Genomic DNA, 57,671 nt, shown 5'->3' with positions numbered 1-57,671 from the left:
CTTCAATAAACATATCGAACAGATTCAACTGGCTATTACGGACGGCGTGGATGTATTTGGCTTCTGCCCTTGGTCTGCGATCGATTTGGTCAGCACACATCAAGGGTCGAGCAAACGTTATGGATTCATCTATGTGGATCGTGAGGAATTCGATATCAAGGAATTGAGACGTATCCGCAAACAGAGTTTCCACTGGTATCAAAAACTGATTGAAACGAATGGAGAAATTCGTTAATATACGCACTAATAAAAAAAGTCGACTGCACATGAAACATGTGTAGTCGACTTTTTTGGTGTTGATGCATTGAAATGGAAGCTTTATTTTCCAATTATAAAATTACATTTCAGCCTTCGGTTGTTTTACCGCTTTGGCCCCTCTGAGTACTCGTAGGGATAACAGGAAACAGATCGCCAAAACGGCAGCTGCCGAAACATAAGGATAATTAATATTCACATCGAACAGTGCTCCAGCTACGATTGGACCTGCGATATTTCCCAAACTGGTGTAAGCCGAGTTCAGTCCGGCCACAAAGCCCTGTTGTTCTTGTGCCAGTTTGGACATCTGTGTACTGATCGCCGGACGTAAAATATCCATACCCAGAAAGACGATAAACGTTACGACAAGAATCATCCAGTACGTACTTACAAACAAGGTCAACAGTACAAATACGGCTACAAATAACAGACAGACCGATATAACCATCTTTTCACCAAACCGATTGAGCAACCAACCGATCAGAGATACTTGCACAACCGCACCCGCGATGGAGCCAAATGTAATAATAAATGCAATGTCTTTGGTCGTGAAGCCAAACTTGTGATCCACAAATAGTGAAAATACCGTCTCATAGTTCGCCAGACCAAATGCCATAACAAACACAATAATCAAGCTGAAAAAGTACGGTTCACGGTATGAATTCAGCAATTGGGATACCATACCCGGAGCTTTGACCTTCGTTAAACCAGGGATAGGTTTACTTTGTTCTCCTGTGCTTCGCGTGGATTCCGGCAAAATAATCAATGTGATAATTGATGCCAGCAACCCGGCAACCCCTGCGGCGTAGAATGGAATTCGAATGCCAAAGTCCGCAATGTATCCACCAATTCCCGGACCGATGATAAATCCAGTTGTAATGGCTGCATTAATCAAGCCCATACCTTTACCGCGTTCTTCCTCTGTTGTAATATCTGCGGTATAAGCCATAACCGCCGGGAAGATCATCGCCGCACCAATACCACCAAGCATCCGGGCTGCGAAGAGCAAGACTGGTGCATTGACCGCACCAAACATAAACTCGGATACGGCAAAGATCAGCATGCCGCCAACAATAATTTTTTTACGTCCCCATGTATCCGACCAACGACCCGCAAGCGGGGAGAACAGAAACTGGGTGAAGGAAAATGCCGCTACCAGCAATCCAACCGTGAATCCGGTGATATGCAGTAGATCCATATACGCAGGCATGATCGGCACAACAAGACCAATACCTGTAAAAACGAGAAAAATATTAAACATTAACAGCAGCAATGCGCCCCTGTTCCGTGTTAGTAATGCCATGATTCCATCCTCCGTAGTTGTCAAAATGTTGCTTAAGCTTTATCTTTTGCAATCCCGTGCAAGAATACACTAGCGGCCTGACGATATAGAGCGAGAGCCTGATCAGGTTCCATCCCCCGTGACATCTGACTAAGGCCAATAATGGTACTTTCCAATATGAGCGCGAGATTATCTACATTGTCTGCTTTGAACTCACCGCTCTCAATGCCTTGCTCTATCATTTGTTTATTAAATTGAATATGCCGCTCAAACATTAAGGAGATCCGCTCCTCAATATCATTTTCTTTCTTTTCCCCTGTGAAGAACTCATCAGCTGCCTTCGTCAGCGGGTGATTCATATCATCCATGACGAGTTGTTCCGCCAAACCATAAATTTTCTCCGTGGAGGTGCGATAGAGATGTTCTTTGGCCGCCCAGCTCTCTTCCCACTCCCGGTCCCACTCATCGATTAGATAGAGGAACAGACCTTCCTTACTTTTAAAATGGTAATATATATTGCCTTTGCTGCTGCCCGTCGCAGCTACAATATCCTCAATGGACGTTGCTTTATAACCTTTTTGTACAAAAAGGGCTTTGGAAGCATCCGCAAGTTTTTTCTTGGTCTGCTCGGTTTGAAGTTGCTTTTTATTCATATTCATTCCATTTCACTCCGTCCCATCCATACTGAACATTCGTTCTGTATTTTAACAGATGCACCCAATATAAGCAATGAAAAAGGAGAATTGACACGCATGCCCACTCTCCCTCCACAATCATTTCACTTTTTTACCTTTACCATGCAATATTTTCAGTTGACCATTCTCATAACCCAACTGATACTCGACCCGATATTGCGATATTATATATTCCCCATCTTTGCGTTCATTTGCTGTAATCATTGCCTTCACTTCCATCTCGTCATCGCCTTTGTTGACCGAGGATACCTCACTGATGGTCACCTCACTTGTATTCAGATATCCTTCTCTGAACTTGGCATATGTTGTAGCACTCTGCCACTCGCTTCCGAGCAGTGCATAAGCGGTGACATAATCACTCAGATTAAGGCTTGTATAAAAGTCCGTTACAATTCCTTCTGCTTGCAATGTCTTAGTGGCTGAACCCAAGTGAGTATCTCCAGCCGTCCGTACCGACGTTGTGCCAGAAGGATTTTTGGACCACGCCTGCACCTGCTTGAGCACACTAGTCATAGGGATACTGAATCCTATTCCCCCCTCCTGTTCCACGACCGCCGAATTAATGCCGATCACTTCACCAGTCTCCGCACTAATGAGTGGTCCACCACTGTTGCCATGGGTTATTGGTGCAGAAATCTGATAGAGGTTACTATAGATGTAAGGTGCTATTTCAAAGCTACGCCCCAATCCACTGATGATTCCGGTTGTTACGGTGTTCTCTAGCCCAAGTGGACTACCCAATGCCAGAATCTCGTCTCCGGTCTCAGCTTTGGATTTGGCGATGATTAACGGCTTAACTTTTTTCAAATCAGGAACCCTGACTACAGCTACGTCTGTTTCATTCCCAATACCAATAACCGTCCCCTTATATTCCTCATGGTTCAAGGTCCGAATAGTTACTTCATTCGCCCCCTCCACCACATGTGCATTGGTCACGACATCTCCCTGATCATTGTAGAGAAAACCGGAGCCCAATCCGCTGCTACTCTCGATCGTTACAACTTTCTTCTGGCTTTCTTCTATAATCTGTTTGCGTGTCTTCTTCACAGGTTGCTTGGAGGCAGTCGTCGCTGCCGCATTTTCCGTTTCCTTCGCGGCAACAACTGCCAGTCTGGGCCCATCCTGCAACTGATCTGCTGAATGCTGGTGTATCCAGAACACGCCTCCTGCTCCAGCACCAATGATAATAGCACTGGATATGATCGTACTCCATGTTCGTTTGGTCATTCCAACCTGTCCTCCTATTCGAGATACCACGTTGCATTCACAACAGAGATTTCCGCTTCCTCGTACACACCATAATAATAGGTTTCAAAAACACCTTCTTCCCCCACATCCAGCCAGCTTGGATACACATCTGCATAAGTTTGGCCCAGGTATATACCGTCTATATTATAAATATCAATTAAAACTGTAACGGAAGAGATCGGACGAGTTGCATTATTGATCAATGAACCGCTAATATAAAGATCCCCGTACATATCAAGCGTCGCATCAACGTTCACGACACTTACTGCCGCCGTTCGATTCATCAGATCTTCTTCTGCAGCCTGTTGCTCCGCCAGTTGAATCCGATCCGCTTCCGCTTTTTCAAATGCCTTTTTTTCACTGAGCACCCGTTCACGATACGAAGTCAGTTTTTCATTTTCCGGCGCATAGGACAATCCCTGGTCAACCGTTTGTAACGCAATTGTGAAATTCTTTTGCTTTACTTGCTGTTCCGCCTCTTTATAACTTATGCTTGCGAGCTTGTCGACAATTTGCTTCTCTACCGTCTCAGCTTCCTTGCCTTTCAGGTCTGATATAGTGTCCAACTTCTCGGCTAGTGCCTCAATTGTTGTCAAACTGTCGATTTCCTTTTTCACCTTCAATACGGCCAGCGTTACCTTTCTGTTGTTGAATGCGGCACGCACTTTGGCAAAAATAGGTTCTTCCCGCTCCATCAACGCTTTGGCTACAGCCTGAATGGTCTTGTCTCCTGCGGACAGCTTTCCTGTCTTCAAACTTGTGGACGCCTCATCCAACTGATTCATCATGTTGAACGCCTTCGCCGTAATTTGCCGATCCTGTATAAGTGCATCATAGTTCGGTCGTTTCGTTAGAGCGCTGTCCAGCAGTTGGAGAGCCTCTTTATATTTTCCCTCTAGTGCAGCCTGTTCCGCCTGTTGGTGCAGTGATTTAACCTCTGCATTTATACCTGTTTCCTGCTTGTAATAATACGTTAGCAAAGCTCCTACAACTACTGCCAGAAGTATGGGAATAATCCAGCTAAATGCAAGACCTTGTCCCGTATTTCCCTGTTTGGAAGCCGGTTGCTGCTGACGGGACAACGAATCAAGTGCTTTTTGCGTTCCTTTATCCATGTCTATGGCTGTTTCTGCCCAGATCTGCTCCTCTGTAGAGCTTGGTTCTTTCAATTTGGTACTACACTTTCTGCACGTGTTATCCGCCGGACTGTTTTTGGTCCCACATACATGACAATACACCCTGATCCCTCCACTTAAGAACATATGTATACTTTGCTTTCCTGGGGTTCGCCTATCGCATCAATTGCTAAAAAACACCAACATGAATCGATATTTATCATATAGTAAAAAGGAATATTACACCATATATTCTGTAGATCTCATGTTTAAACGAGTCATACTGGATGCAAAAGAACCTTCCTATTAATCTAGGAAGGCTCTAGTTATTTTCAGTTTATTACTCGGAAGGAAAAGCGCTGAGATCCATATAGGAAACTTCCCACAGGTGATCATCCAGATCCTGAAAACTCCATCCGTACATAAATCCGTGATCCTGTGGTTCGTTGGATGGCTTCCCTCCTGCATCGAGGGCAGCTTGTACAATTACATCTACCTGCTCACGGCTATCTACAGACAGGGCAACGATGACTTCGGTTGTATCGGCGGCATTGGAGATTTTTTTCGAAATGAAGGATTGGAAACGTTCCTCCACCAGAAGCATGGCGTAAATATTTTCCCCGATGATCATACAAGTAGCAGACTCGTCCGTAAAATTGGCGTCAAACTCAAATCCCACCTTTGTAAAAAACTCAACGGATTTCTTTAAATCTTGAACAGGTAAATTGACAAAAATCTGCTTAGCACGAATAGCCACCATTGATCACCTCGAACTCATAGAATACATTCCACCTCAAAATAACACCTCGCGAATACGCTGTCAATTGAATATAATGGAGACATTCCAACTTGTGAGGTGACACGGATGTTGCTCCGTATTGTTCGAAGTAATTAGTCGTCGGGCTGGGTCAAAACGCGTACCAGCTATCAAGGGACACGTCTGTCCATTTGATCCTATTCGACCATTTACATTAGAACGATTTGGCACAACTCTCTTGTCCTGTTCAAACAAACTCACATTGGAGGAATATGAAAATGAAAAACAAAATAGATTACGCTGACTTTTATGAACGCGTAGGCCGGACGAATGGCTGGAACTTCAGCTCCATGAACGTTGTCTCGGAGAACATCGGATGGAACTTCTATGAGGAAGTTGTTCGCCATACGCGATCGTCCGATCTGTTGCTGGATATTGGAACAGGTGGTGGAGAAGCCATTCTGTCCATTGCGGAAGAAACTTTATTGCTGGTGGGAATTGATCTCGCTCAAGGAATGATTGAGACCGCACAGCATAATCTTCAGGCTACGGGCGGTCATTCCAATGTACGCTTTCTTCATATGGACGCAGAAAAACTGGATTTTCCAGATTGCTTCTTTAATGTGGTATCTTCCAGACACTCAAGATTCTCTGCTTCAGAAGTATTTAGGGTTCTTGCTCAGGGTGGAGTATTTCTAACCCAGCAGGTCAGCGAACATGATAAATCCAACCTTTCAGAAGCTTTTGGCCGTGGACAGAGTCTTGGCATTCAACCTGGCACATTGATGGAACGATACAAGCATGAACTTCAAAGAGCAGGTTTCCATGACATTCAGGCCCGTGAATATAATGTGGTGGAGCATTACGCTACACCTGAAGATTTGATGTTTCTCCTAACCCATGCACCCATCATTCCTGATTTCGGAAAGGTAGACACTGACTTCGAGCGATTCCAGCAGTTTGTGAATGAACATCACGACGAGAAGGGCATTCGTACCAACTCGGCACGCTTCATGATCACTGCAAGGAAATAAATGATCCCATATTGAATAAAATGAAACTAAAAAAGACCCAGTCTCATGTTCGAACTATAACATGGTGACCGGGTCTTTTTATGATGTTTGCGAGGCTATATATTAAATCGGATTTACTGCGTAATCTCCAACTTTTCCAAAAAAGGCTTTAATTTATCCACGACATAGTGGCTTCCACCTCGGCCGTTCACCTCTTCAATTACAGCGGATAACAGGAAGGTCAGAGAGTCGGTATCAAACACTACGAAAAATCCGTTTTCCTGCCCCTTCTCTCCCTTCTTCGCTTTCAGTTCCGCTGTTCCCGTCTTGCCCGCGAGTCCTCCAGGAATTGAATTCAAGGTATGGGCGGTGCCTCCCTGCCGGGAAACAACTTCTCCCAAAGCATCCTTAACCGTATTTGCGGCTTCCGGAGTAATGATTACCTCAGGGTCAGTGCTTTCTTTTCCCTCGATCAGAACAGGTTTCACCAGTTTCCCTTCATTAATAAAAGGTGTAAATGACGACGCCAGATGTATCGGGGACATTAACATCTCCCCTTGCCCGTAGGACGTATCAGCGAGTAATACCTCGGAAGACAGATCCAGATGTGCTTCGTTGGCATATTGGCTTGGCTTCAGATACAGTTCATCCAGTCCAAAGTTATCGCCAAAACCAAACTTCTTGATCCCATCAATAAACTTGGCGCTACCCATCTCGATCGCTTCCATCGCAAAGTAAATATTGTCCGAATACACCAGAGCATCGACCATGTTAACCGGGGATAAACTCTTCACACGCTTAACATAATAACCGCCCCAGCTATCGTCTTTACGCCATTGCAAGCCAGAGATATCATGGGTTTTGTCCGCTGTAGTCACCTTCTCCAGCAGTCCCGCTGCGGCTGTAATCGCTTTGAAGGTTGATCCTGGTGCATACCGGGTAGTGACTCTGTTGATAAAAGGAAGCTTCTCATTCGCCGAATAAGCATCCCATTCTGCCTGAGTAAGTCCTGTGACCATTTTGTTCGGGTTATAGGAAGGCGCACTGACCAACGCCAGCAGGTTGCCGTCCGTCGGATTCATTAGAACCATTGCACCGGCATCTCCACCACTGGATAATGTCTGATACAATTTCTTTTGTTGTTTGGAGCTAATCGTCAGTTGTACATTCTGTCCATCTACAGCATCCTTGCGAATAAGCTCAGAACGAGAGTTACCGGATTCATCGGTGATTTCGATCAGACCACCACGTTCACCACGCAGCTGTTTCTCCATGGACTGCTCCAAACCCGCTTTGCCGATCCAATCTTCTGCGCGATAATACCCTTCCGTATCCTTATCCAGATCTTCCTTGGTGGCTTTGCGCACGTAACCAATCAGGTGCGCAGCCGCCTCGCCGAGTGGATAATAGCGGATTTCCTTGCTTTGCATCGTAACCCCGCTTAAAGATTCTGGCACGTCAAACTCCTCCGTTGAACCAATCGGGACAAAATACTCCGGCTTCACCCATGTCTGCGCAAGCGCCTTGTGAATGGCATCTTCCGAAACCTGATAATGGCTCGCGATTCGGGTAATCATCTGGTCCGGGTTATCACCAAGTTTCTCAGGTACAATGCCCCATTCATTCATCGTCCCCGTGGTAGCGAGCGGCAAACCATCACGATCCACAATGTCTCCACGATCGGGGAACAGTGTCCTCACTCGTACCTTACTGCCCTTAGCCATGTCATTCAGGATCAGCGAAGGCTGCCAGTTAATTTGCCAGTTTTTGCCCCCGTCCTCAAGCTCGTGCCGGACCAGTTTTAATGTATGCGTCTCACTGACTTCACCCAAAAAAGTTGTCAGTTGCAGGTTGTAATCCACCTCATACGTATCCGGGTTTTGTTTCTCTGCATCGGTCTTACTGCCATCGGAAGTCGTTTCGGCAACCTCCACAGGTTTAACCTCCGCCTTGACGGTGGATACTTCCATACCCGAATAGATCGCATTGTATTTCTCAACAAATTGTTCTTTGTTCATGCCCGACTCTTGCAGCGAAGCAGGTGTCATCAAGGTGTACAACTGGTCAAATTCTTTTTTTTGCAGATGCTCTATGTACTGATTCACGGTAGTCTGGGGTTTGGCCTCTGCTTCTTTGTTATTCTGCATGTATAGATACATTCCGATTCCACCTGCAAACAAGATGGGCAGCAGTCCGTACATTAATTTACGTTTGGATTTCATGGTTACATCACCTCTAATATACACTATAGATTTCCAGAGCCATTTAAACAATGAAACAAATCTGACGAATTTATCATTAAAAATAGCCGAAAGCTCACATAATATGTTTAAATAAGGAGAGTGAGATTACATACTAAAGCTTTTTTGCTATGCAAAAGGCTGAAAAGGAGCCCGATGATGGAAATCAGCTATTTTTTACTCCCCAAAGCCGAAGTGGCCTATATCAAGTCTACCGCTTCCATGAAAGATGCTATTGAGCAATTGGAATCGCAACACTACACCGCCATTCCCGTGATTGACCAGGATGGAAAATATGTTGCGACCCTGTCCGAAGGCGATTTGTTATGGAAAATGCGAAATACACCCGGATTGACTTTTGATACGATGGATCAGGTTCAGGTCCATGAGATTAACAATCGGGTATATAATGAATGTGTATTCATTGAGGCTGAAATGGAGGATATGCTGACACTTGCAGCAGACCAAAATTTTGTGCCCGTGGTGGATGTCGATCGTGTCTTCCTCGGTATTATCCGTCGTAAGGATATTATTGAATACTATACGCGTAACATTTCGGATTAGATGAAGCCAAACATCCCGTAATAATCGAAGGGTACTCCTGTGGTCATATTTTGGCCAAACCGGGGTACCCTTTTTGTTTCATGGTCTGGTCGGAATCACTCTACTTGCGCTTAGCCCGCTCTTCAATGTAATAACTCAACACGTCCCTCGGGCTTCCCTGAAATGCACGCTCTCTGCCGAACTCATACGCCTGATGCAGATACGAATACGCCTCGTCATGCTGTTCAAGTCTTATGCAGATCATACCGAGATCGATCAACGGACTTGTACTTCTATCCGAACTCCGCGTACTTAACGATATCTCAGCCCACGGCTTCGCCAGTCCATACTGCTTCAGATCGATATGTGCATTCGCATGACAGGATGCAATCCAGCTTGCAATCTCCCATTCCATCTTCGGCTCGGGCAACATGCCCCATGCCTGATCATAATAGATAAGTGCTTGTTCATGCTGCTGCGTCTCATCCAGCATATTACCGGCTTCTACCGTTTCTACAATTTGTCGCTCCAGTTCGACATGTTCCGGTGTTAGATCTTTCATTGCACCGTATCCTCCTCTAGAACGAAATACCACTCCAGAAAAGCATTGAAATCAGCCCACTGCGGCTCACTCTCACCATTAAGAAACCGTTCAATCGATTCGCCCAGTTCCACCAGCACCACTTCTCCCGTCTGACGGTTGTAGAAAAATCCACCTTCACCTTCAAAACTGTCCAGTGGAATATACGCCTCGGGAAGTCCCAGTGTAAGCTGTGCTACATTCATGTCTTCCATATACACGGTGTTCTCCATAAACCAGCAGATCTGATACAACTCCTGATGCCTGCTGTAGAAAGTTGGTCCATCCTCTGCATGTAAATAAAATTGTGCAAAATCCGATTGAAGATCAATTCCAAGCTTCCGCAATGCTTCTTCGTAGGCTGCTGGAACATCTTCATGCCACCAGCCTTGCTCCTGGCAATGATCAATCACTTTATTGGATAACATCGCAGACCTCCTAATTCAATTTTGCTCACAATACCTGTTCAAAAAGATTGGTTTTCAGTACCGAGAAGATGGGATGAAGCTAGAAATGGAGTAGCGGAGCGTAGGGAAACTACGTGAGCAACGGACATTTCGGCTGAATTCCATATTCAATGCTGATGATGCCTCTAGGCATCCTTCGTAATCAAAAGCGGACTTTTTGAACAACCTCTTATAGTGATTTTACAGGTATCCAGACTTGGGGAGGTATGCCATCACCTCTGTACACTTCAAGTTCTGGAATCCCTGCATGCTGATATGAAGTGGAAAGAAACCACTCTGTCATAATATAGTGCCACAACCGTTGTATCGCTTCCGGCTCTAGTTCATCAGCTTCAAATACGACCCAATGGGACGCAGGAAGTTCGATGGACACCAAACCTTCAGGCACTTCACCTGAGTAAGAGGTAGCAATCCAATACTCCATTTGATTATCCTTCAGCTCTCTCTGATCTACACAGATGCCCACCAGACCGGGAATAGCTCCGTTATTGAACCCGTTTAAAAGTTCCTCAATGCCGTCTGCCAAAGCATCCTGCCACATCTTAGGAATTTCTCTTAAATTCTCTCCACCCACACAAGAGAACGTTCGTTTGATGCCCACAAAGGTAAGGGACTGTTGTTCGATCACATTATCATTCACATTCATTAGATGGACTCCTCTCCGAGAGCGATACGGGGCACGGTTCTCCATGACCCATTCATGTTGTCTCATACTTGAGATGTATCTCCGTTATGTCCTACAGATACTTTATCAAAAGAGCAGAACGATTGGAAATAGCGCCGGTGCTACTGGTCATATGAAAGTAGCAGGAACAGAAGTAGACGTGCGATTCATGACTTAAAAGAATATTTACCTACCATTCGTTCCTGCTCGATGTTGGGAGATAGACATACTGGGTTCTTCCCGTCCTTCATTTCCTTATTCTGGTGCAACTTTCTCCCTAGTCGTTCGTCTAACTACTGACCAACAACTAAGGAGATGAATATGCGAATAACTTGCAGCCCCGGTTTTCCTGGAAGCATGATTGGATCGATTGATCTTCAGCCATCGAAGTATTACACCCCACCTTCCAGTAACAGCAAGATCACAGATTATGTTGACCCCGAACTCATTACCATTCCCTATGTGGATGATCCGGAATTCGGATTACACTTTGACAACATGAAGGTTATGAACGGAACTTATAAAGATGAAATGCATGTGAGCTATGATGTCGAATTTACGATTGATGTAGATAAAAAAGGTTATATTACGCAATTTGAGCATACGTTCCAGCTGGAACGTTATCTGGATCTGGTTCGCACACAGTCCTATAAAGTGATCAAGACAAACTGGCGTGGACAAACATTTCACGTGATGACGTACAGTTACCTGGAGGAAGTCATTCATCCGAAAAATGTTCTTTTTAAATGTAACCTCGCAGAAGACGTATTTGTGGTAGCTGAACTTGTCTCCAATCGCTCAGATGAAAGCGTAACTGAGCACGGTATCAGGGATCTTCATTTCCGTGCATTAATCTCGGCACGAGATGATCTGTACCCATTAGATTATATGTGTGAGCCTGATTTCGACCTGAGTCTCGACTAAAAAGTAGATACATATGTAAAAAGAGCATAAGCTGTCCCGAATCAGCGGGGTGGCCTGTGCTCTTTTTTTAACAAATGAACCACCAACTCCCTAATTTAAACATCCTCCTTCACATGCTCGGCCTTATGCTCTCATGCCTGGCTCTAAGCAAAACCAGCTGTAATGTCGATGAATATACCATAATGCTGAACATGCATATGTTCTTCGTACGTTCAGATATGAGAGGGGTTGGAAACATGGTTTACCGGAAAAATAAAATACATTCATTGTTCACTCTGCCCTTGGCAGGTTTGCTGTTTCTGTTATGGGGTGCTCAAGCGGCACATGCGGAACAGGTCGACAGTTTGTTACCTGAGCGAAGTCAGCAGGAGATTGTCCAAAAGTGGAATCAGTGGATGAATGGCAATGATACATCTCCCCTGTATACAAAGACACCTTCGACAAGTGCTCCCTACTCTGCTGGTGTGGTAAGTGACGCCTATCTGGAACAAGGGCTGAATGCAGCCAACTTTTATCGTTTTATCACGGGGCTACAGGGCGATCTTGTCCTTGATCCGGCATTGAATCGTCAAGCCCAGCATGGGGCTGTTGTGGTCTCCACGGGTGGATACCTGTCCCATTCTCCAAAACAACCAGGAGATATGCCAAAGGATTTCTTTGACACCGGTTCAAAGTCTGCCAGCAGCTCCAATCTGTACGTTACCAGCAGTGCAAAGAATAACGTCCTGACAAACAGCATTCAGGCCTATATGAATGATTCGGATGCCTCCAATATTGATCGATTGGGTCACAGGCGCTGGATTTTGAGTCCACAACTGCAACGAATCGGATTTGGACTCGCCACTCGTAGTGAAGCAGGCAAGACATATGATCAGTACTATAGTGCCATGCAGGTATTTGATAAAAGCAGAACGGGGGGAACTTCGTTCAACTACAGCCTGTTCCCGAATCAGGGCGCATTTCCAATCGAAGCTTTTGGCAGCACACAGGCCTGGTCTGTTCAACTGAATACAGATGTATTTGCGAAACCATCACTATCTGAGGTACAGGTCGAGATGACTCGGACTTCCGATCAACGTACATGGACCTTTAATGCAAAGAATCAGAACAGTGGCTTTCCAACCGGTTATTACAACGTGGACCCTGCGGATAAACAATGGTTTAATCAAGCCTATTTCAATGTAGAGACAGGTGGATATGGATACGGCTACGCCATCATATTCCGTCCCGACGATGTGCAATTGTTAAAAAACGGCGATACGTTCAACATTCGAATTACAGGTCTGCAAAAGAAAAACGGTACTGCAGCGGAAATCTCATACTCCACACGTTTCTTCCATGTGGACGGTGTTCAAGATACAACACTTACCCGTATAACGCCAGGACAACCAAACCTGAAAGTCCGAGCAGGAGAACAGATTGATCTGCCTTCAATCACTGCCGTGAATGATAACGGAACATCCTATGTTCCACAGTCTAACGTTTCCTTCACCACGACGTCAGATCGCATCGCCATCAAGGATGGAAAAATCATTGGAATTCAGGCTGGTAAAGCCGAAATTCGGATTCGTTTTGAAGGGAAAGAAGCGGTTGTCTCTGTTACGGTCACGGGAATCCCCCAATTAACTGATATTCGCACACATTGGGCGAAAGATGCCATTCAATGGGCCGTCCAACAGGAGATGGTCAGTGGATACGAGGATGGAACGTTCAAACCCAACAATCAGGTGAGTGAAGCCGAATTCCTCTCCATGTTGTTTAAGCTGTATGCGAATTCCCATGTCATTCAGAGCATAGATGCTGTAGAGGGACAAGCTATCAAAGGAAACATCTGGAGTGACCGTTACTACACCTATGCTTCCGCGTTGAATCTGAAACTGGATGCCAGCAAACAGAATCCGAAGCTTCGCAATCATGCCTTGAACCGAACAGAAGTAGCCGTAATCGTGGCGGGGCTTGGCGGTAAAAATTATACCCAGGATGAAGATGCCATCCGGTATCTACTGAACATGGGATACTCTTCCGGCAAAACTGCAGCTACGGTGCAAGGTTATGCGGGACAAGAATCCTTGACCCGGGCTGAGGCTGTTGTTTTTCTCCAGAACCTGAAGGAAAAAGGCTTCGAACTATGGAGCAGGCCGAAGAATGCCACTGAAGCTACCGAGAATGAAAAGAACGGCGGACTACCGGATCAGACCATGAAAGCAGTATATTCTTCCGATCACACACTGGTCCTTCAAGGTACGTTCCCGGCGTATGCCAACCAGACGATGCCGATCAAAATCCATGGTCCTTCGCCTGCTGTAGAGCACATCCAGACGCAGCAGGTTACAACAGATGCCTATGGCAATTTCAAATTAACGGTAAGTAACCTTGATGCGAAGGAACTTAACCTCTATGTGGACGTGCGCGAAGATTATTCCTATTGGATCAGTGTAGAAGCGGGGCGTACTGCGATAAGTGATTATACGGAGTAACATATAAAAACCAGCTTAGGAATTCTACATTGAATTCCCAGCTGGTTTGTTTTTTCTCGAAATATATTATTTCTGGTGTGAACATCACATGTTTTTATTGAATTGGAGAAGCGTCGGTCTGCACTAGAAATTAAATCGGATGATCGAATTGCTCTGCCTTTTCTGTCATTATCCTCGTTAACCTCACTCTTAGTCCGCCAATCCACTCCGGCTCATGTGACCACTGCTCTGCAACAGATCGAAGCATACGCACATAACCGTACAAGTTGGCAAAACGGCGACAAGCGGGGAACATACTCTCCAGATCATAACGTTCTCCTGCCTTGGACCAGTAACCGTTCAGGAACAATTGTTTCTTCTGCTCCCATTGTTCAGGCTCGATCTCCTCACTTAAACTATCCAGACTCTGTTCCACGTCCATTGCATACCAGTGATACATCGCGTCATCAAAATCAATGGCATAACAAGACTGGCTACCTTCATCATAGAAGACATTGTCCAGTTCAAAATCGTAGTGGATGAGACCGAAATTTTGCTGGGTCATCGGTAAAGTCGCAAAATACGTTCGAAGAAACTCCACCTCATTCAAAGCAGCCGTTTCACCAGGAAAACCCTTCAGGATCTCCTGCATCCAATCCAAAACATCCGTATAGGTCCAGCGTTTCTCCTTTTGCTCAGGCATGAATATACGTGATAAATGATGCAGCTCACCCAACGCCTGACCATAGCTGTACAGGATGGAGTCATTCAAATCAATACTTCCTAACTGCGATCCGGGTACTCGCTTGAATACGGAAGCATAGTACGTTCCCCATGGGGTGTGAGCCTCTACAAGTTCTGTCCCTGAATGAGAAGGTACAGCCTCCATGGCTCCATACTGATTCGTTCGAAGATAACGGAGGAACTCCAATTCCGCGCTAAGGTTGACTTGATTTTTTTCCTCTACCGGAGCAAATCGAAGTAATCTCACTTCCCCCTGATCTCTGAACGGATACACGGCATTGGAGGATATGCGATAATACTGAAACATATTCAGCGACTCAGGATCATAGTTCCAATTCTTTAGGATCATCTCGGCAAGATCATTATTTTGAAATAAATATTTTAATTTTAACATGGGCATTTCTCCTTTTTGGTCATTTTATGTGTATTGCTTGTAGGCAACGAATGCTTATTTTTGCGCGCAAAAAGCCGCAGGCTATGCCTGCGGCTTCAAAAAAATTCTGAGTGTATGAGAAATTTGCACAAGCAAATAAAACTCGCATACGCCAGAAAAAATGAGCAGTTATATCCCTATATATCGGCAGATCTCAGACCGGACTGGGAAACTGGATGTTTTCACCCTGCATTTGATGGTCTGCCGGAATTATTCAGTTCATGCTTACCTTCATTGTAGTAATGGAACATACCATCTTAGACCGTCGTTTCATGACGCTCACTCCCTTCAAAAAACCAGTTGTTACCATAATAGCCGATAAGCCAAATGTAAGCAATTACAAAATGATGATAATCCCATCATTTTTTACTGGACAACCCTCACCCGTTCCACCGTCTCGGTGTTGTCCTTATACCACACCATCACGATGTTTTCTTTTTGAAGATCAGACACTTGAATGGACGAATTCGCACGTGAGCTGGAATTGCCCGAGCCCGGCGTCCCCATACCTTCAGTGATAACAACATCATCACCTATATTCAATCTCATCTCCACTCCGGTATCCTTCCACTCCATGCTTGGAGATGAGGTATCCTGCACCTCAAGTAACGCCAGCGTAACTGTGTTTCCATTCACGGAGATGACTCTACCAGTAATGTCGGCATTCATCATCCCCTGCGTCATGCCAGGACTGCCTGTTCGATCATTCATGCCCGCGGTGCCTCTTCCACCTCTCGGTGTTCCTCCATTCATGCCCAGGCCACCACCATTCGGCATACCGCCACCGTTCATGCCTTGCACAGAACTGGTCTTGGTAATATTCTGAGCGGTTATAACATCACAGGCCGTAAGCATAACCGAGTACACTAGCCAAAGGAGTATTGTAACCGATGTGAAATATTTATTTTTTCGCATATGATCACCTTTTTCTCAGGGAATATCTCTCCAAGGTACCTTCACGATGGAATATGAAATCATACGTATCTTTGAAACCCATATAGGACAGCACAACCAACAACGGATATACAGGGTAGATGTATCTGGACTTAATCTCCCACAGAATATAAAATCCGATGAATCCGAGAATGACCAGGATTAAGGAGACTTCATCATACCGTTTAAGACAAATTCCACCAATCAACCGGATGGAATTAAAACAGTACATCAAGAAATTCATCACATATACGATCCAGAGCAAACCTGTCCGATAAGCCGAATCCCCTTGTAACAGTTCTGTTATCGCATTGGTGTAACTGTAGGAGCCTGCGATTCCGCCTCCCCCTCCTCTTCCGGCACCCATGGAACTTTCATTGCCGATTCCGTAGCGGTCCATCTGGTACGTTCCTTCGGTCCAGGTCCATACGATCTTTTTGTAATACATCTGCACCAAGTCACTCGCACTTGCTTCAGACAGTTTGTTTCCAATCTCTTGTTTAAATAATGCTGTGCTCTCTGCCTTACTGTAGTTGGCCTGCCTCTGGTAGATCTGATAACTCTCCGTATTGTCCCAGAAGCCAAAACGCTCCAGATTAATCCCCATATTCAGCCACATATAGACCGGTGCAGCATTTTCTCCGACGAGTTCGCTCACAGCAGCGGAGGATTGAAGAACCGCATTCTGAGTCCAGGTTGGTACATTAAACAACATAGCCAGCACACCAATGGAAATGATGACTTTCTTCATTCCGATGCTCCGCAAATTCAGCAGGATATATATGATAGCAGCAATTAGGACGATCACGCCGATGCTTCGGAAGTAATTGCCCATCGCGAGAAAAACGGCGGCAATGACAATTGTTTTCCAAGACTTTTAACGCACAAATCGAATAACAAAGTATAAACAAGATGTCAGAAAAGCTGTGGCAATCACATCGTTATAGATCAGGTTGTTCAGGAATAAGGAAGGCAGGTACGTGGCTGCAAAGATCAACACACCGTAATCACGTTCCGTGGATCTGTCATTCACTTGTTTATAAATAAGATAAATCATGAACGTTGTTAACGTTGAAAACAAAATATTAAATAGTTTGATGACCAGATAGTTATCCGGGAACAGGTACAGCAGCGTTTTCAGGTACAATACGATCGAATAGTTAAACGGGAACATGTGCAGATAACCACCCTTTTCAAACGAAGAGTAGTCTTGGTCATACAGCATGTTCATGGCAAGTGAAAGAACGGTCTGCGAATCATCGGTGGGTACTCTCGGAAATACAAAAATGATGATGATCTGAAAGGCCAAAGAACTTAGCAGCACAATCGGAATGACAACTTTCGGACTGTATTTGTTCAGCTTCAGACATAGAGCGTATAACCCGACACCTGAACCAAGAAGCAAAAGAATGACCGGGAGAAAAATACTCCACTGCTGCATGCCCAAAATGGGATTGTCCCCATACAAGGCGTAGTTGTACTGTGCCCGAACCAACAAGGACGAAGCAATAAACACCGCAACAAACACGAGCAAAATGAGATAAAACGACTTATGCAGCACCTTAGACATGCAAAAACTCCTTTTCGATTACAGGATTCCGTGAGTATTATAATGGCTCTGGCTGAAAAATCGCTGAAAAGGAGTAACGCTTGCGATCGGTGCAGCTCAGTATGTGTATACAAACAGAAAAAGACCGTCCCTTCGATAAGGTAACGGTCTATATGTCCAATTTTTTAAAAGTATAGGGCCTTAGCTAAATGTTGAAGATCACTTCTCGTCCTTGATAAACTCAATGATATCCTGGATTTCACAATCCAAAGCCTCACATATTCGATTCAGCGTATCGAACTTCACACCATCGGTTTCTTCATTATATAATTTGGCAATCCCATTTCTATGTAATCCGGTTAGTCGGGATAAATCAGCAATATTAATTCTTTTCTCACCCATAATACGAGATAAATGAACCTTGATCATACGAATTCTCCTCCAAACTAAAATGCACACTGTGATGTTGACAAAGGGTGCCTTATTCTGTCCAATACACACAGATAGACCGCCCCCCCTCGCAAAAGGATGCGGTCTATTGTTGGATCATCTTTCTAAGCGGAGCCCACCGCTTTTAAAAGCGGCTATTGCTCGGAGGAGTCGTGTTACCAGCACGGCTCTCTTTGCATTTTACGTCTAATCTGCTCTTATTATACCATACTCAAATCTCCGGCGTCACATGTAAACCACGCTAGATACGATACATTTCTTTATACTCATCCACATATAAAACTTCAATACAATTCGACCAATTCAAAATCGAACCGACAAAATCCTGAATATCCAGACCCGGCATCTCATACGTCTCCGCTGTGTTCACCGAACCTGTTGCGTCCTCAATCAAGGTTACCTTAAACCCTTCGTGTTCCGCTGTAATTGCCGTAAACAGACAACAATATTCCATGTTGAATCCAACAATAAATACATGTTCTACTTGATGCTCTTGTAGCCAAGTTTTTAGCTCCGGATTGCTGAAGGCACTTGGTTTGCTTTTCTCCATAACGGGATACTGACCCGTACCCATTATAATTTCCAGGTTCGCAGCATTTTTATAGAACAGTGAAGAAGCCTCCTGATCGTAATCTACATGTTTCATGTATATGATTGGCTCATGTTGCTGTTCAAAATCAGCGATAACCGCTTCAATCTTGCCCAACTGAACTGTGAAATCCTTTAATGATGTAATACCATACTGCACATCCAACACGATTAGTGCTTTGTTCATCTGTACTTCCCCTTCAGTAGACTAACAGGTTTTTACCATTTATCACTTCTTCTGCTTCTTCTCCCGAGCTTTTTCCACATTTTCTTTCACGCGATACTCCACAATCCGGCGAATGAGATCCTCGGGCAATGGCTGATCCAGCGGAAACTGGACAGACCCCTTTCCCCCTTTATACTTGGAGAGTTCCTCCTGGAAAGCTTGAATTCCCCTGGGAGCAGGGTAAAACCCAATATGATGCTGGTAAGCGGCAAAATGAACCAAATTCCCATGCTGTGCATACGTAGGCATCTGGTAACTGATCTTCTCTTCGGCGTTCGGAGCCGCTTCACGAATAATCTGTCTTAACGCCTGTAATCTCACCTGTACATCGGGTGCAAACTCTGAGATATATTCATCTACCAGCACCGAATAATGGTTACTCTCAGCCATCTTGGACTCCTTCCACCACGGATACATCAATGGATTCGTGGTACGGGCATATTTGCTTATATTGTACTTCAAATGGACAAACGGAACAGCTATTTTCCTGCAACTTGGAATGTTAAATTTGATTTTTAAGTGAACTAAGCCTTATAATACGTTTAAACAATTAAACATTATAACGGAGTGAGCCATGAACGAATCGATGGGTAACCAAAAAGTTATTGATATTTTCGAGAATCTAAGTCCTTATCTTCAAGGTTTGGGAGATCCCGTTCGCCAGCGAATCATATCGCTGCTCATTGATCAAGAGAGCATGAACGTATCCCAGATTGCAGAGCATGTCCCCATGTCACGCCCTACGGTCTCTCATCACTTGAAAATATTGCGTCAATCCGGGCTGTTATCGGTTCAGAAAAAAGGTACGGAGATGTATTACAAGCTGGAGTTCAACGATGCGATCGAATTAATCAAACAGCTCGTTCATCTCGTGGAAGTGGAATGTCAGAGCTAGCGCATACCGCGCTGGTGTACTGCATTCCTTTTCTTCACCTCTATATGTTCAATAGTTTAAACATATAAGTACATAAACATATCAACGGAGGTATATAGAATGAATAGAAAAAGAGTTCTCATCGCTGGAGGCTATGGTGCTGTAGGTGCACAGCTTGCCCGCATTTTGCATGACAGGCATCCTGATCTGGAATTGGTACTGGGAGGCCGTTCTGCAGGTAAAGCAACACCTTTTCCATCCAATCGTGTCCAAACGGTTGTTGTTGATACCAATGCAGACGATCCACTGATTCACGCAGGAGAGAATATATCGTTAATCATTAATGCAGTGAACGATCTGGATGATCGGCTACTGGTATCGGCAGTGCGGAGAAAAATTCCACTTATCGATGTAACACGCTGGACTGAGGTGTTCAATCAAGCGATCCGTACAGTAGAGCAGGAAGAGCTTCATGCTCCGGTAGTGCTGTCCTCTGGATGGATGGCAGGAACGGCGTCACTCTTTGCCATGATACTTTCTAACTCTCTGCAACATGTCGAAGTAAACATTCATGCCCTATGGTCGCTGCGGGATAAGGCCGGCCCTGATTCGGCAGCCTTCATGGACAGGATGAGTATTCCTTTTCAGGTCACCGAATCCAACACGAACCGACTCGTCTACCCCATGACAGATCCGATTAAGGTTCATTTCCCGAACGGGTATACGACCCCATGTTACAGACTGGACACACCCGATCACGTCACTTTGCCTCATACCAGCCATATCGATTCCGCCAGTTTCCGCATTTCATTCGATAGTAAGGTATCTACATATGCTCTCGCCGGATTGGTCAAAACCGGAGTATGGAAGATGATCAGTGGTGAACGTTTCCAGCCATTCCGGCGGAAATTGCTCTATAATCCGGGAACCGGGAGTGCACATCATCTGGTCATTCAATTGAAAGGGCTGGATGCGAAAGGTAATCAGGTTGAACGAACGATGACGGTCTCTGACCCACTCGGTCAGACCCACATGACTGCACTCGGCGCTGCGGTGCAAGCCGAGAAGATACTGATGATGCCAATGGACAAACCTATGGCTCCAGGCATCTATTATCCTGAGCATCTGTTTGATGATCGAATGGACATGGGTGTGGTTACTCATTTTTTCAAACAATACGGCGTTCAAGTAACCCACTCCTGATCCAGACACAACAAAAAATCCGCGAAGCCGCTCACTGCAAACAGTGGGAACATCGCGGATTTTACGAATTATAATGGAGGGATCTATCGTATCAAGTACAAACTTGGGTCTGGAATTATAGTGTCATAGCCCGACCATTTCGCATCAGGTAATCTTCTTTTGTTTTGTAATCCGGCATGATGCTGCCGATCCGCCGCCAGAAGGAGCGATCATGATTCATGTGGTGAATATGGCACAGTTCATGAATGATGACATAATCCATCACTTCCAGTGGCGCCATCGCCAGACGATAATTGAACGTAAGTTTTTTGTCCCAGCTGCAACTGCCCCACTTGGTGGGAGAATCTACGATCTCTACTGACTTCGGCTTCACCTTCAACTCCTGCTGATAGCGACCGATGCGCTCCCCAATCATACGTTTACACTCGGCAAAATAAAACTTCTTCAGATTCGCTCGCAGCTCTTCTTCTGTCAGACCCTCTACAGGGATTAAGTCATGCAGTACATGCTCCTTGCCAAAAAGCAGAAACTTCCCCTTGCCCTCATCTTCGTATTCCTTGGCTTGAGGACCTTCGAGCGCCCGCTGCATCAGTGCGGATTTCTTCAAAATTACATCCCCGTGTTGCTCTACAAGTTGCCGGATCATGTCTTCACTGGTACCATTGGGTGCTTTGATTGTTACCATATAAGGTAAGTCCATGGTGATGGACACTTTCTTGCGTTTACCGTATTGGATATGACAGTTAATGCTGTGATTATTTAATTCTATAGTTAACATAACGCGCTCCGCTTCTGAAGTTATTCTTTCAACCAAATTAAATTGTATACCATCTCCGGCTATAATGCATACTGTTCGGCGATATATATGTTTGCATTGTATTTTTATACATAATTATGTATTATTATTTAATCATAAAATTGGAGGTTGGATATGACGCATACCATAGATTCAGAACATAAAACCATTGAAGAACTATCGCTTAACCACTGGCAACCCTTGTCCACCTTATTATATGACGGCTGGGTACTGCGTTTTGCCAAAGGATATACCAAACGTGCCAACTCCGTTCAACCTATCTACGACTCCACTCTGGATGTGCATAAAAAGATTGAGGAATGTGAGCGCATCTATGCCTCCAATCAGTTAAGTACCATATTCAAAATCACGCCGTTTATTCAGCCGGATCATCTCGACCAGCTTTTGCAAGAAAAAGGGTATGGCGTTGTCGATCTGACCCGTATCCAGACTCGGAGTCTGGAAGAGATCAAAGAGCCTGTGCACCAAACTGTACAGATCGACGAACAGTCGACCACAGCGTGGCTGGATCATTTTTGCCGATTGAATCAGGTGAATGATCTGCAAAGGGAAACGACGGAATTAATGTTGGACAATATCCGGACAAAGGTAGGTTTCATCTCGCTGTTGATCGATGGGCAAGTCGTCGCTTGTGGGTTTGGTGTCATCGAACGTGGCTACATTGGATTATATGACATCATAACAGACGCTAACTTCCGGAATCAGGGTCTTGCTGAACAGATGATCTTGCATCTATTGCATTGGGCAAAAAAACAAGGTGCTACCTCCAGTTACCTGCAAGTCGTTGCGAATAATGTACCTGCGTTAAAGCTCTACGCGAAGCTGGGTTATTCAGAGATTTATAGCTATTGGTACAGAGTCAAAGAATAGAGTGTTTGCTAATCAAGCTTAGCTTGTGGATTCTTTTATCATATTCAGTCTGACAAACAGATTAATTCAAAACAACATCTTGAAAGCAAAACTGCCCTCCTCCTATGAAGGAAAGGCAGTTTTTAATTTTTCTTAGTGATTGTCCAAAACTCTTCACACCGTTTATCAGCTACTCCGTACTCTTTCTACAAAGGCAGCCTCACTAGCACCTCATATTTCACGCCGGCCTGTATATTCTTGATGATGTCGCCTGCAATCCGTTGACCGTCAACATGCACCTCAATTTGCTGGACAGTTGCATCCTTCTTCATATTTACATGCAGCTCAGCCCCGCGGAACAACCGCGTAACTGATGCCTTGTTCCAATCTTCTGGTAACTGCGGCCGCACTTGAAGTCCTTGTGCATGACCTTGCAGTCCAAACAATCCGTCGATCAGACAACGATACACCCAAGGCACCGTGCCCGTGTTGAACAGATGACTGGAGCGCCCAGCTGTACGTGGGAATTGCCGATAAGCTCCGCGATAATAATTCGGGATAAATACGGGTAGCTGACCTCGCTGGAGAATATCCTCGCCATCGGGGCCCGGAATCATTTTACGCAACAGACGATACGCCTTCTCCTTCTCGCCCACCAGGTACAACGCGTAAATATAGAACGCCGCCGCGTGATTGTACACTGCACCATTCTCCGCACTTCCCGGATGTTTCTGCGTAACTCGACCTACATCTTCCCGCATCGCTGTGAAAGACGGCGCGAGTTTCTCGACACCATATGGCGTCTCCAATTGCTCCTCTACAGCACGGATTAACTTCTCCTGTTTCTCCTGATCCGCAGCACCGCTCATAAGTGCCCAGCTCTGAGGATTGATATAGATGCGTCCTTCCACGTCTTTGCTTACACCAAACACTACGTTATCATCCGTAATTCCGCGGGCATACCAGTCCCCATCCCACAGATACTCATTGGCTACCGCATTGGTCTGAGTGGCTTCCTGACGGAATTCCGCTGCAACCTCGCCATGCCCTGCCTGTTCACCAATATCTGCCCACACATTGAACGCATAGGCCGACGCAATGGTTAACCAGCCGGATACGCCTTTGCCTTTGTACCCCACCATGTTCATCGGATCACACCAGTCACCCTGATTGATATAGTTCAACCCACGCGCATCACGCTCATGGATCAACCAGCGCATCGCAAGATTCATATGTTCCAGTACGGAAACCTTTTGTTCACTGTCTGTAAAAGCAACCTGTTCCTCCAAAATGCTATAGTCATTCGTTTCATCTAGATAGGTCTTCATACAGACCGGAAGCCAGATACAGTGATCGGTATGAGGAACCTGGTTAATATATTTCAATTCTGCATCCGGGTGCAAAATAATACCGTCTGGCATCGCACCGCTTATATGCTGTTGAGACAAAGCGGTCAAGAACGCAGCCCGCGCAATCTGCGGCTGAATATAACTCATACCCATGTTGTCCTGCAAATAATTCCGCGTCTGCGGATCGGTTGTCAGACGATTGGTTTTGCCATGATAGTACATCTGGCGAGGTAGCCAGTGATTCACGACATTATCTAACCAGCTGTCCGGTGTCTTGATCTGGATGTTTCCTTGCCCTTCCGCAATATAACCAGCATACTCCTGCTCGGCTGCGGTGAAACCATCCTGTCCTTCCTCATTCTGCTTCACAAAATAATGCTGACGAATGCCCTCAATCTCTGTCTCATCATGAGCCGGGCCAAAGATAAATCGATACGCCTGATCAGCTCCAGCTTCCAGCTCTACACTATATTGCAATACAGCCACAGGTGTCTCATACCGCGCATCTCCACCTGCGAGTGTCTCTGACTGAAGGGCCGAAGGATTATGTAGTCCACCTTCGCCTTCAAAAGTCTCATGATTCACTTCCCACGCGGTCGGCTGGTGATCTGCTAGCAGATAGGTTTTGTCACTATAGTTTTTGATTTTGCTATAATCCTGATATTTCTGATAAGGCGTGATTGCCGAGCAGACAATGCCCTGCAAATCTTCCACATATGTACCGGACTGGTTCATCCAGGACATATAACCGACCGTATAATACGGGTAGATACTCAGCTTGCGTTTTCTCGAAGACAGATTGGTTACCTTCACACGCCACAGCTCCATGACATCTTCCTTCGGCAAACGCAGGGACATCTCGATGCAAATGTCGTCCTGAACCACCTTCCAATGAATATCGTGTTTACCGACAGCGAACGTATAGCTATCCGCCTGCTTGCGAACCGGTTCATACGGGGCGGAGAAGATTTCGCCACTTACTTCATCTTTAATGTACACAAACCGTCCCGGATGGTGGGCATAGTATGGCTGCTCCGGTTGCATAAACGTCTTGGCTTCCAGGTTGGGCGCATACGAGTATTTGGCAGGTTCGGGCTGCATGAATTGGGCCACCGCGTACCCCCGGCAATTCACATGAATCATCATCTTTTCATTCCAAAGGAATCCGGATGCCTTCGGTAAACTTGTCGGGCTTGTTAGTTCAACATATTGATTATCTTCCGTTGCTTTAATCATCACTGAACCTCACTTTCAGATTATGGAGTTAAAAGACAGAAAACGTTTTAGGTAACTTGTATACAACTTTGTCCATTATAACACGGGAACGCTTACAAAGAACTGAAAACTAAAAAAGAGCTGAGAAACTCAGCTCCGATTACGCTCCAATTGTTTCTCGATGCCCAACCTGTCGATCTGTATCCAATACTCTGCAATTTGTTCGTTTTCCACTCGGTATACCGCACTGGCAATTTCAATCACTGGGAGGTTGGTTGGACTGTATCCGTCCACTTCGCCAATATGGGTACCCGTTTGTCTCCAGCGAACATAAACTTTATCACCTTGCGTCAGCAACTCCAGAATTTCGAGTGAAAATTCCCCGTAAGCTTCGATCATCTCTCGCACATGATCCGTATAATCGGAAGGTGTTCGGGTGACCGTGACCTCAGCTTCGGATATTACTTGATGAGCCAGTACTTGTTCCGCCATCACGCTGCTTGCATAATCAGGATTTCGGCCTGATCGGACTTCTTCAAAAAAGGTTCTGACAATCTGTTCTGCTGTCATACGCCAATCCAGCCTCCTCAATTATTCAACTGTTATATATAAATATGTAGTAACTCTTGTATTTTAACATGGTCCCCCCGCTATGGAATTACAACTGTTCTATTGATCTACAGGACTTAAAACCTACCCTCTCACCTTGACAATGCGTCAATATGACCATAAACTAGCAAAGGATATTAGGAAATTAATAGGAGGTTTGGCCGTTAAGAGGTTCGAGTATGGGTTTTAACCAATTTTGATAATCTTTCGGTGTGTAGAAACGTAGCATTAGAGCAACTCAGAAAAACAAGAAAGCGGTGTATCATGAAACGTCTATTTTTCATTATGTTTGCACTCACCCTGTTACTGGCTGGATGCCAGAGTACTGAACAGGAGAGTAGTCCGTCCGAAAATAACCCTACAGAAGTAGTAGAAGGTTCTACCATTTTAAGTTTGAAGCAGAAATACGGCTCTGAATCGGAACAAGCGATCATGCCGATGTACAACGTAGCTCAGGATGAAGAATTTATGTTCAAGTTTAAAGCCGATTTACGTAAAAGTAACCTGCGAGCTAGTGACATTATTAGTGTACATACCGATATTAAAGCACTCAAAGCAAGCGATGTATATGCCATTCCAGAGACAAACGACAATAGTGTTTCCATTAAGCCTCTTGGATGGGGCGTTTTAAGTTCAGATTCCATGATGAACAAGGATCAAAGTTCTTGGGGCGGTGCCCCCATTTATTACATTCGTCTGAATTATGATCCAGATGCGGAAAATCTAACACTACTCGATCAGCCCATCATTATTCCGTTTACAGTGAAATCGGAGTTACCCGTACCTAACCTAAGATACGAAATTGACAAAGATAGACGGTTCAAGTTGGTCTGGGACAAGGTTGAGGGTGCAACCGAATATAAAATTTATAAACGTTCTGACCTAACCAACTTCGATACAAATGTACCTCTAACTGGCGCAGAGGACGCTTTTAGTAATAGTCTGCCTTTAGATATTGCGGTAACGACAGAGACGTCTTTCAATGATTTTTTGAGAGACGGAAAAGGCGGGCTAGGCACTTATAATGAAATGATAACTACCACTCAGAACCATGGTATACGAGGAGAATATTACGTCACTGCAATCGGCGGAGGCAAAGAATCCAATTTTAGCAGAGGTGTCCCTACAGCTCCGCTTGCTTCCCAGTTGCCAACATCTCTGAAAGAACAATTGTATAGGGAGAAATTAAAGAATATAGATGTACTTCCTCAGAAAGCAACAGTTGAGTACAATGACGGCTCTCTAGCTCGTGAAACCATTGTCTATGATACCAAAAGCGTAGAGATTTCAGAGTTCAATGAAACAAATATTCCTTTTCATATTAAAGGAACAGCTCTGAAAAGTTACGTACGCGTAGAGAATGTAACTCAAGCAGACCTGGACAGACTTTCTCAGCAAACCGTAGCCGATTCCAGCAACGGACTGGTGGAACCGAAGAATGACACACCTTACGTTCCTGCACCTGACGTGCCAACAATCATCAACAATCATGTTGCACCTGAGTCTGCAACAGAAACAGAAGAAGCACCGGCTTCGGAAACTCCAACTACAGAGTCCACAACCGATACTGAGACTTCAGAAGATGCAACTGATCCTCTATCTACTGAGGCTTCCGATGATACTTCTGATAATTCTTCAGATATGGCTTCTGAAGAAGCTTCCAATGAAACACCTGCTCCAGCTCCAGAAGCTGTAGAAGACAACCTGGTAGATGAGCAGAAATCGAATACGCAGCAAAATGTAGAACAAGGTAATCAGGAAACCGTGCCTCAGCCTGCTACAGGCGATGCAATGATCAATGCAGATTCCGCTTTGGAAGAAGTTTTAGCCAAAAATATGATTGCGGCACAAGATAAAATTTCGTTAAAAGCTTTCCCCGAAGCTCAAAATTTCACGACACTCTCAGATGTTGTTCTGAAAGTGATGTACCAGAATCCATTGATTCTTGGTGTGGAAGGTTTCGAATACAACTATGGTACACTTACCCTTTCCATTTATTACAATGAATCGGCTAGTGGTATCCAGAAGAAGCAAGATGAGATTATTGCCAAAGCGAACGAAGTTGTTGCTTCCATCATCAAGGATGGTATGAACGAAGATGAGAAACGTAAAGCCATCTACGATTATCTGAACGATAACGCGAAGTATGATGATGCAGCACTGGAAAATGCGGAGCAAAACAACTTCAAAAATGTCGATCCGCAGTTCAATGACTCGTTTACCACATACGGTATTCTGGTCAAAGGGGTTGGGGTATGTGCCAGCTATGCCTCCGTCTACAAATTGCTCTCCGATCTCTCGGGACTGGAAAGCATCGTCGTAACGGGAGCCTCCAGTGGTGTTCCACATGCATGGAACAAGGTCAAAATCGGTAACGAATGGTTCCATGTAGATGCTACGAACAACCTGACGAACTCCGGCATCCCATACTTCCTGTATAATGCCAACGATGAGACTGCTGCAAGTCAGAAAACGATAGCGGATCAAGATTATTGGCTTGATTCCGAGCTCGCGTTGTTTAATGGCGAGAGCGATGCCAATGATTATTATGTACAGAATGATCTCGAAGTCGCGTCCATTAATGAGTACAAAACCAAGGCTGAGAGTGAACTCAAAAAAGGAGAGAACCGGGTCATTCTCCGTTTCGCCTCACCTGTTGACTCTGATGAGCTGATGACAGCTGCCGGTGAAGCCCTCGCTGCAGTGGATGAAGCGCTTCTGAATACAGCACAATTAGCCATGCTAGGCAGTTATGCCATTCTGGACCCGAAACCAGAGCAGAAGTAACTTAGTTACACAGCAATCCCCTTTGCTTTTTCACAAGCAAAGGGGATTTTTTGTCTATTATTAGATGACTTCAAGCCATTGATTTAACCTGTTGCAATCTGGTAATAAAAGAAGAAATAAATGCTTTCTCTTTCATGAGATTCTGTTGCAATCTCTCACTTATTTTACTGAGTGTACTTGCATCACGCGTTATATTGTATTTCAGAACTATATTTCTCAATTTAAAGTAGTCCTGTTTCAGAATAGTGCTTAATTCCATAAAGGTTGCATCTGGCTCAATGATTGATTTCTCCATTAAATAAGATAAACGTAACTCCATTAGTAGCTTATGTTCATAAAAAAGATGAAAGACTCGTGAATCCAATGCTTCTCCAACTAGGGCTGCCTGCTCAATGTCGGTAAAGATGCGTTGAATGGCTTGCATTCCAAAATCGTATTTCTGATCTCGCACTAAGTCATATGTCTCGCTTGAGTTAAGATAGTTTTCCATCGCCGTTATAATCTGCTCCACATGAATTGCATAATTGATATTCTGAATTGGCTTGAGGAATCTCACTTCTGTCCAAAAACTGTACTCATTAGACATGGTCCAGTAGCCTTTCTCAAGTTCATCCAGACTACATACGCTTTGTATGAATTTACCATCATCAAGATTATCAGCAATGTATATCAAATTTTGATCCAGGTCATACCCATACACTAATAATTCATGCATGAGATGTTCTTTTTGATAATAGTCTGTACACGCAATATAGTATCTATCTGCATAAATATATAGATAATATCCCATATCTATCGCTTCCGTAATCACTTGCTTAAGTGATGTTCCCCATTTGCTAATCACAATTTCTTGTGGCAGGTTGTAAAAGGAAATTCCCGGACAGGTACTTAGCAGAAACTGATGAGAATCAAACGAAAAAATTCCCCATCCATGTGCATACCTGATTTGTATAAAGTTATTGAAAATCCATGGCCATAAATCTTCGTTCATAACGGATGTTAATGTCCCATATGATGTGTACGTGCTTATGACAGGGTCACCTAGTTTAAGTACATTCTTGGCCATTACAGAATTCCTCCTTCGATTCCTAGGCATAGTGTATTGATCTGAACAGATTCATTGTATAAGCAACGCACTCTCAGAGCTGGGAGTGAAGATCTTGTTCTTGAATATATTACCATGTACCTTTTCCGTTTTATATAAGAACGCTTTCATTATAAAAATATTTTATTTCTTTCATCTTAACGACAAAAAAGAGGATACCGCCCCCAATATGGAGACCGTATCCTCTGATACCCTGATCGGATTATCTAAAACTATTTACGGACTAACCGTACCACCATTCGCATTCAATGTCTCCCCGCTTACATAACTGGATTCCTGGCTTGCCAGGAACACAAATGCCGGAGCCATCTCGGCAGGTTGTCCTGCTCGACCAAGCGGTGTGTTGGAGCCAAAATCGGCTAGCTTCTCGACTGGTTGTCCACCCACGACCTGGAGCGGTGTCCATACCGGCCCTGGTGCAACAACGTTGACACGTATCCCTTTGCTACCCACCTGTTGTGCCAGCGCTTTGCTGAACGTGTTAATGGATGCCTTCGTTGTTGCATAATCCAGCAGGATTGGCGAAGGTTTGTACGCCTGAATCGATGATGTGTTGATAATGGAGCTGCCCGGCTTCATGTGTTTCACAGCTGCTTTGCAGAGCCAGAACATGGAATAGACATTTGTTTTGAACGTTGCATCGAATTGCTCGGTAGTCAGATCCGCAATCTGCTCCACAAACTGCTGTTTACCTGCCACGTTAGCAAGGATATCAATCCCGCCAAGCTCTTTTACCGCAGATTCAATGAGTTCTTCACAATATTTCTCATCCTTCAGGTCACCTGGCATCGTAATTGCTTTACGACCGGCTTCCTCAATCAGCTTCACAACTTCCTGCGCATCTGCTTCCTCTTCCGGCAGATAGGCCAGAACAACATCTGCACCTTCACGGGCAAACGCAATCGCTGCCGCCCGGCCAATTCCGCTGTCGGCTCCGGTCACAACTGCTTTGCGTCCTGTTAAACGTCCGCTGCCTTTATAACTTTTCTCACCCGCATCGGGAACAGGTGTCATCTCACGCTGAAGCCCCGGCTCATCCTGTTGCTGTTTCCACTCCGGTGTAGCCTTTGGATATTGGGTCGTTGGATCTTGCATGGTGTGCTGGTCTTGATTAGCCATGTTCAATTTCCTCCTCGGTTATTTACATTGATCACTACGATCACAGAATAACCTTCCGATCGCTGTTATCCCCAGATTTTTTTCTTCCTTATATTAGGGGAAAATCCGTTGATAAAAGCGAACACTCCGTTTCTTCAGGTTATTTCTGTGCTCTTCGTTATCATGTAAATGTTAAATTTATTATCAGAAGTTGTTTTCATAAATGTTGCACTCCTTCCTTTGTAACCGAGTTGGGTGAAATTTAAACTAAGCTAACCGGATTCCCAGACAACTGTCACATATTGAATCTCCCCTAACTGGAGATTGTATAATGAATCATGAGGTGATCTCGTTGAATGCAAATAAAGAACCCTATTCCATCGGTGAAGCAGCCAAACTGATCGGCTCCACGGTGAAAACGATCCGTTATTACGATGAGATTGAACTGTTACAACCCTCCAGTCATACGGAAGGTGGGCATCGGCTCTATACAACGCAAGACCTGTGGCAACTCGAACTCATTACAACACTTCGTTATCTGAATTTCAGCATACCGGATATTCGAAAGCTCATGTCGGGTGAACTGGCGGTAGCACAGGCACTGGATCTGCAGATTGAAGCGTTGGAAACCCAGATCGGCACGATGAATTCCATGCTCTCCATTTTGCAGCAAGCGAAGCAGCATGAAAAAGAAACTTCCCTACATTCCGAACAGTCTCTCACCTATATCTCCAGTCTGGTAGAATCGCTAACGGCCAATGCGAGCAGACGAAAACAATTCGTTGCTGCCAAGGTGGATGAATCTCATCTGCTGGATAGCATTCCGCAGGATTGGAGAGTGTCGTTTCTGCACTTTTTTGATAAATACATGATGAAAGATACCAAACTGACGGCTCAGCAAACCCTGGCCTGGAAGGAAATTCAGGAACTGATCAATGATCCGGCCTATTGGGCTGATCTAGCTCGGCTGGAGGTTCCATTCTTCATTATGGTGAATCAACCACAAGTCGAAGCGGACGTCTGGGTGAAAAAAATGGAGGCTATTCGCATTCGCACTACCGAAGCGCTGGACAAGCGTTGGGCAATCGATAGCCCTGCTGTGCAAAGCATGGTGTGGGACTTTGTGTTGATGTATGCAAGTGTCGAGCATGCCGAAACACCTGAAGTATTTTTTAGTAAACAGGCCCGATATATGCTGGACTCTGTGACCGATCGCATTCTGCGTTTTAACAAGCTGTGCAAGGTGATGAATCCCGAATGGAGCCAGATTGTAGATGGCATTAACCTGTTGCAGGAGGGCATGCGGTTACGATTAAAACAAATGGAAGAAGACTGAACTCCAGTCTCCTTCCATTAATACGTTTAGCCTTTTTTCAACAAATAGGATTCATGTTCTCCCACTTCCCTGTCCATATGGAGCGGTTGCCCTTTCAAGTAGTGGTTGAAGAAATCAATCGTTGTATCGTTGACCAACTGTTGTGTCCCCCTCGCATCTACACCCTGTGTCCATTCGAGCAGTGGAGAGATCAGGTAGAGGTCGGAGAAACTCAGATGTTTGGTGTTGGTCAGCTCCATCCAGAAGTTCCCTCCTGCGGTTACCGGCTCATAGCGCTCGTACACTTCCTCGTAATATTTCTCGGCTTCCGGACGGGTCGTGCCCATCGCAGCAATTTCCTCGTCACTCATCACACTTGTGCCTGCAACGGTTGAGTCTGCACTCATCATCAGGAACGGCTTGCCCACGCCTTCCGCAGGGATACGTTTCTCGCCAAACAATACACCGTCCATATTCATGCCTGCTTTCACACGTGGATCATCCATTAACATCTGTACTGTCGTTGCTCCGCCAAATGAATGCCCAAACATGCCGATGTTGTCCAGATCCATACGTCCTGTAAAGCGTCCGCTCGGATCTCCCGTACCCAACTTCTCTACCTCATCCAGTACAAACTGTGCATCCTTCACCCATGTCTCATTCAACTTGTCCATGTAACTGAATTGCAGCTGTTCAAAGCCTTCTTTTCCTTCCGATTCAAACTGCGCCACACGTCCATCCGGGAATACGGATACCAGACTGCTATACGTGTGATTAATGCCTACAACAATGTAACCTTGACTGACCAGCTGCTCAACCTGGAACGTATTCTGATTTTCATACCCATGCAGACCATGAGAGAAAAGAACAACCGGATACTTGGCTTCGGCCTCAGACAACTGAGCTTCCTGTATCGCATGTGTTTTGACCTGACTCAGACTGGAAAATAAAAGCTTTGGCAGTTTCAGCACTTCATTGAAGGCTGTCGCATAGATATCCGGCTTATTAACATAAGGAGCTGTTGCGCCCTCTGCTTCTGGATTCGTTGGGTACCAGATCTGTACCATCAGCTCCCGTTGATCACCGGCAGAACTCGTCAGCAACTCCTCACGGCTGTTATCTGTCCAATCGTAGGATACCGTTCCGATTCCATAAGGACCTGCTGACTTGGCAAACGAAAACACAGGGAACAGCAGCGGCAAGCCAATGCATACAATAGCGTATCCCAACACCAGGAGAGACGTTGCAATGATTCGAACACGTCCGAATTTCCCTGCCACAGTCGATGTGGAAGATGGCACCTCGGAACATTTACTATTCAGCGAAGTTGCACCTGACTTTTGCTGGCGTCTTGCCTGTGTAACTAACACAACCAGTGGAACCAACGTGAGCAGATACGCCGGAATCATCGGCCAACGAAGTCCTTCGACCACACTATGGACGATCAACAGCACACCCGATATGACGAATCCACCCCATACCATTTTCCGAAAATGTTGACTCTGTCTCCCGATCCCGATTACCCCCACGAACATAAGCAGGTTAAAAATAAGATGAATCCATTCTACTGTCCTCATATGCTTAAAGCCTCCCTTTCTACCTCCAATCTTAAAACCTCCAGTTACAGGAGATTCAAGCATGATTTTTCCGAATAAAAAATGCACTCCCTGAATGACGCTGAATCACCCGCAGGTTCTCCATTGTATTCAAGGAATGCACGTATGAAATTACGATATAAGTTGATTTTTGAATATTAGACTAGCGATCTTCGCCGCCATCTATCTGTTGTCTTTTGCCAATGCCAAATGCGAAATATCCTGCCACCACGATTGCCATAAACGTAGCTCCAACAACCAGAGGCAAGCGCGTATCCGGGTTAAACGCCATACCGATAATGACGAGGATCAAATACACAATAATAATGTAATTGCTGATCGGGAACCATTTGGACTTGAAGTTATGATCCGCCATCTCGTTGTCCCAACGCTTTCTGAATCGGAACTGGCTGAACGCCAGCGCGAACCATGGAACCATACCCGGAAGAACACTTGCACTGTAGATGTACAGGAACAGCTTGGAGTCCGGCATCAGGTAGTTCAGCACAACCCCAATCAGCAACAAGGAGATTGTAATGACGATACTGTTGCGGGGAACCCCACCTTTGGACAGCTTTTTGAAAAAGGCAGGTGCCTGCCCGTTCTCAGCCAGTGTGTATAACATCCGTCCTGCACTGTAGATCCCGCTGTTACATCCCGACATGGCCGCCGTGAGCACCACAAAGTTAATGATCCCCGCTGCAGCAACAATACCAACTTTGGCAAAGGTGAGCACAAACGGGCTGCCCGTCTCGCCTACTTCGTTCCAAGGGTACAAGGTTACGATAACAAATATGGCACCAACGTAGAAAATAAGAATACGCCACACGATATTTTTGATCGCTTTACGCAAAGTGTGTTTCGGATTCTCCGCTTCGCCTGCTGTAATACCGACCATCTCCACCCCTTGATACGCAGCCGTTACGATACACAGCGCGAAGAGGAAACCTTTGATGCCCCCAGGGAAGAAGCCACCATGACTGAACAGATTCGACAGTCCGATTGGCTCTCCCCCGTTCCCCAAGCCGAAGAAGATGAGCCCGGTTCCGATCACGATCATCGCCACAATAGCCGTCACCTTGATCATCGCAAACCAGAATTCAAATTCCCCATAGAACTTCACCGCCGCCAGATTTGCCGCCGCAATGATGAGCACCCCAGCAAGTGCAGGCAGCCACTGTGGAATATCCGGGAACCAATACCCGACATAGATACCAATCGCCGTAACTTCCGCCATACCAACCGTAACCCATAGGAACCAGTAGCTCCAGGCGGTCAGAAATCCGGCAAGCGGACTAATATATTTGTGAGCAAATGTTGCAAACGAACCCGTGACCGGCTCCTGAATCAACATTTCCCCCATAATGCGCATGACAAAAAAGATAACGATACCAGCCAATAAATAAGCCAGCAGCACGGATGGACCTGCCCATTTGATCGTACTTGCCGATCCCATGAACAAACCAACGCCGATTGTACCTCCGAGTGCAATCAGCTCTACATGGCGGGGCTTTAGCCCTCTAGATAGTTGCTTTGATTCCAAACGATTCTCCCCTTTTCTTGTGTACAGCTTCCTGATGTAATCTTTAATTTTCACATTCACATTAACGCAATGCAGAATTACTCCACCAAATTGTACGAGATGTGTCGCAGAAATACAACAAGGAATGTGAGGAAGATCAGCTAAACAGGACTTTTACATGAAAAAGGTGCCTCTCCTCATGCCCTCACCTGACATGATTAGGATAACCCCTGATGATTTATTGCAAACAGAATAATCCTGATTTTATCGCCACTGGAATAGGGATCTGAAAACCCATAAAAAAAGAGCTGCCAGAAAAATATCTTTGGCAGCTCTACAATCATTTTTGTAATCATCCGGAAGGCAAATGAACCTTCACCGTTGTCCCCACGCCCACCTGACTTTTCATTTCGACAGTTCCGTGATGGAGCATCACGATTTTTTTGACGATGGCAAGGCCCAGACCGTTACCACTGATGCTACGATCGCGTGACAGGTCTGTTTTATAAAACCGCTCGAAAACATAATCCAGTTGCTCCGGCGCTATTCCAATGCCCGAATCGGTTATCGTGAAAAAGATTCCATCTACCGACTGGCTCGTGCGTATTTCGATATGCCCACCCACGGGAGTAAACTTAATGCTGTTGCCTAGTAAATTCATCCACACTTGGTTAAGCTGATCCTGATCTGCCCTGATTTTGATACCGTCCGCCAATTCTAAGTGAATTGGAATACCTTTGGCTGACCATTGAGGCTCGCAAGTCACCACCACTTGCCTGATTTGTTCATCAAGATTATAGGTAGTTGTCTCGAACGGATGATGATCGGAATCCAGAGACGCAAGCTCCAGCAGATTATCACTTAGTCTGGATAGTCGTCCACTCTCTGTAATAATGATATCGAGGTAATAGTTACGATCGGCCTCAGCGACCAGGCTGCTGTTTTTCAACGCCATGGCAAAACCGGAAATAGAGGTCAGCGGCGTTTGAATCTCGTGAGATACATTGGAAACAAAATCCTGTCTCATCTGTTCCAGCTGTTTAAGCTCACTCGCCATTTCATTAAAACTCTGCGTCAATGCTCCCATTTCATCCACGCGCTTTGTTTGGATTTCCACATTAAAATCACCCTTCGCCAGTCGTTTGGTTGCCCGCGTCAACACCTGAATCGGCTTCACCAAATACCTTGCAGCAATAAGGATACAAAAACTTCCGATCAACAGTGCAAGCAATAACACCAGTAAAATCATCCGATTAATGATATTTTCGTTCTGCGGAGAATACTGCATAAACATGGCTTGTGGTTCCCCTTTGTATGGAAAAGGGAGACCGATGAACGTCTGCTCCACTTCTCCAGGAGAACGATAGACCTGACCCTGCAACACCATTTGAACCACTTCTGGTGCGATTTCAACGGTCTCTGTATGGTCTAGGTCATAATAGGTTACGTTACCCGAAACGTCATATAGATGAATGGGATAGGTGGACACTTTCACCATACTTTTGATGAAAGCATCCCTGTCCTCAGGTTGCGTTTGCTCATATAGACGGATCAGTTCCTCCCCTACAGAAATCATGTCATTCTGACCGATATGATTTACTTCTTTTTTGAAAAGGAAGATCCCGATGAAGAAAGAGGTCAGCAAGCTGAAAACAATGACGACCAGAAACGTGCAAATAATACGAACATATAAGGTTTTGATCATGTGATGACTAACCGGTAGCCCAGACTGCGAGCCGTTTCAATCTGAAAATGGTGTGCATCACCAGCGAATTTTTCACGTAGTCGCTTGATATGAACATCAACTGTCCGGTCATCCCCTTCATAGTCACTTCCCCAGATCTTAATGATTAATTGTTCCCGGGTAAAAATCTGCCCAGGCTGGTTTGCCAACATGAACAGCAATTCAAATTCTTTTAAAGGCAAATTGATTGTTTCTTCTCCACGAATCACTTGAAAGCTGCGTCGATTCAGCATAATGCCCCCCAATTGAATCGTCTGGGAAGAGACAATCAAGTAACGTTTCAGCAATGCTTTTACTCTCATCACAAGTTCCAGCGGATCAAAGGGCTTCGTTAAATAATCATCTGTTCCCAATTGAAATCCCTTCACTTTCTGGGCCGATTCCCCTTTTACCGTAACCATTAGCAATGGCATATTCAGATCCATACGCCGGATCTCCTTGCATAATTCCCAACCATCCAATCGCGGCATCATAATATCAAGGATAACCAGATCAATTTGGGATTTCCCCACAATCTCCAGTGCTTCCGCTCCGTCTTTGGCTACCACAATCTCGAATCCTTCATTACGCAAAAATAAGGTAATCAGCTCACGAATATGCACATCGTCATCCACAACTAGGATTTTGGTCATATCAAATGTATGCCTCCAATATCTATCTTGTTTCTTCCACTTGGGAGGAGGTCTTCAACCAAAATGCCAGCCCAGCAGGTTCCAATGATAGAAAAATAAACTCAAGACCACTGCTGCTACCGTTACAAACGTATAGTGCACACGCTTCAGTAACGTCCAATATTGGTTTTTCCATGCCAGAACGCTCATGATGAATATTGCCGCAGTCAACCCTACAAGGATAACCGGCATAAACAGATAGAGACGTAAAGATAGTGGAATATGGCTAAGCCGATCAATCAAATCCATGTTCATTACCAGAAGCGTTGCGCCCAAGGTTAATAATCCCCATATAGACGTAATAGCTGACAACCGGACTGCCCATTTCTGCGCTTTTGGCATCACTCTGATTTCGCGTCTGCGATAAACAAATCCATGCAATACAGTGATGAACAGAACAACCGAAATGCCGAGCAAGAGGAGCCAGAACTTCGATTGGTTCATTAACGGTGCAGGTTCCAGCGGCATTGGGTTTAATATATCCAGAAACAGATACGTGACCTTGCCCTCTGCATCGGTGCGGAACCCCATCTGATGTGTCCCTCCGACCTCCTGGAATAAATTCACGCCAATCGGAGTATATACTTGCTGATCTGCACCACTTCCAATAAACAGTCGGTTATCCGAAACCTCAATATTGATTTGAGTCAGAAAACTGAAAAACTTATCGATCTTCGTGTGATTACGACGGGTAAATTGATAAGAGCCTGCATATTTTTCCAGAGACTCCCCTAATTCAATAGAAGCTTCATTAGGCTGCTTAGTTGCATGTACAGGATAGTATCGGTCAAAAAAGGCTTGCGCCAACCCTTCTGCTGCCGTTCCGCCTTCCCCTCCACTATAGGAAACAAAGATGCCCACTTTTTTGTCCGGTACAAGATAAAGCGCTGTATTAAACAGCTCATCGGCCCCTCCATGAGAGATCACACGCAACCCATTCATATTCAACTCGTAAAAGCCCAGATCCATGGCGGGTAAACGTTCATCAAACTGGAATGCCGGAGAATGCATGAGCTTGGCTATTTCCGGCTTGAGCATTTGTTTATCTTCATATCGCCCGTCTTGAAGATGGGCAATCATGAAATGAGCCATATCGTTCGCTGACACGCTCCCTGATCCCGCAGGACGGAATCCGCCCTCATACGTTGGCCGTTTGGTTACAAACTCTCCGTTAGCTCGGGCGTATCCAAGGGCGGCATAAGGTTCCAGAGACGCTGGAACAGGCTCCTCTACCGTAGCATAATTCATGCCCAGCGGATCAAATATATTTTTCTGTATATAGTCATTGTAGGCAACACCGCTCACTTCTTCGACGATAAGTCCCGCGAGTGAGGCGCCATAATTGGAATACGACAGCATCTCGCCTGGTGGCTTAACCCTTGCAGGCATATGTTTTGCCATCGTTTCAGCAATAGAGGCGGGAAGTTTCCCCGGATCGGTAGTGATCTGATAACCTACACCGCCTTCCTCGAACCCTGCGGTATGGGTCATAAGATGGCGCAATGTAATCGGTTCCTCATAGGTTTTCGGTATTTTCACCGTTTTTAGATAAGTGTTGACGTCTGAATCGAGATCAAGCTTGCCCGCCTCAACCAATTGCATCACCGCGGTCCATGTGAACAGCTTTGTTGTTGAAGCAATTCGAAATAAGCTGGTTTGGGGATCAACGGGTTTATTTTCTTCGATGTTCGAATGTCCGTACCCTTTGGAGAGCAGGATCTTCCCATCCTTCACAATCGAAATGACTGCGCCTGGAATCTGTAAAGATCGCATTTGCACATCCATCATCCCATCCATGAATGCCGTTAACTGATCAGTATCCTCCAGATTAGCTACGACTCCTTGCTCCAATTTACCCGGATTTAATCCCTGATTGGATACTGCTGCCGATAGTGGCATGGTCCCTAATCCAGTTGCCCCTAATATCATGCCTAACAATAACACCAGAAAAACTATTTTCCCAAAAATCTTTCTTATCAACGATGACATGACTTGTCCCCACCACTCCGCATATTTTTTAATACCTGTTCCTTACGCTTTCTTTCGAGAGCATATCAAGCACGTATGAACGGAGCGTGAACCTTTTTTTCATATTTTGCCAAATTAAATTACCTTTAGTAAGATAGGAACAGATTGAATAGGAAAAGGAGACTTTACATGCCTGACTTTTTACTGGTTTTATTTTTGTTTAACCTGTCTCTCTTTCTGCTTCACGAAATGGATGCCATCAGGCGGTCCGAGTGGAAATTGTTTATGGTGTTAAAAGATATGGAAGATGATAAAGCCTATAGGTATTTCACTTGGATTCACCTGCCAATGTATACCATCATCCTCTCTCTTCTTTTTAGCTCATATCAGACCATTACATTTTGGGTGTTAGATATCTTTTTCATCATACATACCGTATTACACTTCTTTTTCGAAAAACATCCTAGAAATGAATTTAAAAACGGGTTCTCCAGATCATTGATCTACCCTATGGGAATAATTGCTTTAATTCATTTGATATTCCTAATCATCTAATCTGTTTACACCGACGGAATGAAGGAAGCTGGAAGGGTATTATAGAATAACAGTGAATATGGAGGTGTGCCTATGCAGCAGCATCATGCAGAACGAGTTGAATTATTTGTTTCCAATACCCAGATCATCAAGGAGTCGTTCAAATGGCAACATGCGATGATGCAACGTCTGGCTGCCCTGCTCTATGCAGCGGAGAATAAAACAGCGGATGGGGAAGCTATTCGTCAAAGCCATGAGTTGATTAAGCAAAACACAAAGCTTTTCTCTGCATTCAGAGGTAATTCGGTCATTAGCATTGCTACCATGCTCTCCCTTACAGCGGATGAAGAGACAAGACTGGCAGACACCTTGCATGTCTATGACTTGATGAAAGAAATCAAATTTCGCAACTCTGATTATCTGGTTATTGCCGCCTATCAGATCGCTACTCAGACATCACCTGACCAGTTTCAACCTACGGTGGAGCGGGCCAAATTATTTTATGACGGCATGAAAGCAGAGCATCGTTTCCTCACTGGACAGGATGACTACATTTTCGCTGCCATGTTAGCCCTTTCCGATCTCAACGTAGATACTGGTGTGGCACGTATGGAACAACTCTACGGGGAATTAAAACCAGAGTTCTCTTCCAGAAACAGTGTGCAGGCGTTAACACAGATCCTGGTTCTTGGAGATGATCCCCCGGATGCAGGTGCTCGTGTGATTGCCTTAAATGAAGCTTTTCGCAAAAGGAATCTTCGAATGGACAAAACCTATACGTTAGCCTCTCTCGGGATACTTTCTCTACTGCCTTCGGACAGAGACTCATTAGTGGATGAAGTCGCGGAAACAAATGACTGGTTACGGACTCAAAAAGGCTTCGGTGCCTGGTCAATCGACAAACAGGAGTTGCTCCTGTTCTCGTCTGCTCTGGTAGCCATTCAACATGTGGAGAATCTGCGGAACGGTGTGCTTACGACAGCAATCTCAACCAGTATCACAAATATTATCATCGCCCAGCAGGCCGCCATGGCCGCAACTGCCGCAGCATCGGCTGCTGCCGCTTCTTCATCATCGAATTAATAAGTGACCCTGTTACCTTCAATATAAGATGAAAAAGACCCTCCCGAGTTTAAGTTGACTCGGAAGGGTCTTAAGCATTCAAACCTACACCTAAAATAATGTTTATCATTCGCTAGGAAATAATCCCCGTATCCCGGAACTCTTCCACGAAACTATCCAGCCAATCCGAACCATAGTCCAGCGCACCCATATCACTCTCAATAAAAGCAACATCTAGTCCCATCACCCAGAATCGGCGAGCAACAATAAAGAGATCAACCGCCTGCTCATCTTCGGCAGAGAAACTTCTGACTGAACGATATCCTGCCATGAGCGCATCCCATAATGCTGCTTTTCGCTCATCAGACTGCCTTTTTCGAACTTTCACTTGAGCTAAATCATAGGCACGCCAGCCTTTGGCTGCCCACTCGAAGTCATAATGGATGAACTGATGTTCCTGTTGAAACACATTGTTATTCCCATGCATATCGCCATGGCACAGACCAAAGTCCAGGTCTTGTCTGGAAATGGTAACGATGCGTTCTTTTAACGTTGTGGCAAACGTATGGAGAAATGCTGCTGCTTCATTGTTCTCACCGATATAGTGGATAATTCGCTCAAGGGGTTCGTCAATAAGTAACTTCAGATCCAGCTCATATCGTGGCAGCTCCATGTTCACCTGATCCATAGCCTCATGCAATTCAGCTGCAGATTGGCCAAAGGCGTAACAAGACTCCTCATCCTCCAGATTGTTCTCCGTACCCTCAATATACCGAAACATTACAGCAACCCGCTTGCCTTCCGCAGCCTCCAACACCGTATATCCCGTATGATCTTTCTTCTCGATGTATTCTCCAATGTCGGTATGTTCCGCAGAACCTAGAACGTTCTTGAGTTGAGACAATAATGAAAGCTCATACTGAACATCTGCCTCCGTGATTTCAGTGCGGTAGATACGGAGAATGTACATGCCACTGGACGTGCGAACCCGGTAGGTATCATTTAATCCTCTAAGCCAAAACAAACATTCTTCCCATGTTCCAATGTCATATTGATTACTCAATGCAGACTCCAGGTACCTGGGGTTAAGCACTGAACGTAAAGCAGTCGGTTGAATGGACATATGTATGCTCCTTCGGTTTAATATGATTGTTTCTCATCTGATGAACGATGTAATCCTTTCACCTATCAACCTATAACATAGTATATTTTTCGTTTATTTTCCAGAATATATATTTTGATAAACAAATACTCTTTAGACTCCTATAGCTCCATTTCTCTCATCAGCAGGTTAGATAGGGCTATTTACATTGACTCGCTTTCCAGGTTTCAGCAGGTTATTACACGCTGGGTCGATGCCAGCGCTCGACAATGCAGCACATTCACGAAAGGCAAAATGTTTGCACCCCCTACATTTCTGAACATCCAGATGCAATAATGCATAATTGATGGCTTCACCCGTGTGCTCAAACATATGATCCGAACCAATCCGTTCAATCAATCCTGTTCTCTTCAGCATCTCCAACGGTTGCGCCTGAATGCCTGAAAGTAAAACCCTGCCCCCGGATCTCTCCATATGTTTGACAACACGGGCCAGATTGGATTCACCTGTTGTATCCATAAAAGGCACCTTGCCCATGCGCAACAGCAGAGTGCCTGGTCGACGATGAATCGAATCCATGACCGACTTCTCGAACGTATCCGCTGCGCCGAAAAAAAGTGGCCCTTCAATTGTATATAGGCTTATTTGCGGACAATCATGTCCTTCCCGAACCATGTGGGCCATGACTTTCTCATGTTTATGATCGGGATCGGGTAGTACTTTGGCAACCTTCAACATCTCACTCATCCGTTTAACAAATAAAAGGACAGCCAGAATCAACCCAACCTCTACAGCCGTTGTTAAACTTGTAAATACGGTCAGCAAAAAGGTAATCAGCAGAACGAGCGAATCACTCGTTTTGGTTTTCATGACATGTATGAAGGATTTTCGTTCACTCATATTCCAGGCAACCAGCATGAGAACGGGAGCCATACTGGCAAGAGGAATGTGCGATGCATATGGCGCAAAGAGAACAAGCACCAGCAAAACCACCACACCGTGAATCACGCCAGACCATGGCGATACTGCGCCGGATTTGATATTTGTTGCTGTACGTGCAATCGCTCCTGTTGCAGGAATACCACCAAATAACGGCGTCACCATATTAGCAATCCCCTGCCCAATCAACTCTCGATTGCTGTTATGCCGACTTCCGGTCATGCCATCGGCAACAACTGCGGATAGCAGCGATTCAATTCCACCCAGCATGGCGATGACAAAAGCGGGTTGCAGCAAGTTCACGATACGTCCCCAAGTGATCTCAGGCACATGAAACTGAGGCAATGAGTTAGGTATCGCGCCAAAGGACGAACCAATTGTAGCCACCTGCCCTTCAAAAAAGAACGCCGCGACTACCGTCGAAAGAACCAGCCCCACCAGTGATGCAGGCACCTTTGGTGCAAACTTGGGCACAAGCAGAAGAACAGGCAAACAGATTCCAGCTGTAAGCACACTGTATATATTAATCGTCGAGATATGCATCCCGATTTCTTTCATATTGGACCAGAAATCCTCGTGTTTCTCTATGCCTCGAAGTCCCAGAAAGTTCGTAATTTGTCCGCTAAAAATAATGACGGCGATCCCTGCCGTAAAACCGATAGTCACCGGCTTTGGAATAAACTTAATTAATGCCCCAAGCTTGAATACGCCCATTAGTACAAGCATCAAACCGGCCATCATTCCGGCGATCAGCAGATTCTCATATCCATACTGCATCACAATGGCAAATAGGATCGGAATGAATGCCCCCGTTGGCCCTCCAATCTGGAACTTGGACCCACCCAGCAAGGAAATGAGAATCCCTGCGATTACTGTGGTATACAATCCATACTCCGGTTTGACCCCGGAAGCGATGGCAAAGGCCATACCGAGTGGAATCGCAATGATACCTACAATCAGTCCTGATAACAGATCCTTGCGAAAAGCGGAAGCATTGTACCCTGCATATCTCCCCATCCATTTCATGTACAAAAACCTTCTTTTCTTCATATATTTGAATATTTGAATATATTTAAAAGACTACTCCCCTGCATACGTCCTGTCAATCGGATTACGCACAATCTCAGCAGGAACTTAACACAAAAAACAAGAACCTCCGGTGATTACACCCAGTTGCTCTTGTTTATTGTGTCAGGACTCTTTTCGAATATCTTCCAGCATGGAAATGGCATCAACCAGATGATTGTCAAAAATCTGTTTGGTGACTGCCAGCAGGTCCTTAATCAGCGGATCACGCAGCGAATAGGTGACGGTTGTCCCTTCTTTGGTTCCATGGACAACGTTTTTGCTGCGCAATACAGCCAGTTGCTGTGAAACGGCAGAGCCTTCCGATCCCAGAATGCTTTGCAGTTCATTCACGTTTTTGGCTCCTTCACTCAGCAGCTCCAGAATCTGAATCCGCATCGGGTGTGCCAACGCTTTGAAAAAATCCGCTTTAAACTGTTGTATGCTCTGATTCATACGCTATGCCCCTTCAATCGAACTTTTGAAGATGCAAATATCATAACATAGAACGGGTACCATGCTTTACTCTAACCGTAAACGGTTTGATGGAAAAATTAAGATTGACCTTGAAGTACACTTCAACCTTTATACTTCACTTATAGTCTCCACAGACCGTATATCTGAACTCCATCAGGAAGGGTGATTCCTCAATGAACCTGTATATCCATAATCACAAACGCTCGTTGACGAGCTTTCTATTCGAGAAATATATCGGAACGTTAGATACCAAGAAAATTTTTTCAACACGCGAGCTTACCCGCAAACACCTGGATCATATGGGCTTGGAAAACATTAAACCTTATATCTTGGGTAAAACAAAACTGTCATCTTCCATTAAAGAGCGCTCCCATGAAGACATGCAGGTGTTCACCTTAAACGATCAGCATTCCCGTGAACAGAGGGTCATTCTCTACATTCATGGCGGGGCGCATACACACCAGCCGCTGTCTTTACACTGGAAATTCATGGACCGCATGGCTCAGGCTCTGAATGCCAAAGTTGTTGCTCCCATCTATCCAAAGGTTCCGCATTTTAATTATCAGCACACGTATCCGAAACTGCTCAATCTATACCGGGATCTGCTTGCCTCCGTGGACGACCCAGCACAACTCACCATTATGGGGGATTCCGCAGGCGGGAACATATCCCTAGTCTTGACCCATTATCTGAAGATGCATGATCTCCCGCAGCCCAAAGATATCATCTTGTTATCACCTTGTGTGGATATGGTGCTGGACAATCCGGTCATATTTGATTACGAGACACGCGACCCTATGCTCGCTGTGGAAGGGTATGATGTCATCCGGCGGATCTGGGCAGCTGACAAACCGTTGAACGATCCGTTAATCAGTCCAATCTACGGAGATTTCGCCGGTCTGGGCAAAATCAGCATCTTTATCGGGACTCACGAGGGTTTGTTTCCTGATAATATGAAGCTCGACAAACTGCTGACGGATCAAAGAATCGATCATCAAACGTACGTTTACCCCAAAATGAACCATGTCTTTGTCCTCTATCCGATTCCGGAGGCCAGGGATGCGCAGCGTAAAATAATTAACATCATAAAAAGCTCAGCACATGAAGCTGGACAATAGACTGTAATGCCTCCCCATAGCCCTTTCGCAAAAAGAACGAAAAAAAGCTCAATCCCTGGACTACCGCCACCGGATTGAGCTTACTTTCTGTTATTCTATCATCTAAATATTATTTATATGAACCATATTCAAACCAGTCAAAGTCCGCTACCTGATCGGAAGAAGTACCGTTGCTGCTGCTAAACATTCCGATACAACAGCCAACAAAGCCGCCGGCTACTTCGGTGCTCAGGCTGCTTGTATCCACCTGTTCCGCGACCAGATGATACTGACTTCCATCCGTGCTGTAATAGAAGTTTAGTTGCTGACCTGTTGCGGCCAGTTTGATATACACCCGCGGTACATCACCCTCCAGTGCGATTTGCGCTATGTGGGTATCCTGACCATCTATACAGGTCAATACACGCAGCACCTGCTGTTTATCCGCCAGAGCACGCTCAATCCGTACGTGATACAGATCGTTCTGAATGACGACAAGACCAGCCGTTTCATTGGCATTCCCGGGCACAAATTCCATCGCTGTAGCTGCGACATAATCCATATGCCTTTGACGCAGACAAACAAAGCTGGAATTTTCTTTTTCCTTCAATGTTTGCGGTTTCAGCTTCAGTCGCAAGTATCCTTTTCGTTCGGTTAATGAATAGAGATCCTCCTGAGGATTGCGCAGGAACATCCATTGCAAGCCCAGTTTATCACTGTCAAAATGGTCAAAACGCAGTTGCGGCTCTACCGGAACAGGCTTCAAATCTAACGTGCCCTGCTCCTCCAGGATTCCGCGGCCCTCATTGACAACAGGCCATCCGTCCTCCCAAACAACAGAAGCAAGGAACGTCTCCCGCCCCAGGTTGCTATAGCTCCCTCCATATGGACGCGAAGCAAGCATGACCATGAACCATTGATCATTCGCAGCCTGCACCAAGTCGGCATGTCCTACATTAACAACAGGGTAACGTTTACCCAAATGGCGATGTGTAATGATTGGATTATTCGGATTCCCGACGTATCCTTCGGTCAAACTTTTGCTACGAGCAATGGTCACGGCATGGTTTGGCCCTGTGCCTCCCTCTGCAATCAATAAATAGTAATATTCATCGATCTTATACAGGTGCGGGCCTTCCGGCCAGATGACATCCACCATCGCCCCGCGCCACAGAACGTAACTGTCTCCCACCAGCTTCATACTGCCCAGATCCAACTCCCGCAGCCACACTTCCCAGTTCCCATTGTAACGAACTCCCTCGGAGCAAGGACGTGTACCAAGGTAATACGCTTTGCCATCATCGAAGAAAATCGTAGGGTCTATGCCTTCTGCGCCTTCAATAAAATAAGGATCAGACCATGGCCCAGCCGGGTCGGTAGCGGTTACAACAAAATTGCCGCCATGTGATACATTGGTTGTAATCATATAGAAGGTGCCTTCATGATACCGGAGCGTTGGTGCGAATATCCCCTGTGAATGGCCTGCTCCCTGAAGATTTAACTGTGAAGTGCGGTCCAGCACATTGCCAATCTGTTTCCAATTCACTAGATCACGGCTCTGAAAGATCGGAACGCCAGGAAAATAGGCAAATGTTGATGTCACCAGATAAAAATCTTCACCCACCCGGCAGACGGATGGATCTGGATAAAACCCAGGCATAATCGGATTGTTAAACGTGCATTGTTCGCTTTGATTTGAATTTTTCATTCTTTTACCCCTCCAATGGTTAGTCCAGTCACAAAGTATTTTTGCAAGAACGGATACAGTAAAACAATCGGCATTGCCGTCACAACCGTGATTGCTGCCCGAATGGATACAGGCGTCACCATGTTGGTTACATTTTTGAATGAATCCACGTTGACGGTTCCCCCCTGTGAGGTCGCAGAGGATAACAATTTCATCAGCTCATACTGCAAGGTGGTCAAATTCCGATTTCCCGCCGTGTACAACATGGAGTCAAACCAGGAGTTCCACTGACCTACAGCAATAAACAGTGCAACCGTAGCCAGAACCGGTTTGGATAGGGGAAGCACGATACGCATGAAAATCCGAAAATCTCCGGCTCCATCCATCTTCGCGGATTCAATCAATCCCTCCGACAGTCCCTGAATGTAGGTACGAATGACGATCATGTTGAACACCCCGATCAACCCGGGAATAATGTATACCCAGAAGCTGTTCAGCAGCCCCACTTGTTTGATCAGCATGTATCCCGGAATTAAACCGCCGCTGAAATACATCGTCATGACAAACAGCGTTGTGACCAATTTGTTAAACATATACTCCTTGCGGCTCAGCACATAGGCCAGCATGGCTGTACAGAACAGCTGTACAACCGTTCCCACCACAGTTCTGGCGACCGAAACAAATGCGGCTTGTGTCAGATTCGGGTTTTGGAATACGGAGACGTAATTTTGCAGCGTCCATTCCCTCGGCCAGAGATAGATCCCCCCGCGGATCGTATCCAGCCCGTTATTGAAAGATACGGCAATGGTGTTTAAAAAAGGATATAACGTAACAACCATGACAAGCAACATAAATATGCCATTGGTGATGGAAAAAATAGAGTCTCCCAAGCTTCGGTTTCTGCTAAATAGTTTCACAGCTCTGCCCCCTTATCATATCAATCGCTCTTCACCAAGAGACTTGGCAATCCCGTTGGCGATAAATATGAGCACCAGACTGACCACACTTTTGAAAATGCCTGCTGCGGTGGCAAGTGAGTAGTTGCCGAGATTAATCCCGTATTTCAAAACAAAAATGTCGATCGTCTCGGATACATCCTGCACAAGTCCGTTCCCCAACAAGTATTGAATCTCAAAACCCGCGTTCAGTACGTTACCAACGTTGATGATAAGCAGGATAATAATCGTTGGTTTGATGCTTGGAAGTGTGACATTGAACATTTTACGAAACCGTCCGGCTCCGTCGATGGAAGCTGCCTCGTACAAGCTCGGATTAATCGACGCCATGGCCGCCAGATAAATAATCGTGCCCCAGCCAATTTCCTTCCACATGCTGGACAGACCTACAATCCCCCAGAAGTACTTGGGTTCGGCAAAAAAATTGATCGGTGCATCAATCAGGCCCAATTTCGTCAACAGCACATTCACTATTCCTGTTTCCGTTGATAATACATTCGCAACAATACCTGTTACGATGATCCACGACAGGAAATGTGGAAGGTAGGAAACCGTCTGTACCACGCGTTTGAACAATACCATTCGCAGTTCATTCAATAAGAGCGCCAGACCAATTGAGCCGACAAATCCCAGAAACAGACTGATCAGGCTCATCGCCAGCGTATTGCGAATGACACGTAAAAATGTAGGGTCCGTGAATAACGTTCGAAAATGATCCACCCCCACCCAATCCTGCTCCATAAAACCAATGCCCGGTCTATAATTCTGAAACGCCATCAACCAGCCCCATAATGGTCCATACGCAAAAATAGCGATAAACGCAATAAACGGAAATGACATCCACATTAATTGTCGCTGACTTTTCATTCTGGACAGGTTGTACCCGATCCAGCTTGTTCCCGCTGGGATATGGCTGGTTTTTAACGAAGGCTGCAACTCCTTTTTGGCCATGTTTTTTCTCTCCTTGCTTACGAGTTTATCTATATCACCCAGTCTGGGTGAATCGATTCCATTCCTATCCAATCTCCAAATCTAGCGTGTAAGAAAGGCTACGGGGTTCCCCATAGCCATTCTGTGTGACAGGACTTTACCCCCACAGTTCCATACGTCTGCGGACTTCTTCCGTCAGCGCATCTTCATACGCTTTAATATCTGCACTTTCCTTGAGCGTGGCTTGATACTCATCCCAAGCCTTATCAAATTCGGCTGGTGAAGTCATAATCACTTTTGGCAGCCATTTGCGTTTTACATCGTCCATTTTCTGTCTGGCGATGGTCTCCGGTTTATTCGGTTCAAAATTATAGGTATAGATTGGGAACCACGGTTCATTTTCCTCCGCAGGCTCAAGGAAGTCGGTAAACTTCGTATATCCATAAGCCTTCAGCACTTTTTTATCGATGTCATTCAATGTAGCAAGATACTCCTCGGGCTGCTCCTTTGGGTCAAGAGCATTCTTCCCATCAGCGGTCATGCCTTCATGATGCGGGAAATAGACCAACGGGCTTCCCGTGTTTGCCAGCACCCAGTCCGGATCTTTGGAATTCGCACGTTGCTCTTCATTTCTGGAGAACACGCCTTTATCATCGACTTGATAATCCACGCCTTCCTGTCCCCAGGTTCTCAATACCTCCATCTCAGGGTCCAGCAAATCATTAATATATTGAAGTGCTCCCTCGATATCCTCGCAACTCTTTGTAATGGCCAGGCCACCATTCACATTAAGGATTGGATTGTTCTGATAGCGCCCTTTAACATCCTCGGAGAGTGTAATGGACAACGGTACATAGGTTTTGTCATACAATTTTTGCTTCACGAGCGATGCCTCGGCATCAAGGAACTGCCATCCTTGATCCACCATACCCAGCACACGTCCGGTTGAAATTTTGGAGATATATTGATCATAGTTTGCTGTAAAGGTTTCATTATCGACGAGGCCTTGATGATATACCTCATTGATCTTCTTGAAATATGCTTTCGCTTCCGGAATGGTGTTATAGTTTTTGGCCGTCAGTGTTTCTTTATCAACGATAGCTGCGCCTTCGTTAGGATAACCAGCCATGAAGAGCGGAGGGTTCTCCAGTGCGAAATAACGCCAGTCATAGGAGATAATTTCAAATCCAATGGTTGGCTGACCATCAACAGTCGGGTGAGCTGCTTTATACCGTTCAATCAAGTCGAAGTATTGGTCAAGCGTTTTGATTGTCGGATAATTATCCCACTCCAGTACGGCCTTCTGAATCCAGAATGCTTCTCCGTCATGGGATACTTTCATCGACTTTTCTTGTATATTGCCGAATTGAGGAATGAAGTAGATATGTCCATCCGTCGTATTTTTCATCTTCTTCCAGTCTTCGCCCAGGTAATTTTTGATGTTTGGATATTTATCGATGTAATCCTCAAGTGGTACTAACGCCCCTGCTGCTACCAGTTGCTGAGTACCATCACTCCCATCGATAAAATCGGGATATTCGCCGCCTGCAATGAGTACACCAATCCGCTCTTTGGCTGTTTGGCCCGTAAGCCAGTCCATCGTGACTCTGACACCTGTTTTCTCCTCAATAGCCTTTAACACCCGATTATCGTCAGGCGCAATTTTTCCCGGTACGGCAAAAAATGCGGAAAATTGTTTCAATTCCCTTCCATCTGCTGTCTTTTCCCCTTTCGAGGACGATCCCGGTGTACATCCAGTGAGTGCGATGACCAGTATTAAAGCGAGCAGAGCACTATACTTGATTCTTTTTCTAACATCCTTTTTCATCATGACCCCTCCATCGATTATATTGACAGAAGCTTTTTGGAAAGCGCTTTCCAAAGGCTGACTTAAAATTATCATGCTTCCATGCCCCTCTCAACGGGATAAACTATAGATGGAATCCCACTAATTCCAGCATCTGCGAAAAAAAATATCCCGCCGCTCCGTCAAGGAGTGCAGGATGTTAATCAAGAGAGTACGCAGCATGGGCACTTTTACGATATTGTGCAGGAGTCTCCCCCATGAGTTTCTCGAACCGGCTAATAAAGTAATCGGAATCCCGATATCCCACCATTGTTGCGATTTCGTATACTCTTTGATCTGTTCTGCGCAACAGCCGGGCGGCTTCCTCAATACGCAATTGATTCAAATAATCACTGAAGCTGATCGAGAAATGCTTTTTGAAAATCTGACCCAGATATGCACTATTCATGTAAAACTGCTCCCCGAGCAATTTCAGGCTGATATTTTCTCTGTAATGCTCGTGAATGAAGGCCTCAATTTTGGCTAATACGCCCATCGCATTTGACTTTTGCTGCTCCTTCAGTTTCTCTGCGCACATGAGCGAGAATTCGCATAAATGTTCAATGTTTTCCTCCATGGATAACATCGCGTAGTTCACCTTCAGAAAAGTCGATTCCATCAACCCCGAATCTGGAGTAACCGTATCGTTATTCACGAGATCCAGCAATGTGTATGCCAAATAATGCAAGTGGATGCGGACAATACCAGGCTCGATTCGCTCATCCAGAAAAAATTGAAAAATGGCCTTTGCATGACTGTATAACTCATCCGTCTGCTGTTCCTCAATAGACTTGACTAGCCCATCAAACAATTGTTTTTCGAACTGTCCCGGCCGATTAACAAATAAGGTCGTATCCATAAGTTCGAAGTAATAAATGGGCCTGCAAGTGGTGAAGAAACGTAAGCTTTTCATTATGCCGCAGGATTGATAAGACTCGTGCAGCGCCTCCAACTCATGTACTTCCTTCCCGACATAACAAGCAATAGCCGCCTCTTGACCATGGCTCAGATCGGCATGTAATCGGGTCAAATATTGCTCCAGGGTCACTGCCTCACGGTTCACCATCAGGTCCGTAACCATAAGCAGAACCGCATTTTTATCACCTGTGAAGGGTTTCAAAATTTGTCCCGGCAAGGGCTTGCCCACCCATGCCTCAACCCGAGCGCACCAATCCGTTCCCTGTTCTGGACCGGCTTCCGCCTCAATCAGGATGCAACGCAGTATGCCGACATCTTGATAGTGGGACTGCAGACTCGTAACAGCATCCTCCTCAGCCACCCCAAGCAAGATTGACTGCATATGCTGAGCCATAATAATTCGATCTTTTTTTTGCTGATATCGCTTCTCTTCCGTCCGCGCATTAAATGCGACCCTGAACTCCTCAAGCACCTGAACCAGTTCGGTCTTCACAATAGGCTTGAGAATGTAGTCATCCACCTGGTATTTAATCGCCTGCTTGGCATATCCGAACTCATAGAATCCACTTAGAAGAATCAGCTTGATGTCACCGTTATATTGCTCGTACAAGGTTTTGGCAAGCTGCATTCCGTCCATTTCCGGCATCTTAATGTCGGAAATCACCAGATCGGGCTGCATAGCGCGTATGCACTCCAATGCCTGCATACCATTGGAGGCCTGACCGCAAATCTGAAATCCGTAAGACTCCCAATCAATTAACAATAGAAGTCCTTGGCGAATAAATGGCTCATCGTCCACAATCAGCACGTTGATCATATCCTCGCTCCTTATTCATGAGATGCCTGCATAAGAGGAATTTGAATGCCAATCGTTGTTCCCTTCCCCTTTTCACTGAATATGTGCACCTGAACGAAATCATCAAAATACATCCGCAGCCGAATATATGCATTCATCATACCAATGCTGCTAAGCTCGCTCATCCGATCCATACTCGGGTCTTGCATCATTTTGCGGAGCGAGGCCAGCTTGTCCTGATCCATACCGACTCCGGTATCTCGAATGGAAATGTACAGCTCATTACTTCGAATTTCGAATAATACCTCCACGACCCCATCATTCGACGTCCCCTCAATGCCATGGATACAAGCATTCTCCACAAAGGTGAGAACGGTTAGCTTGGGTATCATCATGGCAGCAATGGATTCGTCTGTGATCCGGATTGCAAATTGCAGCTTTTCGCCAAAGCGATACTGCTGGATACTCAGATAACTCTCCACAAAATTGATTTCCTCTGCAATTGTAATCAGATCATCGCCCCAATTGATCGTCTGACGTAACAGCAGTGCCAGTTTATGAATGACATCGGAGGTTTCGAGCTCGTCCTTGATCAAACTCCGCATACGGATCGTTTCAAGCGTGTTGAACATGAAATGGGGATTCACCTGACTCTGAAGGGCTTTCAGCTCCGCCTGCTTTTTGGAGAGCTCAAGGGCTTGCCGCTCCACCTGGCCCTTAAACACAATCTCAATCAGGTTCTTGATCTTGATGACCATCATGTTATAACTATGGGTCAGGCTGCCGATCTCGTCTTTGCCCACAGGTCCCGATATCACCTCAAATTTCTCATGCTTCACTTGATCCAGGTGCTTCGCTATCCGATCAACTCTGATGACCAGTGATCTGGATATCAACCAGATTAGCAGTGTCGGCACCAACAGATTAAGAATGATTAGTAAAGTCAAATTAAGCTTGGAATTAACAATCTCCGACAGAACGTCCAATTTCTCCGTGCTGACGACAATCTGCCAATCCTCGGATACGACGGGAATCGATTGCATGGATTGAACAGGATCAATTGAACTGTTTGCAATCAGATTAAATGGCTTGCGCATCTGATTCATTTTTGAATCGTTCGAGAAAATGACCCTGCCATCCGAAACGACATACACCTTCCCATTTGCTCCCTCATTTTTTAGCGATTTGTTGATGAAAGCGTAGTCCAGATCAACCTTTAACACCTTTTCAACCTGCTGCTCCCCAAAGTAATCCAGCTTGCGAATAATGCTTACTTTGCGTCCTCCCTGACTTTGCGACATCTCCGCCTGCTGTTTGTCAAAATACGAATAGATCATGATATGGTCGCTTGTGTTCATCAGCGCTTGATACCAATCACTTTTCTTCACCTCATCATCCAGCTTAATGAAGTTTCCTCCATTGACGAAGGTATCATTGCCAACATAAAACGTAATTTGATTCACCTGCTGGTAGCTGTAGTAGTACCTGACCAGATTGTTGTTGCTAAGCATATCATAGTAGGCAGAGTAATAGTCTTCCTGATCGCGATACTTGAACTCCATGAACCGGTTCAGCGTTCCATCGGTATAGAGAAAATTGGACACATACAAGCTATTGTCTATACTGTTCCGCAGGTTGAACTTGATCCTTTGCTGCATTTCATTGAATCGGCTATGCTCCTTCTCTTCAATGTTACCTTTGATGCTTTGGTAAAACACGGTATTTGTGACCAGGACCGGGACCAGCACACAAAAAATGAACAATATGTACAACTTGGTTTTGAGACTCCAATCATCCAGAAACTGAATACGCTTACAGTATTTCTTTCGGCTCATGTTATGTCTTTGTCTCCTCTAACCATGTCATATATCAACATTATTATAACGAGTACAGGATGGGTTGGATACTGTAATCCAGGATTTCCGGGAAGCCTTTAATCAACCTCCCGTTCAACTGGCCCAACAAGACAGACACTAACACCCCACATATTTTCGTATGAACCCGATCTGATCTTAAGTCGAAACGACGATCACGTTATAATTTCAAGAGCATTTCGTACTGGCCCACATGATATGAAAAACCTGATTTGACCAGGAGGAAATCTTGCATCGGTTTCAGATGAGACTCCACATTGAGGACACTGATTCTAGGCGATTCTGTGCGTTGCACCATCTCTGTCAGGATGCTGCTTGCAATACCTTTGCCCCGGTATTTTTGGTTCACTGCAAGCTGGGGAATATCACCTGTTTTTTGATCTATAATGCCATAGCCAACAATGCTTTGATCCTGACGTGCAACCACATAGATAAAAGCTTCCGGTAAAGCGTAGATGGAATCAATTGAATTTTGCCAGGAGGGCTCCACATCCCAAAATTCCTTAAACTGCTCCACATCGATTCTCTCCACACATTCCACCGTGCAGGTCGTTTGCGGTATGAATTGATCTTTTTGCAACTGGAAACATGAAAATTCCCTTTGAATTTTGAAGTTTTGTTTACTGTACAGCTGAACTGCAGATTCGTTGGATTGGATGACTTCCAGCAAATATTGCTCTACATTTTTTTCTTTTAACAGCTTTTGAATATTCAAGAGCAGATCGCTTGTAATGCCTTGCCGCCTGCAATCTTTTACAACGCCTGTCCCAAGATCATATGCAGTTGTCTTTCCATTCCAGCTTCGAAGCCCATTGATAACAAATCCGACCATTCTCTCATCCTTAAAGGCTCCCATAGATATTTCGGGGTGATAACCCCTTCGTTGGAGCATTTGTTGAAACTTCCAAAAAGGCAAATCCATTTTAACTTGATAGTCGGAGAACGCATCCACAAACGCCTCGTGAAGTGTCTCCATGCTTATTGTGTCCAACAATTTATAACTGTACATTAGGGCACTCTCTCCTTTGAACAGATGAAAATAATAATATAGTAGAGCTCATGATCCCTATCTTTATATACATATTCTACTAGATAGTGTTAACACTATACAGTAAGATCCGCAATATATACGTTAATGAAATTGATTCAACTCATAAATAAAATAGACCGCTCCCTGGTTAAGGAATACAGTCTATCGAGTCATTATTCTATGGGGATACCGATTTTGTTAAACCAATTTTGGTGATCACCGTATCATACGGCTCCAATTCCACGGTCTGTTTTCCATGCTCTGTATTGATCGTCGTGGACTGAACCTGATTGCTATTATTGATCACAACCAATATGTTGCTCTCGGGGTAGTAGGCGCACTCGGTATACAAGTTATCCGTGATGTACTTTGTTTCATGGAATTCATTGCCCGCAAATCGAATCAAATTCAGAAGTAGTCTTGTATTTTCCCAGCTGAATTCGAAGGAAGGCAGGTAGATCCCTTTTCCTTTTCCAAAAGCATGTGTGGACAGTGTGATTCGACCATCCGTTTCATTCACTACAGCTGCTGATCCATCAGTAAGATAAATGTTATCTTTCGGAAGTATGCTGGCCCCCTCAGGCACCAAACCATACTCATCATTAACCTCATACGACCATTTTCCATGAACAACCCTTGCACCTGTATCCTCATCCACTCCAAGCACATGCGCCATTCTAAAATAGCTGTCGTACCCATCCATTGCCGAAGGCTGGTTAATGCCAATAAAGGTACCACCCTCATACACCCATTGGGTCAATAAGTCCACAGACTTGTGGTCACTCCAATGCGCTCCACCGCTCCATGCTGAACCTGCAGAGCCGGCATTGATGACGACATCTACATCCTTCAATGCCCCCTGTCGAATATCATCAAAATCAATAAACTGCACGTCAACAGGCAACCCGGCTAATGCCTCATTCACATGAATCAGATCATGCATATGCGTTTCATGAAAATGACCGGACAAGGTCCACGATCTTAACTTGCCCCAGCTATGCAGCACGGCTACCTTTGTCTTGATCTGATATGGTTTTCCCTCTTGATGCAGCTCTTTCATTTCCCTGAATTCATGGGCAATCTTCTCGATATAATCCACAAAGTCCGGGTAAGGCTCAACCAGATGCAAATATCCACCCAGTCCAATCCGGTCAATCGACTCACGCAGCAGCGCACGCCGGATATTAATCCAATATTTCTTGGCATCCAGGGTAGGGTCGCCTCCCTCTTTGAAGGTAGGAAGCCCGCCTAAGCCAACTGGGAACAGGTAGGGATGCAAGCGAATCTCATGGGTATCAGCCTTAACGCCTGAGCACATTCTTGCCTCATAACCGGAGAACACACATTTGATCATGCCGTCGAATCCAAACTCCTCAAAGCGGTCATTGTACGGCTCCATGCCCACCCAGCTGTCATCATAGAAGACATACGCCAGCTTGTCATGCTTGTGTACAATATCAATTAACTTTTTACCG

The 57,671-nt window shown here is 45.2% G+C and carries 50 protein-coding genes (2 of these 50 running past the window's edge); 13 read left to right on the top strand and 37 right to left on the bottom strand.

From position 1 onward, the window contains the following. Positions 1-235: the 3' end of a glycoside hydrolase family 1 protein gene (locus EL84_RS02520; protein ID WP_047840583.1), read on the top strand. 1,175 nt of this gene lie to the left of the window's left edge; 235 of the gene's 1,410 nt are visible here — the last part of the coding sequence; its start codon lies beyond the left edge, outside the window; it ends in the stop codon at positions 233-235. Between the two features lie 102 nt (positions 236-337). Here the strand turns inward: EL84_RS02520 and EL84_RS02515 are convergent, their stop codons facing one another. The 5 genes from EL84_RS02515 to EL84_RS02495 all read right to left on the bottom strand — a co-directional run bounded on the left by EL84_RS02515 (position 338) and on the right by EL84_RS02495 (position 5,352). Then, positions 338-1,558, bottom strand: coding sequence for an MFS transporter (locus EL84_RS02515; RefSeq protein WP_036668281.1), 1,221 nt, complete (start codon positions 1,556-1,558; stop codon positions 338-340). Between the two features lie 32 nt (positions 1,559-1,590). Beyond that, positions 1,591-2,190: a TetR/AcrR family transcriptional regulator gene (locus EL84_RS02510; RefSeq protein WP_036606079.1), complete on the bottom strand. Its 600-nt coding sequence runs from the start codon at positions 2,188-2,190 to the stop codon at positions 1,591-1,593. Positions 2,191-2,310: 120 nt separating this feature from the next. Continuing rightward, the gene (locus tag EL84_RS02505; protein ID WP_047840582.1) at positions 2,311-3,459 is read right to left on the bottom strand and encodes a S1C family serine protease; all 1,149 of its coding nucleotides are present in this window, start codon (positions 3,457-3,459) and stop codon (positions 2,311-2,313) included. Positions 3,460-3,473: 14 nt separating this feature from the next. After that, positions 3,474-4,649 (bottom strand): FxLYD domain-containing protein, encoded by a 1,176-nt coding sequence (locus tag EL84_RS02500; protein WP_161799401.1) that lies wholly within the window; start codon positions 4,647-4,649, stop codon positions 3,474-3,476. Positions 4,650-4,935: 286 nt separating this feature from the next. Next, on the bottom strand, positions 4,936-5,352 hold the full coding sequence (locus tag EL84_RS02495) for a VOC family protein (protein ID WP_047840603.1): 417 nt from the start codon (positions 5,350-5,352) through the stop codon (positions 4,936-4,938). Between the two features lie 278 nt (positions 5,353-5,630). Between EL84_RS02495 and EL84_RS02490 the strand changes: the two genes are divergently transcribed. Further along, positions 5,631-6,386: a class I SAM-dependent methyltransferase gene (locus EL84_RS02490; RefSeq protein ID WP_047840580.1), complete on the top strand. Its 756-nt coding sequence runs from the start codon at positions 5,631-5,633 to the stop codon at positions 6,384-6,386. 113 nt (positions 6,387-6,499) lie between these two features. Here the strand turns inward: EL84_RS02490 and EL84_RS02485 are convergent, their stop codons facing one another. Continuing rightward, complete coding sequence (locus EL84_RS02485; protein ID WP_047840579.1) at positions 6,500-8,587, bottom strand: penicillin-binding transpeptidase domain-containing protein; 2,088 nt, start codon at positions 8,585-8,587, stop codon at positions 6,500-6,502. A 177-nt stretch (positions 8,588-8,764) separates the two neighbouring features. On the opposite strand from EL84_RS02485, the gene EL84_RS02480 reads away from it, so the two are divergent. Further along, complete coding sequence (locus tag EL84_RS02480) at positions 8,765-9,169, top strand: CBS domain-containing protein (RefSeq protein WP_047840578.1); 405 nt, start codon at positions 8,765-8,767, stop codon at positions 9,167-9,169. Between the two features lie 100 nt (positions 9,170-9,269). Here EL84_RS02480 and EL84_RS02475 read toward each other — a convergent pair whose 3' ends face one another. The 3 genes from EL84_RS02475 to EL84_RS02465 form a co-directional block, all read right to left on the bottom strand. Continuing rightward, positions 9,270-9,710: a hypothetical protein gene (locus tag EL84_RS02475; protein WP_047840577.1), complete on the bottom strand. Its 441-nt coding sequence runs from the start codon at positions 9,708-9,710 to the stop codon at positions 9,270-9,272. Next, positions 9,707-10,156 (bottom strand): SMI1/KNR4 family protein, encoded by a 450-nt coding sequence (locus tag EL84_RS02470; protein ID WP_047840576.1) that lies wholly within the window; start codon positions 10,154-10,156, stop codon positions 9,707-9,709. Before EL84_RS02470 ends, EL84_RS02475 begins: the two co-directional genes overlap by 4 nt. A 208-nt stretch (positions 10,157-10,364) precedes the next feature. Next, a complete protein-coding gene (locus tag EL84_RS02465) occupies positions 10,365-10,841 on the bottom strand; it encodes a GyrI-like domain-containing protein (RefSeq protein WP_047840575.1) in 477 nt (158 codons plus the stop codon). A 339-nt stretch (positions 10,842-11,180) separates the two neighbouring features. Here EL84_RS02465 and EL84_RS02460 point away from each other — a divergent pair, with 339 nt between their 5' ends. Both EL84_RS02460 and EL84_RS02455 read left to right on the top strand, forming a co-directional pair. Further along, positions 11,181-11,783 (top strand): hypothetical protein, encoded by a 603-nt coding sequence (locus EL84_RS02460; RefSeq protein ID WP_047840574.1) that lies wholly within the window; start codon positions 11,181-11,183, stop codon positions 11,781-11,783. A gap of 236 nt (positions 11,784-12,019) precedes the next feature. Then, complete coding sequence (locus EL84_RS02455; protein WP_047840573.1) at positions 12,020-14,260, top strand: S-layer homology domain-containing protein; 2,241 nt, start codon at positions 12,020-12,022, stop codon at positions 14,258-14,260. Positions 14,261-14,390: 130 nt separating this feature from the next. On the opposite strand, the gene EL84_RS02450 is transcribed toward EL84_RS02455, so the two are convergent. From EL84_RS02450 to EL84_RS02425, 7 genes are all read right to left on the bottom strand, one after another. Beyond that, positions 14,391-15,377 (bottom strand): phosphotransferase enzyme family protein, encoded by a 987-nt coding sequence (locus tag EL84_RS02450; protein WP_047840572.1) that lies wholly within the window; start codon positions 15,375-15,377, stop codon positions 14,391-14,393. A 405-nt stretch (positions 15,378-15,782) separates the two neighbouring features. Then, a complete protein-coding gene (locus EL84_RS02445; protein ID WP_152682951.1) occupies positions 15,783-16,331 on the bottom strand; it encodes a hypothetical protein in 549 nt (182 codons plus the stop codon). A gap of 4 nt (positions 16,332-16,335) precedes the next feature. Next, on the bottom strand, positions 16,336-17,100 hold the full coding sequence (locus EL84_RS32425) for a hypothetical protein (protein WP_235431475.1): 765 nt from the start codon (positions 17,098-17,100) through the stop codon (positions 16,336-16,338). Between the two features lie 126 nt (positions 17,101-17,226). Then, positions 17,227-17,919: a hypothetical protein gene (locus EL84_RS32420; RefSeq protein ID WP_235431474.1), complete on the bottom strand. Its 693-nt coding sequence runs from the start codon at positions 17,917-17,919 to the stop codon at positions 17,227-17,229. Positions 17,920-18,117: 198 nt separating this feature from the next. Continuing rightward, positions 18,118-18,327, bottom strand: coding sequence for a helix-turn-helix domain-containing protein (locus EL84_RS02435; protein WP_036668302.1), 210 nt, complete (start codon positions 18,325-18,327; stop codon positions 18,118-18,120). A 262-nt stretch (positions 18,328-18,589) separates the two neighbouring features. Further along, complete coding sequence (locus EL84_RS02430) at positions 18,590-19,123, bottom strand: isochorismatase family protein (protein WP_047840570.1); 534 nt, start codon at positions 19,121-19,123, stop codon at positions 18,590-18,592. Between the two features lie 42 nt (positions 19,124-19,165). Beyond that, a complete protein-coding gene (locus tag EL84_RS02425; protein WP_047840569.1) occupies positions 19,166-19,552 on the bottom strand; it encodes an iron chaperone in 387 nt (128 codons plus the stop codon). Between the two features lie 184 nt (positions 19,553-19,736). Between EL84_RS02425 and EL84_RS02420 the strand changes: the two genes are divergently transcribed. Next, entirely contained in the window at positions 19,737-20,057 is a 321-nt protein-coding gene (locus EL84_RS02420; RefSeq protein ID WP_036605985.1) for an ArsR/SmtB family transcription factor, read from the top strand. Positions 20,058-20,156: 99 nt separating this feature from the next. After that, positions 20,157-21,239: a saccharopine dehydrogenase gene (locus EL84_RS02415; protein WP_047840568.1), complete on the top strand. Its 1,083-nt coding sequence runs from the start codon at positions 20,157-20,159 to the stop codon at positions 21,237-21,239. A 115-nt stretch (positions 21,240-21,354) separates the two neighbouring features. On the opposite strand, the gene EL84_RS02410 is transcribed toward EL84_RS02415, so the two are convergent. Next, positions 21,355-22,017: a M48 family metallopeptidase gene (locus EL84_RS02410; protein ID WP_053061357.1), complete on the bottom strand. Its 663-nt coding sequence runs from the start codon at positions 22,015-22,017 to the stop codon at positions 21,355-21,357. Between the two features lie 153 nt (positions 22,018-22,170). Between EL84_RS02410 and EL84_RS02405 the strand changes: the two genes are divergently transcribed. Further along, positions 22,171-22,926, top strand: coding sequence for a GNAT family N-acetyltransferase (locus EL84_RS02405; protein ID WP_047840566.1), 756 nt, complete (start codon positions 22,171-22,173; stop codon positions 22,924-22,926). A 185-nt stretch (positions 22,927-23,111) separates the two neighbouring features. Here the strand turns inward: EL84_RS02405 and EL84_RS02400 are convergent, their stop codons facing one another. After that, positions 23,112-25,490 (bottom strand): GH36-type glycosyl hydrolase domain-containing protein, encoded by a 2,379-nt coding sequence (locus tag EL84_RS02400; protein ID WP_047840565.1) that lies wholly within the window; start codon positions 25,488-25,490, stop codon positions 23,112-23,114. 129 nt (positions 25,491-25,619) lie between these two features. Further along, entirely contained in the window at positions 25,620-26,039 is a 420-nt protein-coding gene (locus EL84_RS02395; RefSeq protein WP_047840564.1) for an ester cyclase, read from the bottom strand. A gap of 303 nt (positions 26,040-26,342) precedes the next feature. On the opposite strand from EL84_RS02395, the gene EL84_RS30660 reads away from it, so the two are divergent. After that, positions 26,343-28,865: a transglutaminase domain-containing protein gene (locus tag EL84_RS30660; RefSeq protein ID WP_053061356.1), complete on the top strand. Its 2,523-nt coding sequence runs from the start codon at positions 26,343-26,345 to the stop codon at positions 28,863-28,865. A 70-nt stretch (positions 28,866-28,935) separates the two neighbouring features. On the opposite strand, the gene EL84_RS02385 is transcribed toward EL84_RS30660, so the two are convergent. Further along, the gene (locus EL84_RS02385) at positions 28,936-29,931 is read right to left on the bottom strand and encodes a hypothetical protein (RefSeq protein WP_047840563.1); all 996 of its coding nucleotides are present in this window, start codon (positions 29,929-29,931) and stop codon (positions 28,936-28,938) included. Positions 29,932-30,186: 255 nt separating this feature from the next. Then, on the bottom strand, positions 30,187-31,089 hold the full coding sequence (locus EL84_RS02380; RefSeq protein ID WP_017690578.1) for an SDR family oxidoreductase: 903 nt from the start codon (positions 31,087-31,089) through the stop codon (positions 30,187-30,189). A gap of 310 nt (positions 31,090-31,399) precedes the next feature. On the opposite strand from EL84_RS02380, the gene EL84_RS02375 reads away from it, so the two are divergent. Next, positions 31,400-32,404, top strand: a complete 1,005-nt coding sequence (locus EL84_RS02375; protein WP_047840562.1) for a MerR family transcriptional regulator — start codon at positions 31,400-31,402, stop codon at positions 32,402-32,404. Positions 32,405-32,430: 26 nt separating this feature from the next. On the opposite strand, the gene EL84_RS02370 is transcribed toward EL84_RS02375, so the two are convergent. The 5 genes from EL84_RS02370 to EL84_RS02350 form a co-directional block, all read right to left on the bottom strand. Beyond that, the gene (locus EL84_RS02370) at positions 32,431-33,960 is read right to left on the bottom strand and encodes an alpha/beta hydrolase family protein (protein WP_047840561.1); all 1,530 of its coding nucleotides are present in this window, start codon (positions 33,958-33,960) and stop codon (positions 32,431-32,433) included. Positions 33,961-34,141: 181 nt separating this feature from the next. Further along, positions 34,142-35,521: an amino acid permease gene (locus EL84_RS02365; protein ID WP_047840601.1), complete on the bottom strand. Its 1,380-nt coding sequence runs from the start codon at positions 35,519-35,521 to the stop codon at positions 34,142-34,144. A 331-nt stretch (positions 35,522-35,852) separates the two neighbouring features. Then, positions 35,853-37,205: a sensor histidine kinase gene (locus EL84_RS02360; protein ID WP_047840560.1), complete on the bottom strand. Its 1,353-nt coding sequence runs from the start codon at positions 37,203-37,205 to the stop codon at positions 35,853-35,855. Next, positions 37,202-37,876, bottom strand: coding sequence for a response regulator transcription factor (locus EL84_RS02355; protein ID WP_047840559.1), 675 nt, complete (start codon positions 37,874-37,876; stop codon positions 37,202-37,204). The genes EL84_RS02360 and EL84_RS02355 overlap by 4 nt, the downstream gene beginning before the upstream one ends. A 54-nt stretch (positions 37,877-37,930) precedes the next feature. Then, complete coding sequence (locus EL84_RS02350; RefSeq protein WP_047840558.1) at positions 37,931-39,904, bottom strand: serine hydrolase domain-containing protein; 1,974 nt, start codon at positions 39,902-39,904, stop codon at positions 37,931-37,933. Between the two features lie 168 nt (positions 39,905-40,072). On the opposite strand from EL84_RS02350, the gene EL84_RS32825 reads away from it, so the two are divergent. Next, entirely contained in the window at positions 40,073-40,438 is a 366-nt protein-coding gene (locus EL84_RS32825; RefSeq protein ID WP_017690584.1) for a DUF6713 family protein, read from the top strand. Between the two features lie 72 nt (positions 40,439-40,510). Next, positions 40,511-41,500 carry a DUF4003 family protein gene (locus EL84_RS02340; RefSeq protein ID WP_047840557.1) on the top strand — a complete coding sequence of 330 codons (990 nt, stop codon included), beginning with the start codon at positions 40,511-40,513 and terminating at the stop codon, positions 41,498-41,500. Between the two features lie 112 nt (positions 41,501-41,612). Here the strand turns inward: EL84_RS02340 and EL84_RS02335 are convergent, their stop codons facing one another. From EL84_RS02335 to EL84_RS02325, 3 genes are all read right to left on the bottom strand, one after another. Next, positions 41,613-42,602 (bottom strand): phosphotransferase, encoded by a 990-nt coding sequence (locus EL84_RS02335; RefSeq protein ID WP_047840556.1) that lies wholly within the window; start codon positions 42,600-42,602, stop codon positions 41,613-41,615. A 168-nt stretch (positions 42,603-42,770) separates the two neighbouring features. Further along, positions 42,771-44,546, bottom strand: a complete 1,776-nt coding sequence (locus EL84_RS02330) for a SulP family inorganic anion transporter (RefSeq protein ID WP_047840555.1) — start codon at positions 44,544-44,546, stop codon at positions 42,771-42,773. A gap of 165 nt (positions 44,547-44,711) precedes the next feature. Beyond that, positions 44,712-45,041: an ArsR/SmtB family transcription factor gene (locus EL84_RS02325; protein ID WP_047840554.1), complete on the bottom strand. Its 330-nt coding sequence runs from the start codon at positions 45,039-45,041 to the stop codon at positions 44,712-44,714. Between the two features lie 194 nt (positions 45,042-45,235). Between EL84_RS02325 and EL84_RS02320 the strand changes: the two genes are divergently transcribed. Further along, positions 45,236-46,180, top strand: a complete 945-nt coding sequence (locus tag EL84_RS02320; protein WP_047840553.1) for an alpha/beta hydrolase fold domain-containing protein — start codon at positions 45,236-45,238, stop codon at positions 46,178-46,180. A 109-nt stretch (positions 46,181-46,289) separates the two neighbouring features. Here EL84_RS02320 and EL84_RS02315 read toward each other — a convergent pair whose 3' ends face one another. The 8 genes from EL84_RS02315 to gnpA all read right to left on the bottom strand — a co-directional run. Next, entirely contained in the window at positions 46,290-47,867 is a 1,578-nt protein-coding gene (locus EL84_RS02315; protein ID WP_047840552.1) for a glycoside hydrolase family 43 protein, read from the bottom strand. Further along, positions 47,864-48,763 carry a carbohydrate ABC transporter permease gene (locus EL84_RS02310; RefSeq protein WP_047840551.1) on the bottom strand — a complete coding sequence of 300 codons (900 nt, stop codon included), beginning with the start codon at positions 48,761-48,763 and terminating at the stop codon, positions 47,864-47,866. The genes EL84_RS02315 and EL84_RS02310 overlap by 4 nt, the downstream gene beginning before the upstream one ends. Positions 48,764-48,778: 15 nt before the next feature. Then, a complete protein-coding gene (locus EL84_RS02305; protein ID WP_036606005.1) occupies positions 48,779-49,753 on the bottom strand; it encodes an ABC transporter permease in 975 nt (324 codons plus the stop codon). A gap of 136 nt (positions 49,754-49,889) precedes the next feature. Next, entirely contained in the window at positions 49,890-51,563 is a 1,674-nt protein-coding gene (locus EL84_RS02300) for an extracellular solute-binding protein (protein ID WP_235431473.1), read from the bottom strand. A 175-nt stretch (positions 51,564-51,738) separates the two neighbouring features. Next, positions 51,739-53,313 (bottom strand): response regulator, encoded by a 1,575-nt coding sequence (locus EL84_RS02295; RefSeq protein WP_047840549.1) that lies wholly within the window; start codon positions 53,311-53,313, stop codon positions 51,739-51,741. A gap of 11 nt (positions 53,314-53,324) precedes the next feature. After that, complete coding sequence (locus EL84_RS02290; protein ID WP_047840548.1) at positions 53,325-55,127, bottom strand: sensor histidine kinase; 1,803 nt, start codon at positions 55,125-55,127, stop codon at positions 53,325-53,327. Positions 55,128-55,326: 199 nt separating this feature from the next. Next, complete coding sequence (locus tag EL84_RS02285) at positions 55,327-56,175, bottom strand: GNAT family N-acetyltransferase (protein ID WP_047840547.1); 849 nt, start codon at positions 56,173-56,175, stop codon at positions 55,327-55,329. Between the two features lie 199 nt (positions 56,176-56,374). Beyond that, positions 56,375-57,671 carry the 3' portion of a 1,3-beta-galactosyl-N-acetylhexosamine phosphorylase gene (gene gnpA, locus EL84_RS02280; protein WP_047840546.1) on the bottom strand. 884 nt of this gene lie beyond the right edge of the window, so the window shows 1,297 of its 2,181 coding nt (coding positions 885-2,181); the start codon falls outside the window, past its right edge; its stop codon occupies positions 56,375-56,377.

Source organism: Paenibacillus sp. VT-400 (assembly GCF_001029205.1).
In the GTDB taxonomy this organism is placed as follows: domain Bacteria; phylum Bacillota; class Bacilli; order Paenibacillales; family Paenibacillaceae; genus Paenibacillus; species Paenibacillus amylolyticus.
This window is presented reverse-complemented; position numbering and strand designations above follow the sequence as displayed.

What these genes read in the sequence shown, in the direction of transcription:
- EL84_RS02515 (WP_036668281.1), bottom strand. Translation starts at nt 1,558, where the DNA reads ATGGCATTACTAACACGGAACAGGGGCGCATTGCTGCTGTTAATGTTT.
- EL84_RS02510 (WP_036606079.1), bottom strand. Translation starts at nt 2,190, where the DNA reads ATGAATAAAAAGCAACTTCAAACCGAGCAGACCAAGAAAAAACTTGCG.
- EL84_RS02505 (WP_047840582.1), bottom strand. Translation starts at nt 3,459, where the DNA reads ATGACCAAACGAACATGGAGTACGATCATATCCAGTGCTATTATCATT.
- EL84_RS02490 (WP_047840580.1), top strand. Translation starts at nt 5,631, where the DNA reads ATGAAAAACAAAATAGATTACGCTGACTTTTATGAACGCGTAGGCCGG.
- EL84_RS02485 (WP_047840579.1), bottom strand. Translation starts at nt 8,587, where the DNA reads ATGAAATCCAAACGTAAATTAATGTACGGACTGCTGCCCATCTTGTTT.
- EL84_RS02480 (WP_047840578.1), top strand. Translation starts at nt 8,765, where the DNA reads ATGGAAATCAGCTATTTTTTACTCCCCAAAGCCGAAGTGGCCTATATC.
- EL84_RS02475 (WP_047840577.1), bottom strand. Translation starts at nt 9,710, where the DNA reads ATGAAAGATCTAACACCGGAACATGTCGAACTGGAGCGACAAATTGTA.
- EL84_RS02470 (WP_047840576.1), bottom strand. Translation starts at nt 10,156, where the DNA reads ATGTTATCCAATAAAGTGATTGATCATTGCCAGGAGCAAGGCTGGTGG.
- EL84_RS02465 (WP_047840575.1), bottom strand. Translation starts at nt 10,841, where the DNA reads ATGAATGTGAATGATAATGTGATCGAACAACAGTCCCTTACCTTTGTG.
- EL84_RS02460 (WP_047840574.1), top strand. Translation starts at nt 11,181, where the DNA reads ATGCGAATAACTTGCAGCCCCGGTTTTCCTGGAAGCATGATTGGATCG.
- EL84_RS02455 (WP_047840573.1), top strand. Translation starts at nt 12,020, where the DNA reads ATGGTTTACCGGAAAAATAAAATACATTCATTGTTCACTCTGCCCTTG.
- EL84_RS02450 (WP_047840572.1), bottom strand. Translation starts at nt 15,377, where the DNA reads ATGTTAAAATTAAAATATTTATTTCAAAATAATGATCTTGCCGAGATG.
- EL84_RS02445 (WP_152682951.1), bottom strand. Translation starts at nt 16,331, where the DNA reads ATGCGAAAAAATAAATATTTCACATCGGTTACAATACTCCTTTGGCTA.
- EL84_RS32425 (WP_235431475.1), bottom strand. Translation starts at nt 17,100, where the DNA reads ATGAAGAAAGTCATCATTTCCATTGGTGTGCTGGCTATGTTGTTTAAT.
- EL84_RS32420 (WP_235431474.1), bottom strand. Translation starts at nt 17,919, where the DNA reads ATGTCTAAGGTGCTGCATAAGTCGTTTTATCTCATTTTGCTCGTGTTT.
- EL84_RS02435 (WP_036668302.1), bottom strand. Translation starts at nt 18,327, where the DNA reads ATGATCAAGGTTCATTTATCTCGTATTATGGGTGAGAAAAGAATTAAT.
- EL84_RS02430 (WP_047840570.1), bottom strand. Translation starts at nt 19,123, where the DNA reads ATGAACAAAGCACTAATCGTGTTGGATGTGCAGTATGGTATTACATCA.
- EL84_RS02425 (WP_047840569.1), bottom strand. Translation starts at nt 19,552, where the DNA reads ATGGCTGAGAGTAACCATTATTCGGTGCTGGTAGATGAATATATCTCA.
- EL84_RS02420 (WP_036605985.1), top strand. Translation starts at nt 19,737, where the DNA reads ATGAACGAATCGATGGGTAACCAAAAAGTTATTGATATTTTCGAGAAT.
- EL84_RS02415 (WP_047840568.1), top strand. Translation starts at nt 20,157, where the DNA reads ATGAATAGAAAAAGAGTTCTCATCGCTGGAGGCTATGGTGCTGTAGGT.
- EL84_RS02410 (WP_053061357.1), bottom strand. Translation starts at nt 22,017, where the DNA reads ATGTTAACTATAGAATTAAATAATCACAGCATTAACTGTCATATCCAA.
- EL84_RS02405 (WP_047840566.1), top strand. Translation starts at nt 22,171, where the DNA reads ATGACGCATACCATAGATTCAGAACATAAAACCATTGAAGAACTATCG.
- EL84_RS02400 (WP_047840565.1), bottom strand. Translation starts at nt 25,490, where the DNA reads ATGATTAAAGCAACGGAAGATAATCAATATGTTGAACTAACAAGCCCG.
- EL84_RS02395 (WP_047840564.1), bottom strand. Translation starts at nt 26,039, where the DNA reads ATGACAGCAGAACAGATTGTCAGAACCTTTTTTGAAGAAGTCCGATCA.
- EL84_RS30660 (WP_053061356.1), top strand. Translation starts at nt 26,343, where the DNA reads ATGAAACGTCTATTTTTCATTATGTTTGCACTCACCCTGTTACTGGCT.
- EL84_RS02385 (WP_047840563.1), bottom strand. Translation starts at nt 29,931, where the DNA reads ATGGCCAAGAATGTACTTAAACTAGGTGACCCTGTCATAAGCACGTAC.
- EL84_RS02380 (WP_017690578.1), bottom strand. Translation starts at nt 31,089, where the DNA reads ATGGCTAATCAAGACCAGCACACCATGCAAGATCCAACGACCCAATAT.
- EL84_RS02375 (WP_047840562.1), top strand. Translation starts at nt 31,400, where the DNA reads ATGAATCATGAGGTGATCTCGTTGAATGCAAATAAAGAACCCTATTCC.
- EL84_RS02370 (WP_047840561.1), bottom strand. Translation starts at nt 33,960, where the DNA reads ATGAGGACAGTAGAATGGATTCATCTTATTTTTAACCTGCTTATGTTC.
- EL84_RS02360 (WP_047840560.1), bottom strand. Translation starts at nt 37,205, where the DNA reads ATGATCAAAACCTTATATGTTCGTATTATTTGCACGTTTCTGGTCGTC.
- EL84_RS02355 (WP_047840559.1), bottom strand. Translation starts at nt 37,876, where the DNA reads ATGACCAAAATCCTAGTTGTGGATGACGATGTGCATATTCGTGAGCTG.
- EL84_RS02350 (WP_047840558.1), bottom strand. Translation starts at nt 39,904, where the DNA reads ATGTCATCGTTGATAAGAAAGATTTTTGGGAAAATAGTTTTTCTGGTG.
- EL84_RS32825 (WP_017690584.1), top strand. Translation starts at nt 40,073, where the DNA reads ATGCCTGACTTTTTACTGGTTTTATTTTTGTTTAACCTGTCTCTCTTT.
- EL84_RS02340 (WP_047840557.1), top strand. Translation starts at nt 40,511, where the DNA reads ATGCAGCAGCATCATGCAGAACGAGTTGAATTATTTGTTTCCAATACC.
- EL84_RS02335 (WP_047840556.1), bottom strand. Translation starts at nt 42,602, where the DNA reads ATGTCCATTCAACCGACTGCTTTACGTTCAGTGCTTAACCCCAGGTAC.
- EL84_RS02330 (WP_047840555.1), bottom strand. Translation starts at nt 44,546, where the DNA reads ATGAAATGGATGGGGAGATATGCAGGGTACAATGCTTCCGCTTTTCGC.
- EL84_RS02325 (WP_047840554.1), bottom strand. Translation starts at nt 45,041, where the DNA reads ATGAATCAGAGCATACAACAGTTTAAAGCGGATTTTTTCAAAGCGTTG.
- EL84_RS02320 (WP_047840553.1), top strand. Translation starts at nt 45,236, where the DNA reads ATGAACCTGTATATCCATAATCACAAACGCTCGTTGACGAGCTTTCTA.
- EL84_RS02315 (WP_047840552.1), bottom strand. Translation starts at nt 47,867, where the DNA reads ATGAAAAATTCAAATCAAAGCGAACAATGCACGTTTAACAATCCGATT.
- EL84_RS02305 (WP_036606005.1), bottom strand. Translation starts at nt 49,753, where the DNA reads ATGGCCAAAAAGGAGTTGCAGCCTTCGTTAAAAACCAGCCATATCCCA.
- EL84_RS02300 (WP_235431473.1), bottom strand. Translation starts at nt 51,563, where the DNA reads ATGATGAAAAAGGATGTTAGAAAAAGAATCAAGTATAGTGCTCTGCTC.
- EL84_RS02295 (WP_047840549.1), bottom strand. Translation starts at nt 53,313, where the DNA reads ATGATCAACGTGCTGATTGTGGACGATGAGCCATTTATTCGCCAAGGA.
- EL84_RS02290 (WP_047840548.1), bottom strand. Translation starts at nt 55,127, where the DNA reads ATGAGCCGAAAGAAATACTGTAAGCGTATTCAGTTTCTGGATGATTGG.
- EL84_RS02285 (WP_047840547.1), bottom strand. Translation starts at nt 56,175, where the DNA reads ATGTACAGTTATAAATTGTTGGACACAATAAGCATGGAGACACTTCAC.